The sequence below is a fragment of the Thermacetogenium phaeum DSM 12270 genome (genome assembly GCF_000305935.1).
Lineage (GTDB): Bacteria > Bacillota > DSM-12270 > Thermacetogeniales > Thermacetogeniaceae > Thermacetogenium > Thermacetogenium phaeum.
Genome location: NC_018870.1, coordinates 517,754 through 575,060, shown reverse-complemented (window position 1 = coordinate 575,060; position 57,307 = coordinate 517,754). Strand labels below are relative to the sequence as shown.

The window sequence follows — 57,307 nt, the reverse complement described above, 5'->3', positions numbered from 1 at the left end:
CGCAAAGGCACCGCAAAGGTTGGCCTGCCGCTGCCCCCGGGAAAGGGTGGCCTGGCTCGGCGTCTCTCTGGTGCGGACGAGAGCCCTCTTAAAAACGGGAAGCCTCAAAATATCCCCGATCACCCCTGCCAGAAGCGCCGCCTGGTTGAAACCGCGCTCCCGTTCGCGCCTTTCAGGCAGGGGAACGGGAACCACCACACCGGCAGGCCGCAGGGGGAAGAACGCCGCCGCCAGAGCCGCCATCACCTCTCCGAAAGGTCCGGCCAGCTCCTTCCTCCCGAAAAACTTGAACTGATGCAGAGCCTCCCTTAGCTGCCCCTCGTAAGGGGCGACGGCGCGGGCCTTGATGTAAGGTGGCGGTTCCTCCACGCATTCCCGGCAGAGGCTCCCCTCCCTCAAACCGGGACAGAACCTCCCGCACTTCTCACAGACCACCATCCCGCGCCCGAGCTCCGCCAACATCTCCATGCAGGCCCGACAGAGGTGACCGGGAAACCCCGGACGCCCGCACAAGGGGCAGCCGGGATCCCGGGCAAAAACAAGGCCTGTCAGCATTTCGAGCGCCACTCTTCTCCAGTCCCTCATCGCCATCCCACCCTTCTCGCCGTGCCCCGCAGACATCTAAGGCACATCTTTGACGCTCCCCTTCACGCCGGAGGGAAACGCCTGGAGCTCCTTCAAGAGGATGCCGTAGTCATCTCTCAAGTAGCCCTTGCGCCGGGCCTCCTCATTGAAGGAGCGGATCTGCGCCCTGGCCTCCTCCATCGCCCTGCTGATCTCGCTGTCGACGAACCAGACCTCACCTGTGGGGTAATCGGGGCTGCGGCCGCAGCGACCGGCGATCTGCACAAGTGTCGGGGTGTCAAAGACCATCTCCTCCCCCGCATCCAGAACCACGACGTGAACCCGGGGCACGGTAACCCCCCGCTCCATGATGGTGGTAGTCACCAGGACGGGGAAATCCCCCGCCATAAACCTCTCCCTTTTTAGATCGCGGCGGCGGTCGCCGGCATGGCTCCACTGAAACGCCTCCGGACAAATCCCTTCCAAAGGAGGCTCCCCGGCTGCGGCCCGCAGGGCCTCGCCCACAACCCCCGTGAGGGCCACAGAAGGCACAAAAATAAACAGCCGCGCCCCGGGCAGCTTCAACAGGGAGGCGATCAAATCCAGCACTTCCCTGCGCAGCCGCTTCTTCCCCCCGGTATTCTGCAAAGGGTCGACAGTCAAAAAACGGGGCTCCGGGAGCGGGAACCCGTGAGGCCGGGCAGGTATTTTTATCATGGCAAAACTTCCCTTCCGGCCGCTCCCGAACATCCAGGGCGCCGGAGTGGCGGTTAAGAGAACCAGCCTGCCGCCGGGGCGGCGCGCCCTCTCTACGGCGAAGTGCAGCATTCGGCTGCCGGCATAGGGGAAAGCATCCCCTTCATCCAGGATCACCAGGTCAAACTTGCGGTAAAAGCGCAAAGCCTGGTGGGTGGTGGCCACAATCAGGGGAGCCTCCCTCCCCAGATTGCCGCTCCCCCCGTAAAGGGGAACGATCACCTTCTTTCCGAACACACGGGTGAGCCGGGGGGCGATCTCCAGCACCACATCGCGCCTGGGGGTGGCAAAGAGCACCTCCTCACCCCGGCTCAGGGCATCACCTAAAAGGGGGAAGGAAACCTCCGTCTTGCCGGCCCCACAGGCGGCCCAGACCAAAAATGTGCTGCCGGGAGCAGCCCGGGCGCCGAAATCCCGCAGCGCCTCAGCCGCGGCCTCCTGGGGCGGGGTCAGGCGGACCTCCAGGCGCAAGGGGTGCCTCGGCCTCACCGCGGAGGAAGGCGCTCCCCCTTTTGCTGCCTCCGCCCTGCAGTTGCTCTTTCCCCAAGGGGCGACTCCGAAGAACAGAGGAGTGCACAAAACCTCTCGCCCCCCGGCCTCCTCCCTCCCCCCATCCCTTTTCCCCAGACCGAAAAGTTTTTGGAGGCGGCCCCAAACGCCCGCCTTTTCCAATGCCTGGCGTTCGGCAGACCGCTGCGGCACTGCGGTGTAAAGGGGCTCACAGAGGCTCAACGGCCCCATCAGGCGGCACTCCGGGCAGGTGCAGCAGGCCTCACTCCTGCATGCCCGGCAGAAACCGGTATCCGGAATGCCCTCCCAACCGCAGCGCTGGCAGCGCACAAGGCTTCCCTTCAGAGGATAAAGGGCGGGCACCAGGGCAGCCGCTCCCCGGAGACAGAGAACCTGCAGGACGCGCTGCAGAGCCGCCGTTCCCCCCTCACCGGGGTACCCGGCAAGGCGGGCGATCTCCCGGAGGCTTAGAAGTCTGCCGGCGAGCAGGGAGGCCACCTCCCCCAACTCGTCCCGCCGGGGAAGGGGATGAACAGCAGGAGAAGGGCCTTCGAGAGCGGCCGGCCGGTTCTCTTCCCCCCAATCCCAGAAGGGGAAATCCATCCGTCCGGCCTCCCGGAGGCAGAGATCCCGCAGCTCCTCAAGCGGCACAGGTGCGGCCGAAGACAGGTCGGCCGCCCGGTATTGCCTCAAGATGCCGTGAAAAAGGCAGCCGGCGATGCCAACGGGAAGAAAGGGGGTGAGCGGCTCCAGGCAAGTTACCTCCCCCTGAGTGCGGAGGAAGGTAAAATCGAAGATGGGATCGGGGGAGAGAAAAACCAGCCCCCATCCCCTCCCCTCTGCCAGATACAGCGAAAACAGCCTCATGATTCCTTCCCTTCCTTAATCAGGGCTCGACCCACCAACCCCGGAAATCGGCCGCCTTTCGAGGATAAAGAGCAGGTTTTTTGCCGAAGGCCTGAAGGAGAACGAACATGGATGCGTTCCGGACACTTTTCCCTGCCCGCCCGGAGGCCTTGCAGCAGCAATGAAACTACGATTTACGTCCAAAGCAGCCGGTTGGCGCTCCTCCCACCGCCTTCCGGGCGGCCGCGACGGCCTACAGCTGATCAAGTTCCATTAAAAACAGAAAATTCCTGCCAATGACTACAGGAGATTCATGCCTTCGTCAAATCAGCTTTGCGAAGATGCGGGAGAAGAAGGGGTGCAGCAAATTCAATGAAAGGAGACGCGCAAAGAGAGCCGGTCTCCGATCCGGGTGCCGCTCAAGCGGGTCACGCCCGCGGGGAGCTCCAGCACAGAACTGGCCTCATAAATAACCGGGCTTAAACGGAAAGGGGGTAAGCCCTCAATGATGTGTACGACGACCATTTGGTCGTCCAGAAAGACGACATCGATCGGAAACAGCATAAAGCACGAATGCACGGCCCTGCAGGGTTTCAAAAGAAGCCCCTCCCCCACCCGGAATTCCCGCCTTCCCAGCAATCCCTTGAGCCGGTCGAAGAAGTTTACGGCGACCTGGACGTCCTCCGCCAGCACAACTTGTCGTGTGGTATTATAAATCTCCACGAACATTCCCCCTTGTTTCATTCACTCTCTTGTTAAAGACCCATCCCGTTAGAAGGCATCCAAAAGCAAAGGCGTTTGCAGCCGCCTCCTGCCGCTGCAGCCACAATTGCGTTATCCGCCTCCGGCAGGTATCGGCAGCCGCCGGAGCAGAGCCGCTTTTCACAGGTGTCTTAGGATCTGGATCAGAGCGGGACCGAGCAGCACCACGAAGAGGGCGGGGAAAATGAAAAAAATCAGAGGAAACAGCATTTTGACGGGGGCCTGCATCGCCAGTTCCTCAGCCCGCTGGCGCCTCCTGCGGCGCATCTCCGCGGACTGCAGCCGCAGAATATTGCTGATGCTGACCCCCAGATGCTCCGCCTGCACCAGCGAGTTGACAAAGCTCGTCAGATTCTCCTCTCCCGTTCGTTTGGCCAGGTTCTGCAGGGCCTCCCGCCGGGGCACCCCCAGTTTCATTTCCTGGAGGAGGCGCTTCAGCTCCTCAGAGAGCACCCCCCGGAATCTCTCGGTAACTTTAACGAGGGAGAGGTCAAAGCCCAGCCCGGCATCCACGCTCACGGTGAGAAGGTCGAGAGCGTCGGGGAGGGAGCGCGCTACAGCCCTGCGCCTTTCATTAATCTTGATCTCCAGGAAGAGCTCCGGCAGCAACGCCCCGACCACCATCCCGGCCAGGGAGAGAAGCAGCAGCGGTTTCCCGGCGCTGCCGTTGGCCGCAGCCCAGGCCGCTCCGGCACCTCCCAACAGTAAGGCCAGCAGAGCCTGAAGGAGGCGAAAGCCACCCGGCTCCAAACCCGCCGGATTTCCCGCCGCTTCTAGGCGCCGCCGAAACTGTTCCCGCTTCTCACCGCTCATGCGGCGGGTAAAGAAGCCCGACAGTCTGTGCCAGGCCGGCTTTCCGATTCTGGCCAGAAGAGGCTGCTTGAGTTCCTCGCGCAGCCTGGGGGCCTTCTCGCCCCCTTTGATCCGCTGCAAGCGCTCAGCCACCAGCAGGCGATCTTGAAAAAGCAGCCGCAAGATCCCCAAAAACAGCAGACAACAGCTCAAAAAGACCAATGCCAAGACCGGCACCAGCACGCGCCCATCCCCTCCTGCTAGACACGGATGTCCACAATCCGCCTGATGATCGCGATACCCAGAACCTCGCCTAAGGCCGCGCTACCCACCAGCAGGATTCCCAGGGGATCGCTAAAAAGAGTAGCGACGTAAACCGGGTTGATGACGAAGAGAAGCCCCAGCAAGACCAGGGGCAGCAGGCCGATGATCAGCCCCGACAGCCTCCCCTGGGCTGTGAGGGTTCTGATCTCCCCTTTGATGCGCACCCTTTCCCTGATGGTCTCCGCAATCTTGTCCAACACCTCGGAGAGGTTCCCCCCTACCTGGCGCTGGATCAGCAAGGCGGTAATCATTAGGTCGAGATCATCGCTCCCCACCCGCTTGGAGAGATTGTTCAAGGCCGCCTCTGCGGAGGTACCGAGCTGCATCTCCCGTAAGGCTCTTCCGTATTCTTCTGCCAGTGGGGGCGCTGTTTCCCCGGCTACCATCTCCATGGCCTGCAGGAAGCTGTGGCCGGCCCTAAGGGCGTTGGCCATAACCGTGAGGGAATCGGCAAGCTGGTCGCTCAGAAGGTGCAGGCGCTTCTGCCGCCGCCGCTCGGCGTAAATCCAGGGGAGCAGAGAGGAGACCAGCCCACCTGCAACTGCCAGCCGCAGGTTCGCACCTAAAAAGAAGAGGAGCAAAGGAACCCCTAATGCGAGGAGCACAACCAGGAAAAGAAACTCCTCCCCCCGCAGGGGGATGTCGGCCCGGGCGAGCTTTTCCTCCAGTCTTTCACCGATCTTCAGAGGAGCAAAAATTCTTCCTCCGCGGCGCAGCAACCGGCGGCCGAAAGCTCCGCCCTCCCGCCGCTCCGCCCCACTTACTGCCGGCCTTCTGCGGGAAGTACAGCGGGCCAGGCGCTCTGCAACGAGGGTGTAGTTCCCCGAAAGCAGGGCGCAGACTCCCAGGACAAAAAGGAAAGTCGCAGCAAAGGTCAGAACCAGAACGGTGTACATCCTTCACACCCCGCTCTTTAAGAAGATCTCGTCGGGAAGCACGATCCCGGCAGCCTGGAATTTCCACATAAACTTCGGCCTTATCCCCGTGCTCCGGAACCTCCCCAGAACCTGCCCCCGTCTCTCCAGACCTGTCTGCTCAAAGACGAAGAGATCCTGGAGGACGATGGTGTCCCCCTCCATTCCCTGGACCTCGGTGATGTGGGTGATCCTTCTGCTGCCGTCCCGCAGGCGGTTTTGATGGATGATCAGGTCGAGGGCAGAGGCGATCTGTTCCCTGATCGCCCGCACCGGAAGTTCCATTCCGGCCATCATGACCATCGTTTCCAGCCGGGCCAGCATGTCCCGGGGGGAATTAGCATGGCCAGTGGTCAGAGAGCCGTCATGCCCGGTATTCATCGCCTGGAGCATGTCCAGAGCCTCACCGCTGCGCACCTCTCCGACGATGATCCGGTCCGGCCGCATCCTCAAGGCATTGCGCACCAGGTCCCTGATGGTGACGGCCCCCTTGCCCTCAATATTGGGGGGGCGTGTTTCCAGGCGCACCCAGTGCTCCTGCCGCAGCTGCAGCTCTGCAGCATCTTCAATGGTAACGATCCGCTCCCCATCCGGAATGAAGGAGGAGAGCACGTTCAGGGTTGTGGTCTTCCCCGATCCGGTTCCACCGGAGACGACGATATTGAGGCGCGCCTTCACACAGGCCTCGATAAACTTCGCCATCTCCCCGCTCAACGTCCCGAAGCGGATGAGGTCGGCGATCTGATAGGGGTCTTTGCTGAACTTCCTGATTGTCAAGGTGGGGCCGTTGAGAGCAAGGGGCGGAATGATGGCGTTCACCCGTGAACCGTCGGGGAGACGGGCATCAACCATCGGGGAAGACTCATCGATCCTGCGGCCGAGCGGTGCCACCATCTTTTCGATCACCCGCAGCACGTGGTCGTCATCCCGGAAGCGCACACCGGTATACTCCAGCACTCCATTTCGTTCCACGTACACCTGCGAAGGGCCGTTAACCATCACTTCAGAAATGGTCGGGTCACGCAAGAGAGGACTGATCGGCCCAAAGTCGAAAACCTCGTCCAGCAGCTCCTGGAAAAGGCGCTGCTGATCACCGCGCGTCAGGAGGAGCCCCTTCTCCGACAGGTAACCTTCGACGATCTCCCGGATTCTGGGCTCAGCCTGACGGCGCTCTTCCGTTCCCCCTGCATCGAACTTGCGAAGTTGCTTCAGCTCCTCCACGACCCTCTGATGCAGGGCAAACTTTAAATCCCAGAGGTTATCCTGCCGCGGCCCACCGGCTGCGGCCGCTTCTTGTAGAGGTCCCGGCCGTTCCGGCCTTTCTTCCTGCAATCTCTTCAAAAGCGACAAAGCAATCACCCATCCTGTAAGGCGCTCAGAGGATTAAATGACCGCAAAAGCCCTTTTTTCTTCTTCTCCTGCTGCACCTGCGAATTAGTCCGTGCCAGTTCCCCGGCAAGCTGCCGCAGGCTTTCCGCAACCCGGCTCTTAGGGTGGCTGAGGACGAAGGGCCTTCCCACATTAACCGCCTCCACAACGACGCGTCCGTCGCTGGGAATCTGAGCCGCCAGGGAAATCCCCAGGCTCTTCTCCACATCCCCCGGCCCGATCCCCAACTCCATATTCGACCTGTTGAGAATTGCCCTGACTTTATCCTTATGGTGCAGGGAGTCAAGAACCTCCAAGCCGAGCTTGATGTTTTTGAGGGTAGGCAGATCGAGGGAAAGAACCAGCAGAATCTGGTGGGCATAGTCTAGGGCGACCATACCGGCATCTGTGAAGCTCCCCGGGGTGTCCACCAGAATATAGTCGTAGCGGTTGGAGAGGAGTTTAATCACCTTTTCCACCAGAGGCGGGCTCACCATTTCAGCATACTCGGGGCGCGGCGGAGCGGCCAGGACGCGCAACCCTGAAGAATGGCGTGCCAGAGTCGCCTCCAGGAGCTCCTCATCCAGCTGGTTAAAGTCAGCAGCCAAATCGGCGATCGAGCGACGGGGCGTGAGATCGAGCAGCACTGCCACGTCCCCGAACTGCAGGTCGAGGTCGATCAGGGCCACCGAAAACCCGAACAGATGAGACAGGCAGACCCCCAGGTTCACCGCCAGAGTCGTCTTGCCCACCCCTCCTTTGGTGCTGAAAACGGTGATCACCTGCCCCCGCGGTTGGCCGAAGCTCCCGGCGTGGAGATTCTGCACCCTATCCAGCCGCCTCTGATCCAGTTCGTAGACGCGGTAGATGGCGGCGGTCAGCTCATCACTGGTAAAGGGCTTGACGACGTAGTCCCTGGCTCCGGCAATCATGGCCTGGCGCAGGTATTCCTGCTCCCCCTGAACGGACATGATAATAACGGAACTGCCCGGAACGCGGCAGGAAATCGCCTCGGTGGCGGCAATACCGTCCATCACCGGCATGTTGATGTCCATCAGAACGACATCCGGCCGCAGTTTTTCCGCCTTGTTGACGGCCTCCTCCCCGTCCCGGGCCTCCCCCACCACCTCGACGCCCGGCTCGAAGTGCAGCAGGCACCGGATATTCTCACAGGTTTCCGGCACGTCATCGACGATGAGAACCCGGATCCTTTTCCTCTTCGCCTCTTCCAAAGCTCTCACTCCCCGCCAATCATCGGGAACCCCCGGCACCGACCGCTGCTGCGGCTGCGCCGGCAGCCAGCAGATCCTTGATCTCGCAAGGTGGAACAGCCGTTTTTTCATGGTCCACCGGGTTGCGCAGGGCCAGCCTGATCACGCCTTCCTCACCGGCGAGCACCAGCAGCCGCGCCTCGGCCAGGGTCACGGCCAGGGTTACCGTTTTCACTTCACTCTGCTTCCCATCTCGCTCGGGTTCTATTTCCTTCCCGACGGCCAGGACCTCCACATTCTGAAGGGCCACTACGGTCACCCGGCCCTCCTTCCCGGGTACCTCCACCGTCCCTAAAACGTCTACGTGGTCTCCCGGCCGCAGCTGCCAGCCGACCGCAACCACCTCATCCACCGGCACCGTCACCGCCCTCTTGCCGGGCGGAATGCGGTAAGGCAGTCCCGACTTAGCATCCCCCTGCGCCACCAGCCGGTCGCTCAGCACCTGCTCCCCGGCCACCAAGGGCTCCAGCGCCACTTTACCGATCACATCATCGAGTTTACGCAGGGAATGGGGGTGGACGGCGGAGGCGGGCAGTTTCACCTGCTCCACCATCTCCCTCTCTATCGGGGTCCTGGCCTGGATGGCCGTCCTGGCAACAACAACGGAAGCATATTCCTCATCAGCAGCCACTCCCTCCACTGCCTGCTGCAGGTAGAGATAGCATGCCCCAGTAGCTATAGCGGCAAGAACCACGGCCAGGGCGATCATCATCCTGGGACGCACCTTTTTACTCACCTCGTTCAAATGATCTTAAAAAACTAACGAACCAGCCTAACGCCGTAAAGCCCGTAGTCCTGCTCCTCCTGTCCTTCTTCTGCTAACTCCCCGGAGGCGACGGTCCTGATAAAACGTCCAACAACATAGTTATCCTTGCCCTGGCCGCCTACCCCTTCCAGGAAGAAGGCCGCAAATCCGCGGATCTCCACCTCTTTAGGGTGGTTCCCATCCCATTCCACCACCCGGACAACGGGTACGATCACCACCCGCGGGCAACCCCTCTGGGCGTTCTCGAAGGTGCAGCCTTCCCTGCACCGCCCGATGCGGTAGTTGACCGCTTCTGTCGTGGGGCCCGACATGTTTCCCGCCTCGGTGAGTACCCTGTCACCAACGCGGAGCAGACCCGGGTAGCCGTTCTTCACCTGTTCCCTATAGTCGTCGGCCCCACCCCCGGGGCTGTTATCGAGATCAAGGGCTCCGTACCAGCCGTGCTTTTTTCCGTCATCCCCATCCTGGGCGGGACCGTTCCCCGCTCCCTCTTTTAAAACGTATTCCCGGCCGAATTCCAGCTCCTGCTCTTCGATGCTGAAGGGCACCACCCCCGAGGCCCCGGTCAGGGGTGCCACCACAGCAGTGGCCGCAGCCTCCACATCCTGACCGGTGAACCCCAGAACCCGGGCAAAAAGAAACTGCACCTGGCGATGCGGCCGCACCGTGAGCGAGCGCCGATCCGCCGCCACCTCCACAACCAGTTCCTCCGGGGAAATACCGTTGGCAGCGGCATATTCCTCCGCCACCTCCCGCGCCCGTTCGGGGTCCCCAGGGAGTTCCTGCACACCGGCCAAAGCGGCGGCATCGGCGGTGTTGATCAGGCGCGTCCTGGTGGAGTAGACCAATCCGATGTCCGTAACCAGGGAGGCGCAGCCCAGGATGACCACCAGGGCTAAGGCCACCAGCACCAGGGCGGTACCCCTTTCTCCGGAGAGAATTTTGATTATGTTAAGGTTTCCCCGCCCTGTGGCTCCCCTGCCCCTTCTCCGGTGGCCGGCTGCCGGCGGTCCATCAACCGTCAATCATAAGCACCCCCTATTCCACGCGCATCGTCACCGCCGCCGCCAGAGGGTAGGGATTGGGGAGAAACTCCGCCAAGATGGGAGTGACGATGGGAACGCTATAGCGCACCTCCACCCGGAGGCCATCCCCCCGCAGCCGCTCATCTTCAGGGGGGTCGATCTCCAGCTGCAGGCGTGCAGGATCGAGCCCTGCGGCAACCCGTTCCACCGTCATCCGGATCTCCTCGTCCGTCCCTCCTACCGCTCCCAGGCGTGCCCCCTCGCGCGCCGCCTGGTTTAACACCAGGTTGTCGTGGAAAATGATACCGAACTCGATGATCCCGAAGAGCAGAAGCAGCAGGATGGGGAGGACGAGGGCAAATTCCAGCACAGCCTGCCCGCAGTCGCGCTTGATAATCATTAACATTCCTCAACCCCCTACCTCGGCAAAAACCAACAGGGTTGGTTACCAATACAACAATCCCTGCGCTTACCGGTCCCTACTCGACAGCCCCGAGAGACCTAGGGATGATGCCCGCCAAGGGAACGCCCGGACCTTTCCCGGACCTTTAAAGACCCGCTCGCCGCCTGCTCCGGCGGAGCACCTCCACCTGTCGGGCCGGAGGGAGCGGCTATTGAAGAAAAATGCAGTAAAAATAGGCCAAGGCTGCTCCCAGAAAAATCGCCGCTCCCAAAGGGAAAAGGGAGCTATAGGGGGTGCGTTCCAGGAGCAGCAAGGCCGCCTTCCCGCCAACGCTCCTGCCTCCCAGACCGATTGCCAATGCCCAGAGGAGCCGCTTCATGGTCGCCCACAATCGGCGCTGCCCGATGAGAATGAATACGGCGATCACCCCTCCCGCCAGGGCGGTTCCCAGAGCCGTAAAAATGACAAAAAGGGGGCCCTTCAAGGCCCCTACCGCAGCCAGCAGCTTGACATCCCCCGCCCCCAGGCCGCCCAGGGCAAAGGGAAGGAAGAAGAGCAGAAGCCCCAAACCACAGCCCGCCAGGCCGGATTTTAGGCCCGGCAGGCCGTGCTGGGCGGTCTGAAGGAGAATTCCGGCGGCAGCGGCAGGGAGAACAACCTTGTTGTAGATCCTGCGCTCCCGGAGATCCGTCCAGAGGCAGATAATGAGAGTCAGCAGAAGTACCACATCGGCGCACACGGCGATCCCCTGACCTTATGGATGTCGGAAGCCGGAGGCCTGCGGGGCTTTGCAGGCCGGCTCCCGTCGCTTAAAGATTCCGTCCCGGACAACGCCGGTTAGGCCGGCGGCAGCCGGCAATCGGCCGCCGGTAGCGCCGGGACCCGCTGGGCCAGTTTCTTCTCTTCCAGTCCAACGACCAACCACTGCCGACCAACACCTCGATCACCAGATGCTGTTCTCCAACGATGCCGCCGGGGACGGCACGGGTATCTCCCCTGTGAAACAGAAACCCTACAGCTGTAGGGCGAAGAAAAAGGAGTTCTTAACATCGTGATTATTAATTAACATGATATTGCTTAATTCATCATTAATAAAGCACAAGATTGGTTCCTGGGCCTTCTCACTGGTTATTAGCATCCTGAAGTTTATCCACAACTTTTTGGAATGTGTCGCCTATTTGCCCTCCCATCGTCCCTAAGATCGCAATCACCGCCACCGCGATCAACGCCAGAATCAAACCGTACTCCGCCATACCCTGTCCCTCTTGATCCCAAACCAGACGCCGAAGGATCTCTTTCATTCTTTCCACCCCCTGTGAATTATCGGTATTCCACCACCCCTCACGGGATGGACAGCGCTTTGGCCGGGTCTCTACCTAGTCCTAGAAGAATATTAACACTATTCAGTCAACCGCAAAATCGCCCTCAAGTCACGATTTTTTTAGGTATTACTCCCCGCCGCTTACCGGACGGAGGTCCCGGGGATCACACCACAGGGGTGGTAAACGCCGCATTCGGGAAGCCTTCCCCCGGCGGCCAGGCACCTGACGACGGCAACAGCCGCCTTAAGCTCAACCTTTCCGGTAAGGCGCATATAATAGGCAGTGCCTCCCCGGCAGGCAGAAAGGCCGGCTTGCAGGGGGTCCTCCCCCGCACCAGCCGCGATCAGGGTGAAGCTGTGTTTTCGCAGCAGGCGGCGGAGGATCTCAAGGGTCTCGTCGCGCGATGATTCATCAACGACCACAAGTTCCCAAGCGTAAGGGGAAGTCCGGAAAAAGGAAAGGAGCCCTTTGACCAGCCCCTCGATAATAGGGGCCTGATCGCGGACGACCAGAAGAACGCTGACATCTGGTTTGGTGGAAAAGCGAAACCAGGGGGAATAACAGCAGGCTACAAAAAGCAGGCTGAAGAGAACAAAAGCGCAAAGACCGACACCCACAAGCACCCAGGTCACTTTTACCCCCTCCCCCTCCCAGTATATGCGGGAGGTATAATTGGGGTTAAAGAACCGGGATCTCCGCTAAATCTTTACCATATTCCTTTTGATTGCATAAATGGCGGCCTGAGTACGGTCCTCTACCCTTAGCTTGCGAAAAATACTGGTGACGTGATTCTTGACGGTCTTTTCGCTGATGAAGAGCCGGCGGGCTATGTTGCGGTTCGACTCCCCGCGGGCGATCAGAGCCAGCACCTCCTTTTCCCTCGCCGTCAGGGCTGCGATTCCATCCTCCTCATCGGCAGGAGCGGCGCTGAGGCGCTGGTATTCGCTCAGCAACCTCCCGGTGACCACCGGATGGAAGGCGGGCACCCCCTCCATAACACTGCGGATCGCTTTTATCAGCTCTGCGGGTTCCACATCCTTGAGCAGGTAGCCACAGGCTCCGGTCTTGATCACCTCGAGCATCTCGTCATCCTCAGACACGGTGAGGATGATGATCCTGATTTCAGGCATTTCCGTACTGATCACCCGGCAGGCCTCAACACCACTCGTCCCGGGCATCTTCAAGTCCATCAGGATGACGTCGGGGCGCATGCTGCGGGCCAGGTTGATGGCGCCCTGCCCGTCGCCGACCTCACCGACGATTTCTATCTGCGGGTCGAGTTCCAAAACATGCCGCAGCCCCTCCCTGATCAGAGGATGATCGTCAGCAATCAGGACCTTAATCTTCCCCATCAGCCTCTTCCTCCTCACATACGGGAATCATCACTATGACCTCCGTTCCCTCACCAGGCGCGGAAGTAATCCTCACCTCTCCGCCGAGAAAACGGGCTCGCTCCCTCATGTTTAACAGCCCGTAGTGCTCCCCTCCCTCTACCATCTCTCCGGGGACAAACCCCTTGCCGTCATCCCTGATGACGGCGAGCACCTGCCGGGGGTGCAGTTCCAGCTTCACGGTAACCCTGCCGGCGGCCGCGTGCTTTTGGGCGTTGTTCAAAGCCTCCTGAATGATCCTGAAGACCGCCACCTCCAGAACAGGGTCATACCGCAGCTCCCGTCCGAAGAAGAGGAACTCTACAGGCAGCCCGTAGCGCTCTTGAAAGTCCTCCAGAAAGCGCCGCACCCCCCCAGCCAGCCCCAGATCGTCTAAAGGCATCGGTCGCAGGTCAAAGATGATCTTCCTGATATCCCGAAGGCTGGCCCGCACCAGGTCCTTCAGCTTCTCCAGCTCCTGCTTGAGTTTCGCTGGGTCACGAGATAACAGCTGCTCGCAGTAGTCGGCCCGCAAAACGATGTTAGCCAGAGCCTGAGCCGGGCCGTCATGGATCTCCCGGGCGATGCGTCGTCGTTCTTCCTCCTGGGCAAGCAGCACCTTCAAGGCCAGCTGCTGCTGCTTCTGCACGTTCCCCAACTGAACGCTGATCTGGCTTAAGGTGCCGTGCAGAAACTGGAGGACGACACCGATCCTGGTAACCAGCATCTCGGCCTTTTCCACAGTATGCCTCAAGCGCCGCAGGCTTCTTTCCAGCTCATCGCGGCGCTGGCGCAGATTCTTCTCCTGCTCCCGGAGCACGAAAAGGCGCACCTGCAGGTTCATCGCTCTGTCATAGGCGCTTTTGACCGTCTCCTCATCATATCGGTGAAAATCCCTGCTCACGGTCATCAGGTGCAGGCGCGCCTGCTTTTCCAGTTTGGTAAGCCTGTCCACCTCCTGAATCGTCTCCAACGTCTGGCGCTGGATCACCAGGAGCTCCTCCTGCACCCGCTCCACTTCACTGCGGGCGTTCTCGGCTATGTCGTAAATCGCCTCCTTGCCGCTCTCCAGAGCCATCAGCGTCTCTTGGACAACCCGGTCGAGCGCTTCCACCTCCACAATGGCAAACCTCCTGCTCTCCAGGTACCGGATACCGTTAATACCATTTCTTCTTAAACATGAGCAATTCGACAAAATAAAACCTATTCCTGCAAAAAGCAGGACGCAACCAATTTCGAGGGCGCAAATCAGACTACAGTCCTAGGTCTTTTTTCGCAGATTCCTGCAGCCGCTGCAGCACCTCCCGGCTGGGTGCCTCCACATAAACCCGAAAGAGGGGTTCTGTTCCGGAGGGGCGCACCAGGATCCAGCTGCCGTCTTCAAGGAGGAGCTTGACACCATCCCTGGTGCTGCGGTCTGCTACCGGGGTACCGCCCACCGCAGCAGGGTACCACCCCTCTAGCCGCTTCAGGATTTCATCCTTTTTCTCATGGTCACACTTGATGTCGAGGCGGGCGCTGACCAGGCGACCGAACTTTTCGTAGATCTCCTCTTGAAGCTGGCGGAGGGACTTCCCGGTGGCGGAGATCATCTCCACAATTAAAACCAAAGCCAGAATCCCGTCCTTCTCCGGGATATGCCCCTGAATGCTCATCCCCCCGCTCTCCTCTCCCCCCAGGATGCTGCGGTGGTGGATCAGAGACTGCCCGATATATTTAAAACCGACCGGGGTTTCTACCACCGGAAGTCCGTAATCCTCGGCGATGCGGTCGAGCAGATGGGTCGTCGCCAGAGTGCGGGCAACGGCTCCTCTCCAGCGCCGGTGCTCGAGAAGATAATAGAGAAGCAGTGCCAGTACCTCATTGGGAGAGAGGTACTCTCCCCCCCGGTCGATGACCCCGAACCGGTCGGCATCACCGTCCAAGGCCAGCCCGAGATCCGCCTTCTTCTCCAGCACCATCTCCCTGAGCGAGGAAAGCTCTGCCGCCGTCGGCTCCGGAAGTGCCCCCCCGAAGAGGACGTCGCGGTGGTTATGAATTACCTCTATGCTGCTGCAGACACCCTTCAGGATCTCCTCCACATAACCGATTCCCGCTCCCCACATGGGATCGAGGACTATTCGCAAACGCCCGCGGCCAATGGCGTGAAGATCCAGAAGCCGGCGCAGGTGCTGGAGGTAGAGCGGCCGGGCGTCGAGATCCCGAACAAGCCCCTGTTCTCGCCCCCGCTCCAGGAGTACTATAGGGACTTCCTCCGCCGTTTCCGGTGTATCCAGAAACCTCTCAATAGCCGCCGTTATCTCCGTTGTGGCCGGGCCGGCATAGTCGGGAATGAATTTGATGCCGTTGTACTCGGGTGGGTTGTGGCTGGCGGTGATCATCACCGCCCCTCCTGTGTCCAAGGCCTTGACGGCATAGGCGGTCACCGGAGTAGGGGTGGCAGCAACCGTCAACCAGCAGGGAATACCGCTGCCCGCCATGACCTCGGCCACGGCCGCAGCAAAACGCTCGGACAAAAAGCGGTTGTCGTAACCGATCACCACCCCTTTTTCGGCCAGGCCCGTCCCCCTGACGTAGAGGGCTATTGCCCGGGCAACTTTGCGAACATTGGCAAAGGTGAAATCCTCGGCGATTACGGCCCGCCAGCCGTCAGTACCGAATTTTATCCTCTTCATCTCTTTTTTTCTTTCTTTTTCACGGCATAAAGACATCTTATTACCTCCTGTCTTATTATAGTACATTTTCCGAATCATAGAAGGGGTTGCGGAGGAATAAAAAGAGCGCCTCCTATTGAAGGGGCGCTTTCTGACGGCTCTCCCATAGCGAATGGGAAAGGGGAAGGCCAGAACAGACTTCAAAGAGGGAGACGGCCCTTGGACGCTTAAAGACTACTCTCCGGGGTCATCCCGCACCTGGACAACGTGCCTTTGGTCGTCCTGCCTCTTATCCACGTAGAGGTTCCCCTGGGTGTCGAGACCCGCCAGCATAACTTCCCGGGGGGATTTGATTCCTTGCTTGGCCAGCTCAGAGATCAGCCAGGCCTCGTCGAGGTTGTTCTGCCTCAGGTTCTGGTAGATTACTTCCCCGTCAACGATCAGCTCGCTGCTGATTCCCCGGTACTGGCTAGGGATCTGCATATCCTCCCTGGTCACCGGCATCTTTTGAGACTTCAGCAGAACGCTCAGCCTTCCGTTCGGCTCGACAACCGCGAACTCGACGTCGGAAATATTGAAAACACCCTTCGTCCGCAGCTGCATGAGCAGATCGTCGGTGCTGTAGTGCATCCTCCGCATCGTCCGCTCCATGATCTTGCCGTTTTGAATGACGACCGCCGGCTCGCCGGCCAGCAGTTTACGGACTGCCCTGCTCTTGAGAGTAAAGTATCTGACGAGATAGGTCAGGGCAGCGAACACAAAAAGAGCCAGCAGCAGCGGCAAAGGATTCTGCATCGTCGTGGCGATCCGTCCGGCGATGACACCGATGGCGATCCCCGTCAGATACTCGTACAGTGAAAGCTCCCCGACATGCTCCTTTTCCAGGATCCTGGCTATCAGCAAAATCGCCAAGAAGGCAATCACCGCCCGCAAGGCCATCTGCAGGTACAGCAGCGCATCCGTCAAGGGCATCCACTCCTTGCTGTTAAAGATATGCGACTTTTACCCGGACTTGTCCGCGCCGGATTTCTGAGAGCGAATCTTTTCGGCAACCTGCCGGAACAGGTCGAAGATTTCCCCTCTTCCTTCGACACGCCGGAACCTGAGCACCCCTTTCTTCTCGGCCAACGTTCTCACCTCTGGAACTAATAATAACCGGTTCTACCACTTTTTATGCCTAGGCAGGAGCAGGTTGTCCGAAGAAACAAAAAAGCCGCACCTTCTTGGGCGGCGGCTCGACGAAGTTAAAGATCATTATCCTTTTGCTTTAGCCTCGGCCTTGTTCTTGTCCCCCGCATCGGCAGCAGACGCCTTGGCCGGCTTACCGGAATCGGAATCCTCGGAGACCGACGCTTTCCTGTTGTCGGTGCAGTAAAAACCGGGGCCCTTAAAAATTATCGCTACATTGCGGGAAATCAGCCTCGTCACGGGCCCTCCGCAGGTCGGACAGCTTTTCAGAGCAGGCTCGGTGATCCGCTGCGCTACCTGGAATTGACCGCATTTTTCACACCTGTAATCATAAGTCGGCATCCTACGTCACCTCTCCAGGTTAACTTCATTCATCAGAAAAGTATTATACTCAATAAGTATTATATATAGCCACTACCTGTCTTTTGTCAAGGCATACCGCCTCGCCGTCCTCCGGCAGCACCTTCAGAGTTCCGAAATAGAATCAAGGCCCTGCCTCGGGTTATTGCAAGGCCTGCTCCCGGGAAGCCTCCCGGCAGCAGGCATCCAACACCCCTTTTTCAGGGAGGCCTCTATCAAGAGAATACCGTTTCGGGGGGAAGGCCGATGATGAAAAAGTATCCCAACGGCAAAAGTCCGGCCCTGCAGCTGGGTTGAGATCCCATTGAGGAATGTATCCGACCATGTTAAACTAAAATATAAAGAGTAAGGATTCTTCCTAACCTTAAACTCCGCACGCTTTTCAGGCCTCACTTCTGTTCGCTGTTAAAGGTTCCGTTGTCTCCCGTATTTCGGTACTCTGACCGGGTAATTGTAAAATTCTTGGGAGGTGGAACGCATGGGCGTGGCGCTGTCCTATCTGCGAGACCTGTCTGAGGAGGACCTCTATTTTATCGTTTCCACAGTAGTCGACAAAAGGCAGGACCATGATCATATCTGCGACCTCTTAAAGGATAAACCCGATTTGGTCGAGATAATGCTGGATGATGAAAAGCTCTTCCGGCGCGTCCGCGAAGAGGAGAACATTTTTCTAAAGATCTCCCCCTTTCTCCTCTTCAGCATCCTGCTCCTGCAGGCCAAAAAAGAGCTGGAAAGGCAGAGCTACACGTTGGAGATCGTCAGTCGAAGGGAGCGCATCCCCGTCTTCGATGCCAGAGATGCTTCACAGCTGCTCCAAAACAAGGACGTCCGCGCTTATCTTGCCCGGATGCTGGCTTCTTTCACCAGGGTGGACAGCACAACGGTCGTCTACAAGGCCCGCGGGTTGACCTACCAGCGCCACTTCAGCGAACTCGACTTTGACGACGTACAGGAGCTGGCCAGCCTGGTGGAACTCCCTTACCGCTACGATTTTTACAAAAGGCTGGCCGACATTTCCCTGTTCATCACGGGGATCTATCCGGAATACACCCTAAATGCCGAGGCGCCCTGCGACCGCACCCCGGTGCGCTATCTGGGACGCAGCAGGCGCACCCTTCACGATTACGAGGAAGAGGGGCGGCGTTATTACGATCTGGCAGCCACTTATGATGAAGCCCGGGAACAGGGACTCGACCACGTTTTCTCACTGCTCGCCGAGAAGTTCACTACGGCCCGGAAACCCCTCAACTACCTGGCCGAGAACTATATCTACAAATACCGCAATAAGTGGTTCGCTTAAAATCGGCACCATCAAACCAAACTTCTCCATCCCGCCGTACAGGTCCCGTCCTGGTCGAAGGGTAACACCTGCTCTTAACTCTTGCACCCGGATACTATCTTTAAACCGCCAAACTTTCAGCCCCTCCAGGCTGCCCCGCGGTATCCGAGGGCCGCCCGTCTCACATCCCGCTGCGGCAGGGCGTTATGCCCCTTCAAGAAGGGAAGCAGCATCCCCAGGGGCGCCACACCGGCAGGGGGCAACCCTTTTTCGCCGCTCTGCCGGTAGCGGCATTTATGGTCCAATGGGGGACAAGACAACCCACCATTTTTCATATTTCGTCAGATTGCGGCAGGAAAAACGTCCCGGATTATCGAACAATTAGTAATTATCCCAGCGACCGGGAGGTTTTTCCATGGACGTCACGACGATTACAGGCATTATCACTGGGTTTGCCGCACTGATGATCGCCTTTGTTATGGAAGGCGGAACACCAGGATCTTTGCTTTCGGTAACCGCAGCATTAATCGTCCTGGGGGGAACCCTGGGAGCGACGGCGATCTCCTTTACCCTGGAGGAATTGAAAAAGGCTCCCCTACTCTTAAAAATCGCCTTTCAAAAGCAGGAATACGACTTTATCTCCCTGATCGACAACGTCGTCAATCTGGCCGACAAGGCCCGCAGAGAAGGGCTGCTCAGCCTGGAACAAAACCTCAACGAAATAGAGGATCCCTTCCTCAGGTTCGGGATCCAGCTCGTTATCGACGGTGTCGAGGGAACCCTCCTGCGGGATCTCCTGGAAACGGAAATTTACTGCATGGATGAACGCCATAATAACGGAATCGCCATTTTCGAAGCAGCCGGCGGCTATTCCCCGACGATGGGGATCATCGGTACGGTAATGGGACTGGTCAACGTGCTGGGGCACATGGATGACCCCAGCTCCATCGGCCCGGCGATCGCCATGGCCTTCATCGCCACCCTCTACGGTATCAGTTTTGCCAACCTGTTCTGGCTTCCTATCGGCGCCAAACTGAGGAGCAAGCACAAAGCTGAGAGGCTGTACCGGGAGCTCTCCATGGAAGGGATCCTCTCCCTCCAGGCGGGAGAAAACCCGGCCTTTATCAGGGAAAAACTGCGGGTCTTTCTCGATCGCAAAAGCCGGGAACGCGAGGCCTTAAGGAGGGAGGAGTAAATGCGGCGCCGCACGAGTGTAGAGAGTAAAGGGCCGGATATGGGGCGCTGGCTGTTGACCTACTCGGACATGATCACCCTTCTGATGATCTTCTTTATAACCATGTACGTCATCAGCAACGTCAACATGGAAAAGTTCCGCGCCTTGGCGGAAAACCTCAGCATCACCCTAAGAGGTACACCCTCGGGATTGCTGCCCGACGGGGCGGCCATCCTTCCCGGCGAGGGTGGTGAAGCCGCCCAGATGGCCCAGGTGGAGGCGGAGCTGAAGGAATACCTGGAAAAACAGAACCTCCGGCACCAGGTTACCGTGCGCCAGGAGGAGCGCGGCCTCGTGATCAGCTTCCAGGAAACCATCCTCTTCGCCAAAGGGTCCGCCACCTTGACCCCAGAGGCCCGCCGGGTCATCTCCCGGGTAGGAAATATCCTAAAAGAAGTGCCCAACTACATCAGGGTCGAAGGGCACACCTGCGACCTGCCAATCCACACCCCGCAATTCCCCTCCAACTGGGAGCTTTCCTCGGCCCGGGCAACCAATGTGGTGCGGGAGCTGATCACCGCAAGCGGAATCCCTCCGGAGCGCCTTTCGGCAACCGGTTACGGGGAATACCGGCCGCGCTACCCCAACGATACGGAGGAGCACAGGCAGCTGAACAGAAGAATCGACATCCTCATCCTGAGAACCGAGTACAGACAAGTGGAGCCGGAGTGAAGAAGTAGAAAACCCGGAGCCTTCCCGCCCCGGGTTTCTTCTCCTTAACGAACGGCCACGACCTGCGTGACTTCCGGGACCTCTTGCTTGAGCGACCGCTCAATCCCCTGTTTCAGGGTTACAATAGCCATCGCTCAGCCGCCGCATGCCCCTTTCAAGCGCACCTTGACAATGCCCTGTTGCTCGTCAACATCCACGAGTTCAACGTCACCGCCATCGCGCTGGAGGAACGGCCGCACCTTGTTGAGAACGGCCTCCACTCTCTCCCGCATCCATTTCACCTCCATCCTCATGATTCTCAAGCACCAGCTTTCTTAGAAATCCGAGAAAGCTTCTTCCCAGCTCCGGGCGCCCCAGGGCGAACTTCACCGTGGCCTCCAGAAAACCGAGTTTATCCCCTACGTCATATCTTTCCCCGGAAAAGAGATAAGCATAAATGGGCCGCCTCTTGGCCAGCCTGCACAGGGCGTCGGTCAGCTGGATCTCCCCTCCGGCACCGGGAGGAAGGGTTTCAATAATATCGAAGATCTCCGGTGTAATGATATAGCGTCCGATGACCGCGTAGCGGGAAGGAGCCTCCCCGACGGCGGGCTTTTCCACCAGGTCCTCCACCCGGAAGAGGGAAGCGCTGTCCTCCAGAGCAGCCGGCCTGATGATGCCGTACCTGGACACATCCTCTTCGGGCACCTGTTGAATCGCCAGCACCGGTGCCCGGCGTTCCTCGTAGATATCGAGCAGCTGGCGCAGGCAGGGCACCTGCGCGTCGATGAGATCATCACCCAACAACACGGCAAAGGGCTCGTCCCCAATAAACTTTCGGGCACAGTAAACGGCATGGCCGAGGCCGAGGGCTTCCTTCTGCCGCACATAGTGAATGTCGACCAGATTGGAAATGTCTTCGATCAGGTGCAGGAGTTCCTCTTGTCCCTTTTCTTTTAGAATGATCTCCAGCTCCAGTGCCCTGTCGAAGTGGTCTTCGATGGCGCGCTTGTTCCTTCCGGTGACGATGATGATATCCTCGATTCCGGAGGCAACCGCCTCTTCGACCGTGTACTGAATGGCCGGTTTGTCCACGATAGGGAGCATCTCTTTGGGCTGGGCTTTGGTGGCCGGCAGAAAGCGCGTCCCCCATCCGGCAGCCGGGATGATGGCCTTTCTCACTTCATTCTTCTGCAATGCAGTCACTTCCTTACACTCTATAACCTACCCTGAAAATACATCGAGTTCACCCGCCGGTCTACCGCTCGACTCCCGATTCCAGGCCGGACAGGACGACGGCTCGCTTCGGGACAGCTCTGGGATGCTGCGTAACAAGTTGCGAACTGCTTCTGTCAAACGCAGCGTTTGGCCTCGCAGCAAATCCATTCCATCGCAGGTCAAGGGGTGTCTGTACTCGCATCCCGACCTGTCATCCTCGCTTCGCCTGTCCTGTTACCCGGCCTTCCATAGGTCGCTCGCCGGTAGACCCATCGGGTATTTTCATGCTCTGTTGGTGCCGCCGGAGGCGGCGTGGTGGTCTGCCTGAAAATACGCTTCAGTTTATCCTTGCGCTTGCTCCCGGATCTTTTGGTTTAACCCTATGACCTGTTAAGAGGTCAGCAATCGAGCGGGACGGTCTCGTTCCTCTGTTGGTGCCACCGCTGGCAGCTTGGTTTACAGTAACAATTCACCAAAAAGAGTATTTCGTCAAAAACCTGGCAGATCCTCCTTTTAGTAATGAATTGTTCAGGGATCGCCGCCGCCCGCTTGGCGACATCGACACCGGCGAAGAGAGGAGAAAGAGGGGGAATACCCCAGGCCAAAAAATTTTTTCAAATTACCTGAAGGAACTAGCAGTCCTGCCGTCGAAATGTATAGCATAAAATGAGAATTAGTATAGCACATATATAAACACAATTGTGAAGGAGGACCATCATGGGGAAGAAGATCACTCTCACAGTAATCAAGGCTGACGTCGGAGGCTGCGTCGGACACTCAAGCGTACACCCCGAGTTGCTGGAAAAAGCAAAGGAAATGCTGAGCGGAAGCCCTTTGCTCATCGACTCCTACGTTACCCATGTCGGGGATGATATCAACCTGATCATGACTCACGAAGCAGGCCGCAACAACGGAGAAGTGCACCAGCTCGCCTGGGATGTCTTCGTCGCCTGCACCGATGTGGCCAAGAAATTGAAGCTCTACGGAGCGGGGCAGGACCTCCTGGCAGACGCCTTTTCCGGAAATATAAAGGGGTTGGGCCCCGGGATCGCCGAGATGGAATTCGAAGAAAGAGAAAGCGAACCGGTCATTATCTTCATGGCAGACAAGACGGAACCGGGAGCGTGGAACCTCCCCCTGTACAAAATGTTCGCCGATCCCTTCAACACCATCGGCCTGGTTATCGACCCGAAGATGCACAAAGGCTTTGACTTCGATGTGCGGGATACCGTCGAGAATAAGAAGATCATCTTCTCGACGCCGGAGGAGATTTACGACATGCTGGTCTTTATCGGAGCACCCGGCCGCTTCTGCGTCAAACGGGTCTTCCAGCGGGAGACGGGGGATATCGCCGCCGTCTCCAGCACCCAGCGGCTCAATCTCATGGCGGGACGCTATGTAGGAAAGGACGATCCCGTCTGCATCGTCCGCTGCCAGAGCGGGTTCCCCGCAGTAGGTGAGGCTCTGGAGCCCTTCACCTATCCCCATCTGGTTGCGGGCTGGATGCGCGGTTCCCACAACGGGCCCCTGATGCCCGTGGCCCTCAAAGACGCCCATCCCACACGGTTCGACGGCCCGCCGCGGGTGATCGCCCTGGGCTTCCAGCTCAGCGAAGGAAAACTGATCGGACCGCAGGATCTCTTCGACGATCCCGCCTTTGACAGGGCACGAGAGCTGGCCAACAATGTGGCCGATTACATGCGCCGCATGGGGCCCTTCGAACCGCATCGCCTGCCGCTCGATGAGATGGAATACACGACCATGCCGCAGGTATCGAAAAGGCTTAAGGAACGCTTTATCAGCTTAAGAAAATAAGGGCCGGTTCAAAAACCTGCGGCCACCAGGAACTAAGAAGGGATAGGCGGCATTACAGCCGGTCTATCCCTTTCGCTTTCTGCTGCTGACAAAACACCCGGCGGCCGCCGGACAGCAGCCGGCGAGAGGCTTTACGGGCAAAATCAAGGAAAAGACCGGTTTCGGGAAGCCTGAGGAGAACGGCCCCCAGGGCATAGAGGGCAACCCCCAGGCAGATGGAGACCAGAAGCAGCCCCGCATCAGCCAGAAAACCCCTTCCTGCAGCCAGCCCCGCCGCCATTCTGTAAAAACTACTTACCCCACAGCCCATGAACGCCGCAGCAATGGCAACCCGCCAGCAGCAGTCCCACATCATCCTCCCCCCCAGCCCGCCGAGACGCTGCCGCAAACAGGAAAAGAGAAGAACCACGGCGAAGAAAGAGGCCAGCGAGGTCGCCAGGGCGAGGCCTCCGTGGGCAAGGGGGCGCACCAGAAGGAAATTCAGTCCGATGTTCACTGCGACCGCCCCCAGGCCGAGGAGCATGGGAGTAATCGTATCCTGCAGGGAAAAATAGATGCGGCTGATAACCTCCCGCAGGGCCATCGGGACAAGCCCCAGACTGAAGAAGAGAACGGCATAAGCCGTCATCGAAGTCGCCCGGCTGTCAAAGGCGCCGCGCTCGAAGAGCACCCGCACAATTGGTTCACGGAGGACGATCAGGCCGACCGCCATGGGGATGGTGAGAAAAAGGCTGACGCGCACCCCGGCAACCAGGGCGCGGCGCAGCCCGCCGAGGTCCCCTTCGGCAGCGTACTGTGAGAAGGTGGGGTAGAGCACCGTCGTCACCGCCATAATGAAGATTCCCAGGGGCAGTTGGGTGAGGCGGGAACCGAAATTGAGGGCGGAGATGCTCCCTTCGGCCAGGCCGGAGGCCAGCATCCGGTCGACGACCAGTCCCAGCTGCCCGGCACCGGTGGCCAGCAAAATCGGAATAATCAACCTGACCAGTCTGCGCAAGCCGGGGTCCTGCCAGTCCAGCAACAGACGATAGCGAAAACCTTTAAGCCCCGGCGCCATGGTAAACAACTGGCTGACCGTAGCCAGAACGGTGCCTACCGCCACCGCCGCAATCCCCCAGGCCCTCCCGCCCAGAACAATGGCCAGGATCATGATGATATTGAAGGGGATCCCCACCAGAGCGGGCCAGGTGAAGCGTTGCCTGGCCTGCAGGTAACCGGTGATCACTGCGGCCAAGCCCAAGAAAATCATCATCGGCAGAAGGATCCTGGTCAGTTCTACCGTCAGCCGGGCGGTCTCCCCCTGAAAGCCCGGCGCCACGATCCTCACCAGCAGGGGGGCGAAAACGACACCCAGCAGCACCATCACCAGGCAGAAGAGCAGAACAAAATTGATCACGTTATTGATGAAGCGATCCCCTGCTTCTGCACCGGCGTCGTGCAGGCGTCGGGTAAAAACGGGAATCAGGGTGGTCGTGAGGGCACTGCTGGCAACGGAAAAAAGCATCCAGGGGATGATCGAAGCGACCAGGTAGGCATCGGTAGCCTTCGTCGCACCGAAAACGGCAGCCAGGGCAGTCTCCCGAAAAAATCCCAAAATCTTACTGCATAGGGAGGCGGCCGCAATAATCCCCGCCGCCTTAAACAGCTGTTCCTTCCTCAAAGTCCTGCCGCCACCTTTAACGGGTTATCGAAATAACACCATCCTGCACTTCGGCAAAAGCCCCGGTTCTTCCTGTCGATTTCCCCGGAAGAAAAGCCGGTGCACCCGATCCGGCATCATGCCGCCGGTTCGCCGCCCTTCCTCTTATTAACCGCCGGTGCCCGGCACTGGGTGCCTTCCCGTCCGGATCTTCACGGCGAGCGTTCCGATTCTTAAGGTAAAGCAAGAGCTATCCGGGTCAGTTCCGGCAGTCGGACAGCCCAACATTTCCATTATACCAGAAACTCCTGCCGCCGGTAGGAAAGGGATGTGACAAGCAGCCCAAAAGCCCTCTTAAAGGAAAAGGGGCTTTAAAACAACCTTGCGGTTGAAAGCCACCCCGGTTGTTCCAACGTCCCGCAAAGCCCCTCAAAAGCCTTTTTAAGGTCTCCCCGGCGCAGCGGGCGGCACCAGCCCCATCAGTCGGTAAACCTTTTCCATGTCCAAAGAGGCCCGGCAGACATCCGCCAGGCGGTCGAGCTCCTTTTCCAGCAGAGCGCAGGAATCCACCTCCACCTGAGGGCGCTCTTGCAAGCCCCGGCGCCTCCGGAGCCACTCCAGCAATCCCCGCCGGAGGTGGTCGTTGTCAAAAAGCCCGTGGAAATAAGTGCCCCAGACCAGCCCCTTCCGGTCAACCGCCCCATCCCAACCGGCAGCGCTGCTCCCCCGCCGCTCCCGAACCCGCAAAAGAGGGCGCTCTCCGGGACCCAGTTCGGTGCGCCCCATGTGGATCTCGTACCCTTCTACCTGCATTCCGGTCAGGCCGGCAAAAGGCCCCTCGCTGGCGCAGATCTCCCCCTTTGCCTGTGCCAACACCTTGTCCGCAGCAAAGGTGGTCACCGCATCGAGCAAGCCGAGGCCGGGGAGTCCGTCCCTGGTAGACTCAATATGCTGGGGATCGCGCAGTTCCCTGCCCAGCATCTGAAAGCCCCCGCAGATGCCGCAGACGGGAATGCCTTGCCGGGCCGCCCTGCGCACGGCGGCGGCATAACCGGTTTCATAAAGATAAAGCAGGTCCTCGGTGGTGTTCTTGGTGCCCGGGAGGATCACCAGGTCGGGGTTCCCCAACGGCTCCCCGTCCCGCACATACCGGACCCGCACGCCGGGCTCCAGCGCCAGGGGGTCGAAGTCTGTGAAGTTGGAGATGCGGGGGAGAAAAATAACGGCGATATCTATCTCCCCGCCCTGTCCGGAATCCCCATCGTCCAGGCAGACGGAGTCCTCCGCCGGGAGGCGCAGGTTCAGGTAAGGGAGCACCCCCAGCACCGGCCGGCCGGTCTTCTGCTCCAGAATTTCCAGGGCCGGCCGGAGGAGGGAGAGGTCGCCGCGGAACTTGTTGATGACGACGCCCTTGACGAGCTCCGCCTCCTCCGGGTCGAGCAGGGCGAGCGTTCCCACCACAGAGGCCAGGGCGCCTCCGCGGTCGATGTCGGCCACCAGCAAAACCGGTGCCTCCGCCAGGCGGGCAATGCGCATGTTGGCCAGGTCGCTCTCCTTAAGATTCACCTCGGCCGGGCTCCCGGCCCCTTCGATCACAATCACATCATAATCCTGGCGGAGGCGGGCCAGTGCCTCCTCGATCACCTGCAGCAGGTCGAGGTTCTTTCCCAGATGATAGTCCCTGGCAGTCATGTTCCCGATCGGCCTGCCGAGCACAATGACCTGAGAGGAAGCATTCCCGGTAGGTTTTAAAAGAACGGGGTTCATTTCTACCCGCGGCTTGAGCCCGGCGGCCTGCGCCTGCAAGGCCTGGGCGCGCCCCATCTCCCCTCCGTTTTCAGTAACAAAGGAGTTGAGGGCCATGTTCTGCGCTTTAAAGGGAGCCACCCGGTAACCGTCCCGATAAAGAATGCGGCAGAGGGCCGTCACCAGGATGCTCTTCCCTACGTTGGATGCAGTCCCCTGAACCATAATCGCCGTAGCCACGCTCAATTCATCCTTTCCTGTTGTTTTCGAGATTCTACCCCAGCCGCCAAATCCAAGTCGTTTTACCCGGAAGGCCGTGCCAAGCGCTTAAGAACAGCAGCCTGCTCCCAGGCTCAGCAAAAACCGTCGCTCAACCACCGACAGCTCTTCTCAAACGCTACAGTCCGGCCTCCCCCCGGGCCAGGGCCAGCAAGGCGTTCACCACCGCCACTGCCGCGGGGCTCCCCCCCTGTCTTCCCAGCAGAGTGATGTAGGGGACACGGCTCTCGAGGAGGCGGGCTTTGGACTCCGCTGCCCCCACAAACCCCACCGGGGTTCCGACAATCAAGGCGGGTTCCAACCCCCGCTCCACCTGGTCCAGCACCTCCTCCAGGGCGGTGGGAGCGTTCCCGATCACCACCACGCTGCCGGGAAGCTGCTCTTTAAAGGCGCGGACTGCGGCCATGGCGCGCGTCACTCCCGCCGCCCTGGCTGCGGCACAGACCCTGGGGTGATGGATCAGACAAACGGCCTTTCCCTTCAGTTCCTTTAAGGCACCTTTGTTGATCCCCACCTGCACCATCCGCACATCGGTAAAGAGGAGCGCTCCCCTCTTAAGGGCGGCAACACCGGCAGCCACCGCCTCCGGATGGAAGCGCATCAAAGGCGCCACGGCAGGGTTGCCCAGGGCATGAACGACCCGGCGCACGATTTCCCCCTCCCCGCCGGGGAATCTCTTCCGGAAAAATTCCTCACCTATATTATCCTCGATCAGGGCGCGGCTAAGCGCCGTTATGGCGCCGGGATCGCAGACCCTCTCCCCGGAGAGGCGGCCGTTAGTGGAAACCTCCCCGGCAGCCTCCTGAAGCCTCTCCCAAACGATCTCCACCAGGCGGGGATCGGGCCCGATGCAGGGGGTCAGGACAAACCGTACCTCATCACCGTACTGCAGCCGCAAATCCTCCAGAGCCTCCGGAACGTCCTTGTGAAGGTGCATCCCGGGAAAAAGAAAAGCGGGAATAATGATGATCTCCTTTTTCCCTTCGGCGACCAGCCGCGCCACCCCCTCGGCCAGCGTGGGGCGGCCGAACTGAAAGTAAACCGGATCCACCGGCACCCCCAGACCTGCCGCGGCCATTGCGGCCAGCGCCTTCAACCCCTCATTGGCATCTTGGCGCCGGCTGCCGTGGCCCAGGAGCAAAATACCCTTTTCCACAGACATCATCCCGTCCTCCTTATAGCTTATCATAATCCCTTCGTCCTTCCACCTCCGCCGCCCAGCGGAGCACTTCCTCCACCGTGGAGGCCTTCGGAGCGGCGCTCTCTACGCGGGGGCGATCCACCAGCACCACAGGGATCCCCAAAGAGAGGGCGGCGGCAACCTTTTCCCCAGTGCCTCCGGCAGGGCCGCTCTCCTTCGTTACCAGGGCCTCGGCACGGAAATGCTCCAGGAGCGCCCGGTTCAGCTCCTGCGTAACCGGCCCTTGCAGGGCACAGATCTGTTCCGGGCGCAGCCCCAAACGGCGGCAGGCGGCGACCGCTTCCGGGAGGGGAAGCACCCTGACCAGGAAATGACGGCCGCGCAGCGCCGGATGGTTCACGAAGAAAGCCAGCGGCCTGACCCCGACCGCCAGAAAAAGGCGCTTCGCCCGGAGCGCCGCCAGGCAGCGAACTGCCCCCTCCCAATCGGCAGCACGATGAAGAAGCTGCGAGTTCTCTTTGCAGAGAGACGCCGGCGGCCGTTCCCAGCACAGACAGGGAATCCGCCGGGAAGCGGCCGCTTCCCGGGCCAGCCGGGAGATCTCCACCGCAAAGGGGTGGGTGGCATCCACAATGCCTTTGATGTCATAGGCCTCCATCAGCCGGTTCAGCCCTTCGGCATCCAGCCTCCCGACGTGCACGGCGATCCCCGGCACCTCCTGGAGCAGCTCCCCTCCGTACGCCGTGGCGGCGCTGGCCAGTACTCGGAAACCCTCCGCCGCCAGGATGCCGGCCAGATCCCTGCCGTCCTTGGTGCCCGCCAAAACCAGGAGCATCAGCCATCACCCCCTTACAGCCGATAGCCCCTCGGGGTGATCAGAAAGCCATCCCTGACGTAAGAGCGGCTGTTTCCCACCACCACCAGGGAATGCATGTTGATCTCCTGAGAGAGGAACCCGTTGAGGTCGGAGATCACCAGCATCTGCCCCGGGCGTCCGACGGAAGTCACGATCCCCACCGGGGTATCCGGGCGCCTGTATTTGAGAATGACCTCTCGCGCCTCCCCGATCTGGTTCACCCTTTTTTTGCTCCGGGGATTGTAGAAGACGATCACAAAGTCCCCCTTTGCAGCCGCCTCGATCCTCTGGAGGATCACCTCCCAGGGGGTGAGCAGATCGCTCAAGCTGATCACCGCAAAGTCGTGCATCAAAGGCGCCCCCAGTAGCGCCGCCGCCGCAGAAGCAGCGGTAATCCCCGGAACAACCTGAAATTCAACTCGATCCCGTCCGCCCGACTTCCCCAGCAGCTCCAGCACCGGCCCGGCCATCCCGTAGACCCCGGCGTCACCGCTGCTCACAACCGCCACCCTGCGACCGGAGCAGGCGAGGTCCACCGCCAGCCGGGCGCGCTCCAGCTCCTGCCTCATGCCGCTCCCGATAACCTCCTGCTCTGGAGAAAGAACCCCCTCCAGCAGCCGGATGTAGGGCCGGTAACCCACGATCACCTCCGCCTGCCTCAGAGCCTCGAGAGCCCTGCCGCTCAAATCCTCCGGAGCGCCAGGCCCGATTCCGACCACAGTAAGCCGGCCTCCGCCAGGGCGACCGTCACCCTGCCCAGCCTCGTTTTGTCGAGCACCAGTTCCCCCACCGGGACGGCAGCCAAGGCCGCTGTCTCGCATACTCCACCAACCCCCATCTGTTGACGCACAAATTCGGAATCCGCAAGGCCGGGGTTTTCGTTGAGAATCCTTCCAAGAACCCCAGCGCCGAAGAAAACCAGAGTTAATCCCCACTTCCGGGCAACCTCAAGCAGCCCGACCTCATCAACCTTCGCCTCGTGGCTTGCCAAAACGGCAACACTCTCCCTGCGGCGTCCCGCCCTCCGCAGGGCCTGGTTCAAGGCCTCTTCCACCTCGGCGGCGGAAACCCCTCTTTTACAACCGATCCCCGCCGCCAGGCTGGGAGGGCAGAGGCAGAGGCAGCCGGAGAGAGCGGCTTGCGGGAGGCGGCTGGTGATGAGCACCGGACGGCCCTCGGCAGCCGCAAGGGCGGCTCCGTCACCCCGCCAGGGCACAACCTCCATCCCGGGCAGGCGGCACCGTTCGGGGAGCGCCCACTCCGTATAGAGAACCACCCTTTCCCCCCTCAGGATCGCTCCGTTGACCCGCTTCACCAGCTCCCGGGGAACCGGCCGCATCCCCCAGCCCCTGGCCAGGGTATCCACAGCCTGCCTCCCTTGAACATCGGTAGCCGTCGTCACAACCGGCGTCGCCCCCAGAATGGACGCCGTCAGGCGGGTCAGGCTGTTGCCTTTACCCCAGTGCCCACCGAGCAGGCTGACCGCAAACTTCCCCCCTTCATCCACCACGACGACACCGGGATCCTCCCACTTGCTCTTCAGCAGAGGGGCAATCAGCCGAACGGCGATCCCCACCGCCATGATCAAAGCTAAGCCTTCATAACGGCCCCAGCAGCCGCGAACCAACCCGGCCGGGTCGGCGGTCGGCGGAAGCACCTCCACCTCGATCCCCTTCTCGGGCAGCTCCCGCTCCAATCGCTCCGCCAGAACCCCTCCGGCAGGCGTCAGGTAGATCACGGCTACCCTGCCGGGCAGAGCGCCAATCCCTTCTTTAATCCCGGCCATCGTCCTGTTCTTCCCTTCCCCACCGGTAACCGTGGCTGAAACGGGGATCGTAGAGAAGGGACCTCTTCCCCCGGGAGGCCAAAAAGTCGCCGACGAAGACCAGGGCCGTCCTGGTAATACCTGCCGACCGGGCGGCGTCGGCCAGGTTCCCCAGGGTGGTGCGGATTACCCGCTCATCGGGCCAGGAGGCCCGTTCCACGACGGCGGCGGGGGTCTCCGGGGAAAGATGCAGCATCAGGTCGGCGGCAGCCTGCTGGAGGAGGCCGGCGCTTAAAAAGAGGCAGATGGTCGAGCCGTGCCTTCCCAGTTCCTTCAATGATTCCTGAGGGGGAACCGGTGTCCTCCCCCCCTGCCTGGTCAAGATGACGGTCTGGGTCCCGCCGGGAACCGTCAGCTCCCTCCCCAGAAGAGCCGCTGCCGCTAAAAAGGAGCTGACGCCGGGAACGACCCTGTAGGGTATCCCCTCCCGCTCAAGGGCATCCATCTGCTCTTGAACGGCGCCGTAGAGAGCAGGGTCTCCGGTATGCAGCCGCACCACGGTCTTCCCGGCGGCCACCCCCTCCTTGATCAGGGCTAAGGCCTCTTCCAGGGTCAGGCCGGCGGTATCGTGGCAGGGGACCCCCGGGTGCACGAAGTTCAGCAGCTCTTTGTTAACCAGGGATCCTGCGTAGAGCACCAGTCCGGCCTCTTGCAAAAGGCGCTTTCCCTTAAGGGTAATAAGCTCCGGGTCCCCCGGCCCGGCTCCGACGAAATAGACGATTCCGGATCCCGCAATCCCGCTCATAATCCATGCCCTCCTTCTCGCCCTTTCCTGTTCCCCACCAGCACCAGGGAGAAATAATCCCTCGGCACCTCGGCAGCGGCCGCCAGGCTTCCCAGCAGGAACTGGCCATCCATCCCGCACCTGCAGATGTAGGCTGCTTCATCTAAGCGCCCGACCTCCGCCAGCAGCGCCAGGAGCTCATCGAAGACCGGTGCCACCTTTAACAGAACCACATTCTCAAAGGTGTTCAGCACCTCCTTGAGGAAGCCCATTCCCCGCGTGGCTGGAACCACCGCCAGGCTCTCCTGCCCGCAGCACAGGGCGCGGTTGCAAAGGGCGGCGGCGGCGCTGAAGGAGGCGATCCCGGGGACGGTCTCCACTTCCAGACCCGGCCTCAACCGCAGCAGGGTCTCCAAGAGGTAAGAATAGGTGCTGTAGAGCAGGCTGTCCCCCAGGGTGAGGAAAGCAGCATCCTTCCCCCCATCCAGCACGGCCAGCACCTCTTCTCCAGCCTGCCGCCACATTCTGTCCAGGGCGGAGCGGTCCCGCGTCATGGGCGCTACAAACTCCCTCACCTCTTGATCCCGCAGGAAGGGGGAAATGATCTCCAGCGCCCGGCTCCTCTCCCCCCGCTCCCCGCGCGGGACGAAGACCAAAGGGACCTCCTGCAAGATGCGAACAGCCTTCAGCGTCAGCAAGTCAGGGGAACCGGGGCCGACCCCGATCCCGTACAGTTTTCCGGTTTTACTCATTCCTCTTTCCCTCCCGTAGAGAACGCCCTCAGCAGAAACACCGGATTCTCCCCCTGCCAGATGCGGGCACTCCCGCGCGGGACGACCCGCGCCAGGTTTAAAAGAACGGCCTCCTGCCGCTCCCATCCCTCGCCCTGAAGCTGCTGCCAGGCGGTGCTGAATGTATCGGGTGTCACCGCCGAGAGAACCAGGCACCCTCCGGGGCGCAGCCAGCTTTCGGCCGCCGCGATGATCATCTGCAGCTTACCGCCGCTCCCACCGACCAGAACGCAGTCCGCCTTGGGGAAGCCGGCACAGGCCGCCGGAGCCTCCCCCTCCACCACCGCGGCATTGGAAAGTCCGAACCTTTTCAGGTTGGAGCGGACGAGCCCGGCCGCTACAGGGTCCCTCTCTACCGCCCAGACGAAACCGGGGGCAATCAGGCGTGCCACCTCCACCGTCCAGCTCCCGGTCCCCGCTCCGATCTCGTAGACAACCATCCCCCGCCGCAAGCCTGCCTTACACAGGACCAGGGCGCGCACCTCTTCCTGAGAGATGGGGGCCTCCCCACGCAGGAAGAGGTCTTCGGGCAGGCCGGGAGTGACCACATCCGCCCACTCCCGGCCGGGCGCTGCCGGGCTCCCGCTCCCAGACGCCGCCGTGCCTCCGGTGCGGTCATCCGGCGAAGCCATGTAATCCGCTATCCTTTCCCCTCCTGCCGGAGAACAGCCAGGCTCCTCCGAAACGGCGCCGCCTTCCGCCTGAAAACCGGGAAAAACGTCCTCATCCCGCAGCAGGATGACGACGCTGTTCCCTCTCCCCTTCAGCCGGGCACCCCCGGAAAGGTCGGTCCTGGTGATCAATTCCCCGGGCAGCCCCAGGTCCGTAAATACCCAGACGGCAGCAAAACCAGCCCCCCGCTCCATAAAAAAGCGGCACACCGCAGCGGGAGGATAACGCTCCTCGGTCAAGACCGCCACTTTCCCGGCATCGCCGACACTCTCCAGCTGCTCCAGCCCCCGACCGTGAACACTAACGAAGCGGAGGTCGTGCCAGGGCAGGCCGATCCGGGCGCAGGCCAGCTGTACAGAGCTGATCCCGGGGATAACCCGCAGGTTCTCCGGACCCAGCCTCTCCCGCAGACGGGGAAGCAAGCTGAAAAAACAGGGATCCCCGGAGAGGAGCACCGCCACCCGCTTCTTTTTCGCGGCCGCCGCTATGTAATCCAAAGCGCCCTCCAGATTACGGTCCAGCAAGCGCTGCTCCTTTTCCGGCGAGGCAAAGAGGGCCAAGGCATTCCTCCCCCCCACCAAAACATCGGCCTCCTTGACGGCCTCCAATGCAGCCGGAAGAAGGTAATCCCTGCTGCCGGGGCCGATCCCCACTACAGTCACACAAGCCACAGCAACCATTCCCTTCCTGACGATGATTACGCATCCCTTCAAGGCAAGCCCAGCAGCCGAAAGCTCAAGAGTCAAAGCGATGCCCGGCCTCAGATGCAGCCCGGCCCTCCCGGCGGCAGGCCCTGAGCCCCCTTCAGCCAGCCGGCCTCTGTGAGCAGGGCGATTGCCGTCCGGTCGCATCCCAGCACTCCCTCCTTATGGGAAAAGAGAACCGTCCCTACGCTGAGGTCGCCCCTGGCGTAGTCAACGGCGCGGCGGCTGGCCCGCTCCGCCAGATGCCTCCAGACCCCCTGCAGGCCTGCCTCTTTGAGGAGAACGACCATGGCCTCCACAGTCGGCGCCTCCAGGATCCGCAACAGAAGAGAGGCCTCCGCCCCCAGCGTGCCTGCCAGGGCGGCCACAACCTCAGCCCTTCCGTCAGCCACCCGGTTGTGCGTCTGAAAGACTCCGGCGGCAACCTTGGCCAGCTTACCGACATGCCCCCAGAGAACGACCCTCCGGAAGCCCAGCCGCCGGCACTCCTCCAGCAAGAAGCCGATAAAATTGCTGGTCAGAATGACGGCCTCGGGAGGGGAAGCGAGGAGCTGCTGCGCCAGCCTCACCCCACTGCGTCCGGGGGTGAAAATCAGGGTGCCGATTCCGGCGCTGCGGGCGATCTGCAGTTGGGGGAGAAGGGCCTGCCGGAAGGCCTCTTCCGACATCGGTTCCACGATACCCGTAGTGCCCAGAATGGAAATGCCGCCGACGATCCCCAGCCGGGGGTTCATCGTCTTCTGGGCCAGCCTCTCCCCATCGGGAACCGCGATCACGACCTCCGCTGCGCACCCGGAGGGCAGCACAGCCGCCACATTTTCCCGGATCATCTGAAGGGGCCCGGGATTGATGGCAGGCCGGCCGGGCTGAACCGCCAGCCCCGGCCTGGTAACCACACCCACACCGCAACCCCCGAGGACCTCGACCCCCTCACCGGGGAAGAATCTGACGGTCGCTTCAATGCGCGCCCCGTGGGTCACATCGGGGTCATCCCCCGCATCCTTGATCACCCAGGCTCTGGCACGGTCAGCAAACCGCTCCCAGCCCCCCACCCGCAGGGAAACGAGGGAGCCGCCCGGAAGCCTGACGGTTACCTGCTCCGGGTTCTGCCCGAGCAGGGCCAGAGCTGCAGCGCGGCCGGCAGCGGCCGCACAGGTTCCGGTGGTATAACCCCGGCGCAACAGTTTGCCTTCATGCCGGCGGTAGCCGACCGGGCACTCCCTTTCCAGAAACATCTGCCCCACTCCCATCTCATCCGTCAAATTAAGAAAAGGCCTCCCCAAGCCTTTTTTTAACATCCCAACCTCAGCAACAGCCTCCGCGACCGGGCGGAGCGCTTCAGGCGGGCACCCCCCTCGAAACACCTCACCGCCTCTATGGTCCCGGCGATCAGCCGCACCCTCTCTCATTCCCTACCGCTGCCGGAAGCAGCCCGGCCGGCGGCGCCATCCCCGTCCCGGATCCTGGCCAGGAGCTCCTCCACACTCCTCGGCGGGGCGTCCGGTTTCACCCATCCCCTGGCCGTGAGCTCCTCGTAGACCTCCGCGACAAACGGTTTGGCCAGCTCCGCCTCCCGGAGGAGATCGCCGTCGGCAAACACCCGATCAGGCGTTCCCTCGCCGATCACCCTCCCGGCCTTCATCACAAAGATGTACTCCGCCCAGGAATAGGCAAGATCCACATCATGGGTGGAGATAATCACGGTAACCCCCCTGCTGTTGATGTCGCTCAGGATCCCCATCACCCGGCGGGCATGAACGGCATCCAGCCAAGCGGTGGGCTCATCACAGATCAGCACCTGCGGCTGCATGGCCAGGATATCGGCGATGGCCACCCTCTTCTTCTGGCCGTAGCTCAAGAAGTGAGTCGGCCTCTCCTGCAGGTCGCCGATGTCCGTTTCTTCCATGGCTTTGTCCACCAGCCTCAGCACGGCCTCCCGGGGCAGCCCGAGGTTTAAAGGTCCGAAGGCCACCTCCTGCCTGACGCTCGCCGAGAACAACTGGGTGTCCGGATCCTGGAAGACGATCCCCACTTTTTTGCGCACCTCCAGAAGGGAGGCGCGATCGTAGCGGATCTCCTTCCCCGCCACGTAGACCTTTCCCCGTTCCGGCTTCATCAGGCCGTTGAAGTGCAGAAACAGGGTGGTCTTCCCCGCCCCGTTGGGCCCCAGAAAAGCGATCCTCTTCCCGGCAGGGATGGAAATGCTGAGGTCGACCAGAGCCGGGTTGCCGTCAAAGTAACTGAAACTCAAGTTCTTCGTCTCCAGGATGGCTTCACTCTTCAACCGGTACACCTCCATGGGATTCCCATCCCGGCCGGCGCCAGACGGCCGATGGCGATCAGCAAAATCTGCAGCAGGACGATCAGCGCCATATTCTTTCTGGAAAAAGTCAGCGGCCTTTCCAGCAGGTTGAGCTTCCCCGTATAGCATCGGGATGACAGGGCCAAAAAAAGCATTTGAGAATTGTAGTAAGCCTTCCCGAACAAACTGGACAGGAGCTGCCCCAGAGAACGATAGGATGTCTTTAAACTGGCGTAACCCCAGCGCGAACTCTGAGATATGTAGATCTTATCGGCGGTTTCCAGGAGCACGAAAATAAAGCGATAAACAAGGGACATCAATTCGATCAACAGGGAGGGGAAGCGCATCCTGTGGAGTACGGCCAACACCTCCACCAGAGGCGTCGTCAGGGACAAAAAGTAGAGGCAGGAGACCGCCCCGAGCGATTTCAAGAACAGCTCCCCCGCCTGCTGCAGCCCGGAAGCGGTCACCCCGACCGCATAACCTCCGATCCGCACACTCCAGAGAAAGGAGGCGCCGTCCCCGGCAACGGTCAGAGCCACGGTGAATACACCCAGGACAAGGAAGGCAAATGGCAACAGCATCAACTTGCAGTAGAAGCGCAAGGGTATCCCCGCCCGGACAACCGTCATCACGGCCATTACCGCAATGATCGATAAAGAGACCAAGGGGGTGAAAAAGACCAGGCCGACAACGAGCGTCAGGACGGCCAAAAGGGCCTTCTCCGCCGGGTGCATCCCGGCCAACCGGTTGGTGTACGCATACTGGTCGATTTTGAGCAAGGCTTAAGCGCTACCTCCTTATGCCGCCGGGAATCGGGTGGCCTCCACCAAAAGATTTACAGGCAACCATTCCCTCAGGTTCTCCTGAAGGCATCCAAAGACTTCTCGTCGGGAGCCGTCCCTCTCCCTGCGTTTGAGGCATCCCTCTTCCCCTTCCCATAACCGAGGTAATAGCCGATGAACCCGGCACCCAGTGCCGCCTGCAGGGCGAAGAGGAGGCTTTCCACCTCCCCGCTGGGAGGCTCCCAAAGGGTCTTAAACCAGGGTTCGTATCCGGGCCGGAGTTCGCCGATGGCCTCCTCCGCCAAACCGTCGGCCCCCCCGAACTCGGCCCCCCTCTGCAGCCACAAAGGCAATGCCGCCAGCAGTACCACCAGGAGGATCAACAAAAGGTTTCTCATCCTCATCGCATTCCGGCTCCTTCCGTAAATCTGCTCTCACCGCCAAGCACCGACAGCTCCTTCAGCTCTCGCCTGTTGTACGCCGCCAGGAGGTTGAAGACGACCACCGTCAAGAGCCCCTCGCTGACAGCCAGGGGCAGCTGGGTGACGGCGAAGATCCCCATAAACTTCACCAGTGACGCCGTAAACCCGCCAACCTGGGCGGGAAAGGCCAGGGCCAGCTGCAAAGAGGTGGTGACATAGGTCAGGAGGTCACCCAGCATGGCCGCCAGGAAAACCCCGAGCCACAGCGGTGCCTTCAGCCGGCAGCAGAGCTTATAGATATAATAGGCAACGAAGGGTCCCACCACCGCCATGGAAAAGGCGTTTGCCCCAAGGGTGGTGATACCCCCGTGGGCCAGCAGCAGGGCCTGGAAAAGCAGCACTATGCACCCCAGAACGCTCATGGCCGCAGGCCCGAAGAGTATCGCCCCGAGGCCGACGCCCGTCGGGTGCGAGCAGCTGCCGGTCACCGAAGGGATCTTCAGGGCGGACAGCACAAAGGCAAAGGCCCCCGCCACCCCCAACAGCATCTTCAACTGCGGGTGCCGCTCTACCGTTTTTGAAATGGAGAACATCCCGACCAGGATAAAGGGAATCGTGAGAAGCCACCAGAAAAGGCACCACTTTGCCGGCAAAAATCCTTCCATGATGTGCATGGCATAGGCAGCAGCAGGTGCCTGCAGCAAAACCACGACCAAAAGCGCTACCAGGATCGGCTTCTTCGGCCGCCGGAATACCGCCTTTCTTAAACACCTCCGGAAAAGCACGAAGCTCACTCCCCCCTAGTTTTTTACCATCTCCAGCCCTTACAACCCGCCTCCTGTGAACAGGCCTCAAGGCCAACATCAACAACCCCTACAAAACGATGCGGCGGACAATCATAAAAACCACCTCCCTATCCCCGGCAGGCAGCAGGCCGCTGCGGAATCGTTTCCGAGTCCTCGCTTCCGGGGCTTTATCAGGCCGCCTCTTCTCGCAGCAGGTGCAACTTAGGGCATCGGCACTTACCAAAGGCAACATGGCGGCCTCATCCCAAAAAACAGGAACATCGTCCTTTTCTGGACGGTGCCGACAGGGGCACGGATCTCATGTTTTGAACACCCCCGCCAGCAGCCCTGCCAGCTCCCGAACCAGCAGTTCGTTTTCCCGGCGCCCCTTGACGGCCACCCTGATGAAGCGTTCATCCAAAAAGGCAAAGTTGCTGCAGTCCCGCACCAGGATCCCCCTTTGGGCGAGCCTTTCGGCAACAAAGGGCGCCGAAAGGGGTGAAGCCAGCTCTATCAGGAGATAGCTTGCTTCTGAGGAATAAACCCGGATCCCCGGCAGGGCCGAGAGGGCGGCCGCCAGCCGCGACCTCTCCTCTTCGACTAAGTGGCGCGATCGGAAGGCATACCCTTCATCCTGCAAAGCGGCCAGAGCCGCAGCCTGGGCAAGGCCGTTGACCTGCCAGGGGGGATGGAACCGCGCCAGAAGAGAGATGGTCTCGGGATGGGCGATGCCGCAGCCGAGGCGCAGTCCCGGTATGGCAAAGAACTTCGTCAGGGACTGCAGAACGAGAAGCCGCCTGCTGGCAGCGGCCGCCGTCCCTGCGGTCAGCTCCCGCCAGCGGGGGTGAAAAAGCAGAAACGATTCATCGACCACGGCAAAAACCCCTTCGGCCTCGCAGAATTCAAGAAAGGTCTCCAGAACCTGCGGCGGGATCAGGCTACCCGTGGGGTTGTTGGGGTTGCAGAGGAAAACCAGCTCGGCACCCCGGGCAGCCCGCATCAAGGATTGCGTACCGGGGATGAACCCCTTGACCGGCTCCAACCGGAGCATTTTCAGTCGCCCTCCCCAGGCTCTGGCCGCCAGCTCATACTCCCGAAAGGTCGGGGCAGGGATGAGCACGGTGCGCGGTCGGAGGGCGATGAAAACCAGATAGATGAGCTCCACGGCGCCGTTGGTGAAGATCAGCTGCTCCGGCCGAACCCCGAAAAAGGGGGCATACCTTTCTTTTAAAGACCGGCAACCCGGCTCCGGGTAAACGGTGGCGTACTTTAGCCCGTCCCGCAGCAGGGAGGCAACCCCCGGCGAAGGGCCTAAAGGGTTGACATTGACGCTGAAATCCAGGAAATCCTCCGGGCGCCTTCCGTACCGCCCCGCCATCAGAGTCAGGTCACCCCCGTGTTGATGCCTCTGCACGGCACCCACCTCCCCTCCGGCCGGAGATTTTCCCCGGAAAGCGCGGCCCTCCCCCTACCAGGCGTAGGGGGTAGCAGGCCTTCAACTCCGGAAAGCGTTCAAGGATCCTGCAGGTGAAACCGCAGTCCCTTTCCATCCCCGGCGCCACCAGCACCCCGGCCACGGTGCCGCTGTGGGCCACATTGACACCATAGGCGCCCAGCCTGCCGGCAAAATCGATCAGCTCTTCAAGGCGGGGCTTGGGGAGAATCCTCTGGTGTGCCAGAGTGCTCATCGTTGCCCCCTGTCCCAGAAGAACCGGGTCCCCTTGAAGCAGCCCCTGCCGGACGAGATCCAAAGCGCGCTCCACCTGGGGCTCGTTCTCCCTGTTCAAATCACGCAAGTCCGGGCGCCTGTTGAACCCCAGGGTATCCACCCGGCCACCAAAGTCGAGAACTAGGATGCCCAAGGAAAGGGGGTTTCCCAGCCCCTCACGAAGCCGCCCCCTGACGTGGTCAAAGAGAGCGATGCCGGGCAGGAACGTCCCGTCGGAGGGCTCGATGGAGAGGGCAATCCGGGCTATTAAAGCTGGATCCGGCCGGATCCCCAGGGCCGCTGCCACGGCATAACAGCCGGCAGCCAGGTCGGCGGTGCTGCTGGCCATCCCTTTGCCCACAGGGATAGTGGAGGCAACCTCAATCACCGCCCCGAAATCCTCGCAGCCACACCAGTCGAGCAGCTTCCGCACCGCCCGTGCCGTTTTCGAGCGCCCTGCCGGATAAGCATCCCTGAGCGAGGGGCCGACATGAACGGTAACCCTGCTGAACCAGTTGACCGGACAGGTCACCAGGAAATTAACCCCTTGTAGCGTACCCTGCACCAGCTCCCCGCAGGAACCCGGCATCAGGGCAGTTCCCTGCAAGATCATCGCCAACCCCCTCCGGGAAAGATGTTGCTTCCGCCGGCAAGCAGGAAGAGGGCATAATAGAGGAACAGAAACAGGAACAGCACAGCGTCGACCAGCCTTACGGCTGCAGCGATCTGAGACCTCTCCAGAGGCTGCAGGGGATCCCCCAGATGCGCTCTTAGCGAGGGGATACCCTGATAGTAATTGAGGCCTCCCAGCCGGATGCCCAGGGCGCCTGCCACCGCCGCTTCCGGATAGCCACTGTTGGGGCTTGCGTGTTTCCTCCCGTCCCTCCAGGTGACGGACAGGGCGCGGCGCCAGTCGTAACCGAGGAGAAAAGCACCGGCCACCAGAAGAAGTACGGTAAGGCGGGCGGGGAGGAAATTGGCAACATCGTCCAGCCTGGCGGCAAACCAGCCGAATTCCCGGTACCTCTCGTTTCGGTAGCCCACCATGGAATCCAGAGTATTGATCACCCGGTAGGTCAAGGCCAGGGGAACCCCACCGACGGCGAAGTAGAAGAGGGGAGCGATAACCCCGTCGGAAATGTTCTCCGCCACGGTTTCCACTGTAGCCCTGGTGATCTCCCCCTCATCCAGGTGCTCCGTATCCCTGCCCACGATCAGCCCCAGCCGCTCCCGCGCCGCTTGGAGATCGCCATCCTGAAGAAATTCCAGAACCCGGCGGGCCTCCCGCTTCAGGCTGTTCGCTCCAATGGTGCTCCAGAGGAAAAACCCTCCTGCTGCCGCCGCCAGAAGCGGGCTCTCTCTCTCCAGAAGGGCCAGCAAAAGTGAGCTGATGATGCAAACAGGCGCAGCGCTGACCAGAACGAGAACGGCACCCGCCAGGCGCCGGCTAGCGCTAGAAGCGGCATCCCTATACAGAAGACCCTCCAATCCGGCGATCGCTTTTCCCAGCAGGGCCACCGGGTGGAACCGGCTCTCCGGGTCACCGATCAAGAGATCCAGCCCAACTGCCAGCAGAAGCGTTCCTCCAGCCGTTATTCCGAACATGCCACCACAACCCCAAATTGAAAACCCCGGCCTACACAAGACCGGGGCTGCAGCCACCAAAAACGGGTGAGCAAGCGGACAACCTCCCTATCTAGCGTAGGACATCGGTGTCCCCGGTACAGGCAGGTTTCCTGGCTCGGGTGCATTCCCACCCTGCGCCTTCCCATCCAGCACCCAATATCCCCTTCTGCAGTCGGGAGCGGATGCCTTCTTGAGCCGGCTCCGGCCCTCCGCGGGATATCAAGTGTCGGACAGTGGCACCTTGCAGGGGGGCTTCCCCTCACAGTGACGCGATCGCACCGGATTCGCACCGGTTTCCCTTTTCAGCCTTTATTGCTAAAGGCCACCTGTCCGGATATGGATTTATTCCTTTTTATTTATTTATTTTGCCGTGCCCAAACAATTCTCCTGCCAGGCTAGAAAAAATTTTTTTGTAGCCGCTTCCATCCCGCTTCTCTTACCACCGCAACAACAGGATTGATAATATTATCACAGCAGTCAAAAAAGGGCAACGAGGCAAAATTCACCCTCACCAAATCCAGGAGGGAGACTGCTGACCGACCCCAGAATCATGGGCACTTCGGTGATTTAACGGCCATTCACCCGAAAAAATTGCGATTCTATTCTCATATCTTAAAGCGCTCCACCTGCTCTTCCAGGTTTTTGGCCACTTTTAATACTTCCTGGGCGTTAGCCGCTATCTCTTCGGTGGAAGCCGACAGTTCTTCAGCCGAGGCCGATATCTGCTGGGCCGAAGCCGATGTCTCCTCTGATACCGCACTGATGCTCTGAACTCGATCCAGTATCGTGTCCTTGGCCCTGAGGGTCAAGTCCATATGGCGGTAAGTTTCTTCGATCTTCGGCATTATTGCCGCAACCGAAGCCAGGATATCATCAAAGGACCTGACCGTGTTGTTCACACTCTCCAATTGCTCGACAACCTGTTTGTCGACGCTCTCCGACGTGTTCACCACTTCATTTGTCTCAGCCGCAATGGTGCCCAGCAGGCCCTTGATCTTTTCTGAAGAAGCGCGGGATTCTTCGGCCAGCTTACGGACCTCCTCCGCCACAACGGCGAAACCGCGGCCGGCTTCCCCGGCACGCGCCGCTTCAATGGCGGCGTTCAAGGCCAGGAGATTCGTCTGGTCGGCTATACTGTTGATCACTTCCAGTATTTCACCGACCTGATTGACGGAGTTGCTTAAGACGGTCAGCTTCTCGACGACACCTTTGAAGGCTTCATGCACGCCGTTGATGGAGGCGATAAGAACGTCCAACTCTTTCTTGCCCACTCCGGCCAGCCTGGAGGCCTCTTCGCTGCCGTCCTTGACGTTGCCGAGTTCGTTTTCTACGTTCTCCAGATGATGGGCTATGTTTTCTGTAAGCTTGAGGATCTCCTGCAGATGCTCCGCCTGTTCTGAGGCACCTGCAGCCACCTGCTCAATGGCTTTGGCCGCTTCACTGGAGGAGGAGGCGATCTCTTCTGAGGCAGCGCTTAGATTTTCTGAATTGCCGGACAGGATTTTGGCGCTATCTTTGAGGTCCGATAAAAGCGGCCTGATGCCGGCCTGTATCCCATCCACCGCCCGGGCCAGCTTCCCTATCTCGTCCTTCATATTGAGAAACTTCTCCGGCACAAGCTGCGTGAAGTCACCACCCGCTATGTGCCCCAGATGTTTCTCTACCACGATCAGAGGAGTGGCAATGGTTCTTGCCATTACGTAAGTCAGCAAGAGAGCAATGATTATTATTACCACAGATAAAGTCAGCAGTGAATGCTTAAGGCTGGACACTTCTTCCAGCACCTCGGCTGCAGGGGCGGTGACCGCCAGTGACCAGCCGGTACTTTTAACCGGTGCATAGGCCATGATCCTTTCCTGACCCTGGAATGTATATGTGCTGACCCCTTCCTCCCCCCTCGCCATCCTTGAGACTGCCTCTGCCAGGAGAGAATTGTCGGACCCCGCCTGCTCAATCAGGTTTTCCTGGGACAATACCCTCTCAATGTCCTTATGGGCAATGGTCTTGCCGTTGCCGTCAACAGCAAAGGCATAACCGGTACGGGCGTAAGTAACGTCGGCCACCAAGTTGCTGAACATGGTGGCGTCCACCAGACCGACCAGTACACCGGTTATCTCGTTGGTGGCATAGTGGCGTATCGGTGCTGCATAGGCGAATACTACGGAATCATCATCTCTGCTGACGATCGTGCTGGAGACGGCAGTCTCTCCACTAAGGGCAATCTTAAAGTATTCCCGATCGGCGATGTTGGCCTTGCCGCCGTCGGAAAAGAATGTGTTCCCATCCCTGTCGGCAATGCCGAACTGTTTGAAGCCGAGTTCAGCTGCAGTTTGCATTTCGCTGCGAAGGGCTGCCATTTTTTCATCCAGTTTTGCTTCGCGTTCACCCCACCTGCCGCGGATAACATCTTGGGCGGCAACGCTTTTCACCAGGCAAAGCCGCGCCTGGATCCTGCTGTCCTGGGTCTCAGCGGCCTGCTTAGCCACTTTGAGCATGGCGTCCTTAGCCTCTATTTCCAGAGCTTGCTCTGTGCGCCTCTCACTCATCAACGACAGGACAAGGCACCCGATTAGAACAACCAGCCCGAACAAAACAGTCATCCTCACTTGCAAGCTTCCCATAAGTTTTTCCTTCATACCACCGGTCGCTCCTGCTCGGCGGAGCGATTTTTCCCCCTTTCTTAGAATCTTAGAAAGCATTTTCTCGGAAGATGTCCGTTGAGGTGAGCATTACTCCTTCCCACACATGGGTTAATGTGCCCTGGTATTCTGGTAACTGGCGTATCCCCGACTATTTCCCGGACGTCGAATATGTCCACGCCGTAAAGTTCGCCCGCCAGATCGAAAACTACCAGTTTTTTACCATCGGACCATCCCTTATTTCATGCTACAGCAAGCCGCATACCCCATGTTCGCCGGAGCACGGGCCAACTGCGGCGAAAGCAGAGATAAAGCCTATCAGGCGAGGCAATGCCGTGGCTGTGAAACCCTCTGCAGGGTCACCCGCCGGCTTTCTTTTAATTTTTTAAATTCAACGGTCAAGAAATAACCTCAAATGAAAAAACCTCTTCGGTTTCCAGGGGAAATCAGGAAATTACGAGGAAGGCCTGAAACTCATGGAGGTAAAAACACACGGATGGAGATGATTATACATTTTTTCTGAAAATTGGTTTGGTTGTCAAATAATGCCCCCCCCCCCCCATGGGTTATTCTGTGATATCTGGTATTATATAGCATTATGATTACCCCCTCTAGGCTCTCGGTAATATGCATTATTTAAAATTCTCATCCTTGAGCGGACGGGCTTTCCTGGTGGAGTTTAACGCCAAATAATATTATAATTGGACAAAGTTTGGCATTATTCCTGCCGTTGGTAATTCAACAAATCAGAAATCCTTTGGGCAGGAGAAAGTTTAACTTGCTCTTTATCTTTAGAGCTTAAAGGATAAAACCTTTTTTCGTTCCTCTGTCGGAGCCGCAGAGGTGGCCCTATTGTCAAGACAGTTCTTTTAAAAATTTAAGAGCCCAACATATGTTTGGATTCCTTGCTATCTTAGAACCTTTTGAATCACCCCGATGAGTTGCTCGGGAGTAAACGGCTTGACGATCCAGCCGGTAGCTCCTGCCTTCTTCCCCTCCAGTTTCTTGTCAGCTTGGGACTCGGTCGTCAACATCAGGATCGGAACGAAACGGTAATCCGGCAGTGAACGCACCGCTTTGATCAGCTCGATCCCGTTCATCTTCGGCATGTTCAGGTCGGTAATGATCAGGTGAAACTTCTCTTTTGACCTTTTTATCTTGTTCAGAGCTTCTTCACCATCCGCAGCTAAAACCAAATCGCAACCCGCTTCCTGCAAGACGAGCTTGAGGCTTGACCTCACTGTGGCTGAATCGTCAACTGCCAGCACTCGCCTGCTCACGAAGCCACCTCCCTCTCTTGCTTCAACCCCTACTCAAAAAAGCTCGACATTCTCTCCAAGTTCGGAAATAACCTGACCTACCCGCTTTTCGTCAACACACTTTTGACCTGTCGCATCCTCGTGGTGCCTCCGCTCACTCTGGGTCGTGTAGAGCTTCTGAATCCGACTAAGGAGTTCTTCCCGCACGTTTGCAAATTCGCTTCTGGAAAGCGAAGTTACCGCTTTATCGAGCACCTCGCTCAACTCCCTAACAACCCCCTGCATGTTCCCCAGCTTCTGAGAAACTATGTCCTGATACTGGAACACTTCAACAACTGCTCCCAGGTTTCCAGCAACCTCGTCCAGCCTCCCACCAACCCCAGAAAGAGCAGAAGCAATGCTGTCAACCTTGCGGTCGAGCTCAGCAAGACTGGCCTCCAGCACCCTCTCACCATACTCGATCGCCTTAACCGAATCCTGAGCAACCACCTCAAGGGTCTTGGAAAACTCCAGCAGCTGCGACTCCAACGAATCCACCAAATCCCCAATGGCATCAAGGGATTCATCAACCATTTTGTTTAATTTTTGAATCTCCCCAGCAATGACCCCCAAGCCGCGTCCTGCTGCTCCCAACCGCGCAGCCTCAATACCGGCGTTCAAAGCGAGGATATTCGACTGTCGAAGAACACCCTCAATCTGCAGCTTGAAGTCCCGGAAACGGCTCTCCTGAAGCTCCTGGATTATCCCCAGAAACTGTTCACTGCACTCTGTAAACCTTCTGACAGCAGCCCTGCTGGTATCTACGATCTGAGAAGCAGAATCTCGGCTTCTTTCTAAAAGATCCTCGGTTTTTTCCTCCTCACGAGAAACAATTGCTGCAATGGTTGTCTTCAGTTGAGCAATTCCTTCACGAGAGCTTCCTACCATTTGTTCAACTGCTTCTATCCACTTCTCAGTACTTTTTCTTATCTCTACCCGCGTTTCTTCCAGCACTTTTTCCACAATGTCAGCCACATTTCTTACCGTCAAGAAGAATTCTTCCAGCATTCTCGTGTCCATCTGTTCCTTCGCTGATTCCTCAATCTGCGGAATCGGGGTTGGTGGAGGGGGTTCTTGCAAAGGTTTCTTTTTCCGGAAAACAAGCGAAACTGCTGCAGTTCCGAGGACCAATCCTGAAATGAAGCCCGCCAGATAATCCAACACCTAACACACTCCGAGAAACCTCAAGATGTTGCTCAACCTGGTATCAGAAGGAGGAATAAAACCAATCAGCTTGACCTCCCGAACAAAAGCCAAAAGAAGCTGGGCGATGCTGAAGTCGAAGCGCTCGAGCCCGCTCAGATCGAGGCGCGGCTCCGTTGCCCCCTTCAACTCCTGCAACTTTTGTTTTACTTCCCCAGCATCCTCCACAGTGAGGCTGCCAGTGAAAACTAAAGTGTCTCCGCTTCTAACAACAGGCATGAACTAGTTCCCCCCCCTGCCAGCAATTCTTCAGGGTTGAGCACAAGCAGAATGCTACCGTCGGGAAGGAGTGAACCCCCCGCATAAAGATTCACACCTCCAAGCTCCCCCGGAAGCGGCTTCAAAAGTACGTCAAGCTCGTTTTCAAAATCATCGACCACAAGACCTACCCCAACTTTCAAGACTACAACATAGCTAAATTCCCCAGAAGAATCTCCCGTCAGCCCTAACAACTCCCTCAGCCGAACCACAGGAACCGTTCTGCCCCGAAGGTAAACCGCTTCTTTTCCACCAAGAAGCTGGAACTGATCGGTCTGAACCCGGAGAACTTCTTCAACACCTTCAAGGGGAAGCCCATAAATTCCACCACCAGCCCGAACAACTAAAACCTTGGTCGTCGCCAAAGTGAGAGGAAAAGTCAAACGCACTGTCAACCCAGAACCAGGAGAGTTGCTGAGCTGCACACTGCCCCCTAACTGCTCGGCCACGTCTTTGACAACATCCATCCCGACTCCGCGGCCAGAAAGCTCATTTGCTTTTTTCGCAGTCGAGAAACCAGGGTGAAAGATAAGCTGGACGACCTCGTCATCGGAAAGCTGACTTGCTGCCTGCTCGCTGAGCAATCCCTTTTCTACAGCAGCATCTCTGATGCGCCCAGGATCGATTCCCCTCCCGTCATCTGACACTTCAATGAACACAAAGTGCCCTTCACGACCAGCCCGCAGCACAAGCCTCCCTTCCGCTTCCTTCCCAAGACGGACCCTCTCCTCCGAGGGCTCAATACCGTGATCCAAAGAGTTGCGCACAAGGTGAACCAAGGGCTCGTAGATCTTCTCCAGCACCGTCTTGTCAAAATGTGTCTCCTCCCCTTCGATAACCAGCCGCACCTGCTTGCCTAAGCTCCTACTGACATCACGCACAAAACGCGGGAACCGCTGAAATATCTGCGATACAGGAAGAAGCCGGAATTCCATCGCTAAATCCTGCAGCTCACGACTGATCTGCTCAAGTGCCTGATACCTTTCTTTCAGTTCCCTGGCCGCATCGGGAATCCCCCAGTGAAGCTCAAGCTTGCGCACCAGATACGGTAGACTGTTCTTGGCAACCACCAATTCTCCTGCCAACTCGAAAAGCTTCTCAACACGACTTTCCTCAATTCGAAGGTACTTCTTGGCCCGGCCCTTAGGCTGGTGAGCCTGAACCGGGGCTTGGATCACGGCGCTCGAAGAACTGCCGGGTTCAGCAGCCGCCCGGGCCTCTCCTTCTTCTTCACCACCCACCAGGGCTTCCAAGTGGTTCAATACATCCAGGCACGCATCCCACTCAAGGTCCGAAAAAAGCTGAACACGCTCTGCTACATCACTACAGCCGAGGGCCAAGGCAATGCAGGAAATCACCCGGAACAATGAAGGCCCAAAGCGATCTTTGCTACTCCGGTTCAAAGCAAGATAAATCTTTTGCTGGCGCAGGATCTCTTTCAAAACTTTTTTTCTTTCTTTCGGAAAGCTGTCTTTTGGCTTGGCTTCCCCGGAGAAATCCTTGCCCTCGGCCTGCTCTCCAAGCAGAAGCTCTAAACTCCGACACAGATCTTTCAAGGTCTCCTCCACGTTCTTTTCCGACTCGCCGTCCAGCCCAGAGCTGACACACCCCGAAAGCATCCAGGCAAAAACACACAGGGCAAATACTACGCACCGAAGCCTCTCATGACCGTGCGTCTCCAAAGCCGTCTCGAGACACTCTTCCTTCAAGAGAGCGGCTAGGTTGGAAAGAGCCGGTGTTTCTTCAGCACCGGGTCTCAGAACCAAGACGCGGTGGATTGCAGTCAAGAGTTTTTTGATGTTACCAAGACGAGATCCGGCCACATTTCTCAGATCCCGGCACACTGTCGCGTCCAGGCTAAGGGAAGACAAAAGGCTTTCGTAATTCGGTTCCCGAATGAGCACAAAGTTGAGTTGGGGGTCGAGAAACTCAACAAAATCTTCCAACTCAGAGAGCACACCAGACGGGGCTCCTAAGTAAATTTCAAACCAAGTGTAGATCCGCTCAGGTTCGATTTCATCCAGAGGGGGTAACTCTTCTGCGTGGCAAACAAACTCGATCACATCCCCGGCCTTGAGAAAGTCATCGATGATAAGTAAGGGATCCTGGCCAGTAAAGAAAAGCTCTGGGTCAAACTTCAAAACGACTTGGTAAACGCTCTTCTTTTCTTCTTCCAAAACATCGAGAATTTTCGCCCAGGCCTGAGGTGCAAGCTTTAGCAAAAAATCGTTACCGATACTGTCCGGAGAACTGGTTTGCCCACCATCCGAACTTTTCTCACCTTCCTTCAAGGTTAAAAGCGCCTCCAGGAGGTGCTTATGCTTCTCTTCATCTGCCGTTTTTCCAGCAGCAAAGGTCTCCACCAGCTCCTTCACATAGTCAAAACCCTGAAGCAAAAGGTCGGCAACCTCGGCCCTGAAAACCTTTTTCCCGGCAGCTATATCCTCCAACACTTCCTCAAGGATGTGGGTCACCTCAGAGACTCGAGACGCCCCAACAAGACCAGCAGCACCCTTTAATGTGTGCGCCTTCCGGAAAAGTTCCTCAGCAGCTTCCTTGTTCCCCGGATCCTCCTCTAAGGCAAGAATCAGGTCGGTCAAGTCCTCCAGCAGTTCGCTGGCTTCTTCGTGAAATCCCTCCACAAGATCGCCTAAGACATCATCCACTTGTTGCGACCTCCCCAGTCAGAATCCGGCCGATTTCCAGCAAGGTCTCCGGCTTCAAAGGCTTAGCGAAATGAACGTTCGCCCCAGCAGAAAGGCTCAACTCCACGTCTTTTTCTTCTCTTTCAGCGGAAATAACGGCAGCAGGTACGGCAACCAACTCTGGATTAGACCGAACTTCCCTGAGAAAGTCGACACCGGTACCCTTAGGCATGTTGATGTCCACAAGGTAAAGGTCGAATTCTTCTTCTAAGGCCTTTTCAATGCCTTCATAGGCGTTGAGCGCTTCGGTTACGATAAAACCGTTGGCTTCGAGAAGCTTCCGGTAGTAACTGCGCACCGTCGAAGAATCATCAATAACAAGGATCTTCTTTCCCACTGCACTCCCCCTCACTTCTGATAAATAATGGCGTTCTTAAACTTGCGGATTCGAAATATGGGAGCGATCCTGCTCATCGATTCGGAGTGCCCAAGGAAAATAAATCCACCCGCTGTCTGCCACCCTTATCCTTAAGCATTTCCAGGAGCGCCTCTTCCGCAAAACACTTCAACTGGTCGTACTCCCTGAAAAAGTAAGTCTCGTTTACTGTAAGCGCATTCACCAGCCTCTGAAACTCTTCCCCAGAAGCATCGCAGCGAAGGTAGAGGAAGTAGTCCCGGAATTTTTCGTGGCCCGTAGCCTTCATCCGGTCGAAGACGCGCTTTTCCACATAGTAGCGCTTGTTCTCATCGTAAAAGATACCCGTCCTGCGGTAGATGTAATCTGTAAGCCGGGCAAACTCTTCACCGAAGATCGAAAAAAAAGGCCTGTTCACCAACTTCTACTCCTCCATCTTCCGGACTGCAGTTTCTACGGCAAACTCAAGGAAAGGATCCGAAAAGCGCGCCCGCGCCGCATTGAGCGCATCCTGGTCTTCACGAGAACCGCCAATTTCACCTAAATACTCGGCAGCACTGGCAACTACGTTTACGTCCGGGTCATTTAGCACAACCGAACGAAGCAACGCAGAAGCACTAGAAAACAGCCCTTCTCCCACAACCCTCACTGCAAGTGCACGTACATCAGGGGCAGGATCCCGAAGGAGAAGCTCAATCACACGCTCTGCTCTGTCCCCCAGAAGCTGGAGGATCTCTGAAGCAGCGTTGCGGACATAAGGATTACTGCTCCGCAAAAGTTTCGCTACTTCTTCAGCCACCTCTTCTGTGCCGATCCGGCAGAGAGAAGCTACACAGGCTTCCTGGACAAAACGGCTCTCGTCTTTTTCAAGACAGGATACCAGCGATAAAACAGCCTCTGATGAAGTGTGGTCACCTAATTCTTCTGCCGCACGCAGCCTCTCCAGCTCGTCCTCACTGTTGAGCAATTCAATCAGACGGCTGAGTTCTTCCAAGGCTTCTTCCCTCCACAGCGTCAAAGATCAGTTCTGGAATCTCATAAGCCGGTGCTAAAACGTCTGCACCACCACGCTTCGCGAGCTTGCGGGGCATCCCCCCAACAACTGCGGTCTCCTCAGACTCGGCGATCGTGTAGCCGCCTCCTCTTTTGATCTCGACCATCTCCTCTACTCCGTCATCACCCATCCCGGTGAGCATGACCCCGATAATCTGATCATCACTCGCAAACTGCCGAAGGCTCCGAATGGTTACCTCCACAGAAGGGATCTCTCGATATTGGCCCGCGCCGCTGCCCTAACTCCCCGTCTCTTGCAGCATCGACTACCTCAAGGCGAGGGTCCTCTTCCAAGATCCGCTTGATATACTTGCGCATCAGTGCCGAATCATCAACAACCAGGACCCTGGTCTTCTTCATCAGTAGATGGCCCCGGCTCACTCCCTTCTTCGACTTCCTCGCCAGCTTCACCGCTGAACTGTCCAGGCCCGGTGAGTTCCTCCCTACTCTCTTGTTCGACTTCGCTGCTGAAATGCTTCAACTCATCTCTTTCTTCTCTGCTGAGCAGCCGCAAAAGATCGAGCAGGATCAGGATCCGCTCACCCTGATGCACCTTGCCGATCCCGCTCAAAAAGCTGGCCTTGCCTGACTCAACAAAAACTTCAGAGACCTGCTCGATATCACCCCGCGAAAGACCCAGAACCTCGCGCACTGCGTCAACAATCAACCCTGTCCTCGCATTCCCAAGGTCAACAACAATGATCCTGTTCACTTCACTAAGTCCCCGCTCTTCCAGACCAAACCGCTTCCTGAGGTCAACTACAGGGACAATCTCACCCCTGATGTTGATGACCCCGTCCACAAACTCCGGAGCCCGGGGAACTGCAAATATCTGGGGAACCCTGATGATCTCCTGAACCTGAGAGATCGGTGCTCCATACTCTTGAGCGTCAAGCTGAAAGGTGACATACTGCTCCTCTTCATCCCTGAGATCCAAAGTGCCCTTATCTTCTTCCTCATCCCCTTGCTCGTAAAGCAAGGCTTCGTAGTCTGCATCGCTGAACAGTTTACCTGCATCGAGAACGTGCACCAGCCTACTGCTGTCAATGTTGCAAATTCCAGCAAGAAACTCCGCCTCTCGCGTCCTTAAAAGCGCCGGAACAGGCTCGATAAACCTCTTGGGCACACGCAGCACCTCAGAAACACCGTCTACAGCAAGCCCGGCTGTGAGCCGCCTGCCTCCCCTAACAATGTTGACCACCACCACCCGAGCCCGCTCGTCAAATTCTTCTTCCCCAGTCCCAAGGATGCTCCCTAAACGGATAATGGGAAGTAGCTTACCCCTCAATGAAGCAAGCCCCTCACAGTAGTAAGGCGCACCAGGAACCTGGCTGATCTCTTCCGGAAGATAAACGATCTCCTGCACATCGACAATTTCAAGAGCAAATTCTTCTTTGCCTACCCGAAAGCTGACAAGCTGGCTCTCTTCTTCTTGCTCCTTTGTTTTCCCATTATCATCAGCAGCAAAAGTGCGGTGACTTGCCGCTGCAGCAGACTTCCTCGCTACCCTCGGGAAAAGCTTCTCCACATTGACGATGAGGACAAGTGAGCCTTCTTCGGTGACCTTCGCCACACCTTCAACAAATTCGCCGCGACCTGTTTCTTTCTTTTCGATGTCCTCTTCAGAAACAGTGACTACATCGGAAACACGGTCAACAATAAAGCCAAGTCTCTTTCCCTGATAGTCGAGGACGATGACCCGGTTGGATTCGTCAAATTCACGACGCTCGATCCCAAAGCGAACCCTACCGTTGACTACCGTCAGGATCGTGCCCCTCAGGTTGGCCAACCCTTCGATGTGGGGAGGTGTGAGGGGAGCCTTCATGAGCACAGGCATCCTGATGATCTCCTGCACAAAATCAATGTTAACACCGTATTTCTCTTTACCAAGATAAAAGCAAACCAGTTGCCTCTTTTCGTCTGACATCAGGGCCCCCTCCTACAACTGCTGCAGTTCGTCAGCCATCGCCGCTATCTCTTCAATCGCACGCTCAAGTTCTCCTGCGCCCGCAGCCTGCTGGCGTGCCGCAGCAGCAGCTTCTTCTGAGGCTGAAGCAGCTTCTTGAGCAGCCGTAGCAATCTGTTCCACTCCTTTGCGCGCCTGATCTAGAGCAGCAGCAATCTGGGCGGAATTATCAACTATCTCCTGTGCTCCAGCGTTTACCGCCTTCATGTCCTGCTCGATCGTGAACAGTTCGGCGGCTCTCGTCAATAGCCTTCGTCTGCTGCTCCATACCTCGTCTGCCACCACAACAAAACCTTTGCCGTACTCACCAGCACGCGCCGGCTCCCTAAATATTAGCCCTGTCCGTAGCAGCCACTACTCTGCACACACTGCGTCTCCCACGCAGTAACCGTAAATGTCATTGATCAACTTGAAATCATCAGAAAATACAAAAAGGCACAACACCAGGAATCTCAGGAGTCACTCCTGGAATTGTACCCTTAAGAAAACAAAACAAACCTCTATAAAAATCTACTCCAAGTTTGTTATCAACAGGGATTGATTGATTGATTGATTGATTGATTGATTGATTGATTGATTGATTGCAATTTCTGTGCCAGCACTGTAGTTAAAAACACTCCTCTCCCTCTTTAGCAACTTATTCCAATGTTTATGTTGAACGCTTTCGACAAAAAATCTCGTTTTCCTCCTGTCAACAAAAAAATTTAATAAAAAAATGGTTCTTCGCCATATAACGGACCCAAGATTTTAGACAGCGAGAAAGGGTTTTTTAGAACCAAATGTTTGTTCGCAAATAATATTCGCCGGAATTCAAAAGCAAGAGCGTACTGGAGATTCTCAAAGAGGAGAAAACCCTCTCACAGCTATCATCGGAATACGGGGTTCATACCACTCAGTTGTTAAAGAAGTGAAAAAACAACTCTGTTGCGAGAGCCGGGGCGCTATAAAAGCGGACCCGGTGGCCATCCCTGCAGGCAGCAACACCTAAACCGATAGATAGATGCGACACCGTATGGCGCTGACCAGCGGGGGTGCAGGTGAAAGGATGAACTTCGCCAAAGTCGAGATTGACGGCAGGGCTTACTACATTAAAACCAAAGGGGCAAAGCCCCCCGGGAATCCGGGGGGCCCCGTCTTTCCTTTATTCGTCCTTCACGTTTGCCATAACCTTGTTGTCGCGCATTTCGATAAAGGTTTTCAAGTTCTCCCTTAACTGATTAGGATCCAGTTCGCCGCAGACTATCAAGACAAAACTCTCTTCTATCCTGATGCAGCAATTGCATTCCTGATCATTGTTGTTATCTCTTTTCCAGCTCACCTGACTCCCCCCTCTCATGCAATTCTGAGCCGAACTGATAATATAATTTATGCAGAATGGTTTTAATTGTTAATGCTGGCCCACTTGGCAATGATGCGCGGGCATCCCTGTTGCAACCGATTTCCCCCAAGGAATCCAACAAGCGTCCGGCCGCCGGCAGCATCCGAACGCAAAATAAATTAAGCCCTGCTCTTTCCTTGCAGGGCTTAATTTCTCCTGGAGCCCACAACCGGGCTTGAACCGGTGACCTCCGCCTTACCAAGGCGACGCTCTACCCGCTGAGCTATGTGGGCGTGGTTGCGGGGACCGGATTCGAACCGGCAACCTTCGGGTTATGAGCCCGACGAGCTACCAGCTGCTCTACCCCGCGATATGGTGGAGAGGGCAGGATTCGAACCTGCGAAGGCTGCGCCGGCAGATTTACAGTCTGCTCCCTTTGACCACTCGGGTACCTCTCCACATCTTTTCTCCCTGGAGCCGACGAGGGGACTTGAACCCCTAAACCTGCTGATTACAAGTCAGCCGCTCTGCCAGTTGAGCTACGTCGGCCCGCTTTTCAGATATCTCCTTTAGACACTACATATTATACAAGGGAAATCTCAGAAGATCAAGATTCTTTAATGTTCACGCTTTTCCAGATAGCGCTCCAGTTTGCGCTTTACCCTCTGCAGGGCATTGTCGATAGACTTGACATGCCTGTTTAAATCCATCGCCATCTCCTGGTACGATTTGCCCTCCAGGTAGGACATGAGAACCTTCCATTCCAGGGAACTCAGGATCTCCCGCATCTTTCCTTCAATATCGTCGAACTCCTCCTGGCTGATGATCAGCTCCTCCGGATCGCTGATCTTGGAGCCGGAGATCACATCCATCAGGGTACGGTCGGAATCCTCATCATAGATCGGCTTATTCAAAGAAATATAAGAATTAAGCGGTATATGCTTCTGGCATGTTGCCGTCTTAATAGCGGTGATTATCTGTCTCGTGATGCACAATTCCGCAAATGCCCTAAACGAAGAGAGCTTGTCACCCCGGAAATCCCGAATCGCCTTAAAAAGCCCGATCATCCCCTCTTGAATAATATCCTCGCGGTCCGCACCTATTAGGAAATAAGACCTCGCTTTAGCCCTTACAAAATTCTTGTACTTGTTGATCAGGTGCTCAAGTGCGACGTCGCGACCATCTTTGGCCAGCTCCACAATGTCCTCATCAGACATACATTGAAAAGCTTCACTTGCCTCTTGCCGCGCGAGGGTAGACATTAACAACATCGCCTCCCAGGAGATTTTAGGGGTAAAAACTACGCTGCTGCAACAGTTCTCCTAAAGGAGTAACATGTTTTTTACAAAGTCGAAATGCTAAATTCCACCGCGGTGCTTTCAAGCCCAAAAACACACATTAGGCACACCTCTCTCACTTATCTCTTCAGCAATTGATTCGGAGGCACAAAAAGGTAGATTCATGATTCTCAATTCAACAGGGATTTTCCGAAGGCTTGAAGAATCTCGGCTTGTCCGCACACACAAGAAATTATACGATAAAAACCCGTCCCAAGTCAACCGCTTCAGCGGCTGCAGTTTTGTGATATTGTCGCCCTTGCTGGTTCTGGTGGCAATCCCAGATCTGTTTGTCCACTGGAATCTTGCGGCGCCGGAACAGCCTTCAGCCGGGGGTTTTGCGCCTGCGCCAGTTTTCAAACAGCTTTTTTGCGGAGTCCGGGAGGCGGTAGTCGAGGGGAATCCGATCACACGCTTCCTGAAAAAAACCTTTTCCCTCTTCTTTGGCCCTCTGGATCTCACGCCGCAGCTCTTCTGGGGTGATCCGGTAGGCGCCCTGCGCAGAAATAATCCTTTGCTCCAACCAGTCATAGGTAACAACGAAGAGAGGCGGCTTTCCCGGTGTCCCCTCTCGGCGCTGGCGGGCAGCGAACTTCTCGATCCAGTTGTCGGCCGTCTCTCCCTCCTTGGTGTAGACCACCTCAATCCCCTGACACTGCTCACATTGCTCAGTGCCGCCCTTTACCTGATGGGCATCGAAGACAACGATCACCCGCATCCCGCAGAAGGCACGGAATTCGCTCAAGATGGCGATCAGCCGGTCGCGCGCATGAGCCAGCTCGGCCTCTTTTAAGTCCTTAAATTCAGGCCAGGAGCTGATAACATTGTAACCGTCCACAAGCAAGATACCGTCCAACTGTTAACCCTCTCCCGCACTCACTCCGTCCCGGCCGACCGCAGGGCCCGCTGGCGCATCGCTTCAAAGAGAAGAATGGAACCCGCCACTGCAGCGTTAAGCGACCCGGTTTTTCCGGCCATCGGGATCCGTACCAAAAAATCGCAATCATCCGCCAGGTGCCCCAGGCCCTTTCCTTCCCCACCGATCACCAGGGCGAGGGGCCCTGCCAGGTCAGCCTCATAATAGGGGAGTTCCCCGGCCGCATCGGCGCCGGCCACCCACAGCCCCACCTCCTTCAGGTCGCGGAGGGTGCGGGAGAGGTTGGCCACTCTGCTCACGGGGAGATGGGCCAGAGCGCCCGCCGATGCTTTGGCCACGGCGCCAGTGAGAGGGGCCGCCCGGCGCTTTTGTATAATCACACCGTGCGCCCCGGCCGCCTCGGCGCTGCGGATCAGCGCCCCCAGGTTCTGGGGGTCCTCCCATCCGACGAGGACGGCAACAAGCGGATCCTCCCTTCGCAGCGCAGCCTGCTGGATGATGCTTTCTACGGTAGTGTACTCCTTGGGGCTCAGAAAAGCGGCAACACCCTGGTGGTTCTTGCCTTCCGCCAGGCGGTCGATAACGGAGCGCATTACGAACTGCACGGGGATCCCCTCCTCCCGGGCGCGAGTGAGGATCTCACCGATGCTGCCGCGACTGCCCCGGGCGACGACTATTTTGTTAAGAGGGCGGCCCGCCTTCAAGGCCTCCAGAACGGGATTACGCCCCCAGATCATCTCCTCCATCGGCCGCCACCCCCCTGCTACGCACCTCCCGTGCCCTGCCGCAGGAGAATTCTCCTTCCCAGCAAATCCCCTCGGTTTCGCAGGACGGGCCGGCGAGGGCAAAGAGAACCGGCGCCACCCGCCGCACCTCCTCCCGCATCTTCAAGGCCAGCTCC

60 protein-coding genes, 4 tRNA genes and 1 riboswitch (2 of these 65 cut by a window edge) are annotated in these 57,307 nt (G+C 58.3%); of the genes, 4 read left to right on the top strand and 60 right to left on the bottom strand.

Annotated features, from left to right (window positions below):
• The 19 genes from TPH_RS02805 to TPH_RS02720 all read right to left on the bottom strand — a co-directional run.
• Positions 1–621 carry the 5' portion of a ComF family protein gene (locus TPH_RS02805; protein ID WP_049886065.1) on the bottom strand. Its footprint begins 243 nt before the window's first position, so only the first 621 of its 864 coding nucleotides appear in the window; the start codon lies at positions 619–621; the stop codon falls past the left edge of the window.
• Entirely contained in the window at positions 622–2,697 is a 2,076-nt protein-coding gene (locus TPH_RS02800; RefSeq protein ID WP_015049710.1) for a DNA/RNA helicase, read from the bottom strand.
• A 348-nt stretch (positions 2,698–3,045) separates the two neighbouring features.
• The gene (locus TPH_RS02795; RefSeq protein ID WP_028991126.1) at positions 3,046–3,405 is read right to left on the bottom strand and encodes a DUF192 domain-containing protein; all 360 of its coding nucleotides are present in this window, start codon (positions 3,403–3,405) and stop codon (positions 3,046–3,048) included.
• 153 nt (positions 3,406–3,558) lie between these two features.
• Entirely contained in the window at positions 3,559–4,473 is a 915-nt protein-coding gene (locus TPH_RS02790) for a type II secretion system F family protein (RefSeq protein ID WP_015049708.1), read from the bottom strand.
• Positions 4,474–4,490: 17 nt separating this feature from the next.
• On the bottom strand, positions 4,491–5,450 hold the full coding sequence (locus tag TPH_RS02785) for a type II secretion system F family protein (protein WP_015049707.1): 960 nt from the start codon (positions 5,448–5,450) through the stop codon (positions 4,491–4,493).
• Positions 5,451–5,453: 3 nt separating this feature from the next.
• Positions 5,454–6,827 carry a CpaF family protein gene (locus TPH_RS02780; RefSeq protein WP_015049706.1) on the bottom strand — a complete coding sequence of 458 codons (1,374 nt, stop codon included), beginning with the start codon at positions 6,825–6,827 and terminating at the stop codon, positions 5,454–5,456.
• Positions 6,824–8,077 (bottom strand): AAA family ATPase, encoded by a 1,254-nt coding sequence (locus tag TPH_RS02775; RefSeq protein WP_408033285.1) that lies wholly within the window; start codon positions 8,075–8,077, stop codon positions 6,824–6,826. The genes TPH_RS02780 and TPH_RS02775 overlap by 4 nt, the downstream gene beginning before the upstream one ends.
• Before the next feature lie 10 nt (positions 8,078–8,087).
• Complete coding sequence (cpaB, locus tag TPH_RS02770; protein WP_049886064.1) at positions 8,088–8,831, bottom strand: Flp pilus assembly protein CpaB; 744 nt, start codon at positions 8,829–8,831, stop codon at positions 8,088–8,090.
• A gap of 35 nt (positions 8,832–8,866) precedes the next feature.
• On the bottom strand, positions 8,867–9,898 hold the full coding sequence (locus TPH_RS02765) for a pilus assembly protein TadG-related protein (protein ID WP_015049703.1): 1,032 nt from the start codon (positions 9,896–9,898) through the stop codon (positions 8,867–8,869).
• 13 nt (positions 9,899–9,911) lie between these two features.
• Entirely contained in the window at positions 9,912–10,304 is a 393-nt protein-coding gene (locus tag TPH_RS02760; protein ID WP_015049702.1) for a TadE family protein, read from the bottom strand.
• A 205-nt stretch (positions 10,305–10,509) separates the two neighbouring features.
• Entirely contained in the window at positions 10,510–11,040 is a 531-nt protein-coding gene (locus tag TPH_RS02755; protein ID WP_015049701.1) for an A24 family peptidase, read from the bottom strand.
• A gap of 382 nt (positions 11,041–11,422) precedes the next feature.
• Positions 11,423–11,602: a Flp family type IVb pilin gene (locus tag TPH_RS02750; protein WP_015049700.1), complete on the bottom strand. Its 180-nt coding sequence runs from the start codon at positions 11,600–11,602 to the stop codon at positions 11,423–11,425.
• 161 nt (positions 11,603–11,763) lie between these two features.
• On the bottom strand, positions 11,764–12,255 hold the full coding sequence (locus TPH_RS02745; protein ID WP_015049699.1) for a glycosyltransferase: 492 nt from the start codon (positions 12,253–12,255) through the stop codon (positions 11,764–11,766).
• Positions 12,256–12,321: 66 nt separating this feature from the next.
• The gene (locus TPH_RS02740; RefSeq protein ID WP_015049698.1) at positions 12,322–12,975 is read right to left on the bottom strand and encodes a response regulator; all 654 of its coding nucleotides are present in this window, start codon (positions 12,973–12,975) and stop codon (positions 12,322–12,324) included.
• Positions 12,962–14,113, bottom strand: coding sequence for a sensor histidine kinase (locus TPH_RS02735; protein ID WP_015049697.1), 1,152 nt, complete (start codon positions 14,111–14,113; stop codon positions 12,962–12,964). The genes TPH_RS02740 and TPH_RS02735 overlap by 14 nt, the downstream gene beginning before the upstream one ends.
• Positions 14,114–14,246: 133 nt before the next feature.
• Positions 14,247–15,704 (bottom strand): phosphoglucomutase/phosphomannomutase family protein, encoded by a 1,458-nt coding sequence (locus tag TPH_RS02730; protein WP_015049696.1) that lies wholly within the window; start codon positions 15,702–15,704, stop codon positions 14,247–14,249.
• A 177-nt stretch (positions 15,705–15,881) separates the two neighbouring features.
• Positions 15,882–16,619 (bottom strand): DUF421 domain-containing protein, encoded by a 738-nt coding sequence (locus TPH_RS02725; RefSeq protein ID WP_049886063.1) that lies wholly within the window; start codon positions 16,617–16,619, stop codon positions 15,882–15,884.
• A 30-nt stretch (positions 16,620–16,649) separates the two neighbouring features.
• Entirely contained in the window at positions 16,650–16,775 is a 126-nt protein-coding gene (locus TPH_RS16165) for a hypothetical protein (RefSeq protein ID WP_015049694.1), read from the bottom strand.
• A 126-nt stretch (positions 16,776–16,901) separates the two neighbouring features.
• Positions 16,902–17,177, bottom strand: coding sequence for an FmdB family zinc ribbon protein (locus tag TPH_RS02720; RefSeq protein ID WP_015049693.1), 276 nt, complete (start codon positions 17,175–17,177; stop codon positions 16,902–16,904).
• A 496-nt stretch (positions 17,178–17,673) separates the two neighbouring features.
• Here TPH_RS02720 and TPH_RS02715 point away from each other — a divergent pair, with 496 nt between their 5' ends.
• Positions 17,674–18,495 (top strand): hypothetical protein, encoded by an 822-nt coding sequence (locus TPH_RS02715; RefSeq protein WP_015049692.1) that lies wholly within the window; start codon positions 17,674–17,676, stop codon positions 18,493–18,495.
• 116 nt (positions 18,496–18,611) lie between these two features.
• Here TPH_RS02715 and TPH_RS15335 read toward each other — a convergent pair whose 3' ends face one another.
• A complete protein-coding gene (locus TPH_RS15335; RefSeq protein WP_155990792.1) occupies positions 18,612–18,779 on the bottom strand; it encodes a hypothetical protein in 168 nt (55 codons plus the stop codon).
• A gap of 110 nt (positions 18,780–18,889) precedes the next feature.
• Here TPH_RS15335 and TPH_RS02710 point away from each other — a divergent pair, with 110 nt between their 5' ends.
• A complete protein-coding gene (locus tag TPH_RS02710; RefSeq protein WP_015049691.1) occupies positions 18,890–19,669 on the top strand; it encodes a flagellar motor protein in 780 nt (259 codons plus the stop codon).
• Positions 19,670–20,380, top strand: a complete 711-nt coding sequence (locus TPH_RS02705; protein ID WP_015049690.1) for an OmpA/MotB family protein — start codon at positions 19,670–19,672, stop codon at positions 20,378–20,380.
• Between the two features lie 44 nt (positions 20,381–20,424).
• Here the strand turns inward: TPH_RS02705 and TPH_RS15065 are convergent, their stop codons facing one another.
• Positions 20,425–20,652: a NifU family protein gene (locus TPH_RS15065; protein ID WP_155990793.1), complete on the bottom strand. Its 228-nt coding sequence runs from the start codon at positions 20,650–20,652 to the stop codon at positions 20,425–20,427.
• Positions 20,588–21,556: a UTP--glucose-1-phosphate uridylyltransferase GalU gene (gene galU, locus TPH_RS02700; RefSeq protein ID WP_015049689.1), complete on the bottom strand. Its 969-nt coding sequence runs from the start codon at positions 21,554–21,556 to the stop codon at positions 20,588–20,590. The genes TPH_RS15065 and galU overlap by 65 nt, the downstream gene beginning before the upstream one ends.
• A gap of 738 nt (positions 21,557–22,294) precedes the next feature.
• On the opposite strand from galU, the gene fbp reads away from it, so the two are divergent.
• Positions 22,295–23,392, top strand: coding sequence for a fructose-1,6-bisphosphate aldolase/phosphatase (fbp, locus tag TPH_RS02695; protein WP_015049688.1), 1,098 nt, complete (start codon positions 22,295–22,297; stop codon positions 23,390–23,392).
• 52 nt (positions 23,393–23,444) lie between these two features.
• Here fbp and murJ read toward each other — a convergent pair whose 3' ends face one another.
• The 38 genes from murJ to thyX form a co-directional block, all read right to left on the bottom strand.
• Positions 23,445–25,052: a murein biosynthesis integral membrane protein MurJ gene (gene murJ / locus TPH_RS02690; RefSeq protein ID WP_015049687.1), complete on the bottom strand. Its 1,608-nt coding sequence runs from the start codon at positions 25,050–25,052 to the stop codon at positions 23,445–23,447.
• Between the two features lie 420 nt (positions 25,053–25,472).
• Positions 25,473–27,017, bottom strand: coding sequence for a cobyric acid synthase (locus TPH_RS02680; RefSeq protein WP_015049686.1), 1,545 nt, complete (start codon positions 27,015–27,017; stop codon positions 25,473–25,475).
• Positions 27,018–27,174: 157 nt separating this feature from the next.
• Complete coding sequence (locus tag TPH_RS02675; protein ID WP_201764483.1) at positions 27,175–28,245, bottom strand: precorrin-8X methylmutase; 1,071 nt, start codon at positions 28,243–28,245, stop codon at positions 27,175–27,177.
• Positions 28,232–29,032 (bottom strand): precorrin-6A reductase, encoded by an 801-nt coding sequence (gene cobK / locus TPH_RS02670; RefSeq protein WP_015049684.1) that lies wholly within the window; start codon positions 29,030–29,032, stop codon positions 28,232–28,234. Before cobK ends, TPH_RS02675 begins: the two co-directional genes overlap by 14 nt.
• Before the next feature lie 14 nt (positions 29,033–29,046).
• Positions 29,047–29,772: a precorrin-3B C(17)-methyltransferase gene (cobJ, locus tag TPH_RS02665; RefSeq protein ID WP_015049683.1), complete on the bottom strand. Its 726-nt coding sequence runs from the start codon at positions 29,770–29,772 to the stop codon at positions 29,047–29,049.
• Positions 29,736–30,839, bottom strand: a complete 1,104-nt coding sequence (locus tag TPH_RS02660; RefSeq protein ID WP_015049682.1) for a cobalt-precorrin 5A hydrolase — start codon at positions 30,837–30,839, stop codon at positions 29,736–29,738. Before TPH_RS02660 ends, cobJ begins: the two co-directional genes overlap by 37 nt.
• Positions 30,826–31,623 carry a precorrin-4 C(11)-methyltransferase gene (gene cobM, locus TPH_RS02655; RefSeq protein WP_015049681.1) on the bottom strand — a complete coding sequence of 266 codons (798 nt, stop codon included), beginning with the start codon at positions 31,621–31,623 and terminating at the stop codon, positions 30,826–30,828. The genes TPH_RS02660 and cobM overlap by 14 nt, the downstream gene beginning before the upstream one ends.
• Positions 31,620–32,354: a precorrin-2 C(20)-methyltransferase gene (gene cobI, locus TPH_RS02650; RefSeq protein ID WP_015049680.1), complete on the bottom strand. Its 735-nt coding sequence runs from the start codon at positions 32,352–32,354 to the stop codon at positions 31,620–31,622. The genes cobM and cobI overlap by 4 nt, the downstream gene beginning before the upstream one ends.
• Positions 32,351–33,916, bottom strand: coding sequence for a precorrin-6y C5,15-methyltransferase (decarboxylating) subunit CbiE (gene cbiE, locus TPH_RS15620; protein ID WP_201764482.1), 1,566 nt, complete (start codon positions 33,914–33,916; stop codon positions 32,351–32,353). The genes cobI and cbiE overlap by 4 nt, the downstream gene beginning before the upstream one ends.
• Positions 33,826–35,031 carry a cobalt-precorrin-5B (C(1))-methyltransferase CbiD gene (gene cbiD, locus TPH_RS02640; protein WP_015049678.1) on the bottom strand — a complete coding sequence of 402 codons (1,206 nt, stop codon included), beginning with the start codon at positions 35,029–35,031 and terminating at the stop codon, positions 33,826–33,828. Before cbiD ends, cbiE begins: the two co-directional genes overlap by 91 nt.
• Before the next feature lie 143 nt (positions 35,032–35,174).
• Positions 35,175–36,068 (bottom strand): energy-coupling factor ABC transporter ATP-binding protein, encoded by an 894-nt coding sequence (locus TPH_RS02635; RefSeq protein WP_148275825.1) that lies wholly within the window; start codon positions 36,066–36,068, stop codon positions 35,175–35,177.
• Entirely contained in the window at positions 36,050–36,853 is an 804-nt protein-coding gene (gene cbiQ / locus TPH_RS02630) for a cobalt ECF transporter T component CbiQ (protein WP_015049676.1), read from the bottom strand. The genes TPH_RS02635 and cbiQ overlap by 19 nt, the downstream gene beginning before the upstream one ends.
• Positions 36,854–36,927: 74 nt before the next feature.
• Positions 36,928–37,260 (bottom strand): energy-coupling factor ABC transporter substrate-binding protein, encoded by a 333-nt coding sequence (locus tag TPH_RS02625; RefSeq protein ID WP_015049675.1) that lies wholly within the window; start codon positions 37,258–37,260, stop codon positions 36,928–36,930.
• Positions 37,257–38,063 (bottom strand): energy-coupling factor ABC transporter permease, encoded by an 807-nt coding sequence (locus tag TPH_RS02620; protein WP_015049674.1) that lies wholly within the window; start codon positions 38,061–38,063, stop codon positions 37,257–37,259. The genes TPH_RS02625 and TPH_RS02620 overlap by 4 nt, the downstream gene beginning before the upstream one ends.
• Positions 38,064–38,382: 319 nt before the next feature.
• Positions 38,383–39,477, bottom strand: coding sequence for a threonine-phosphate decarboxylase CobD (cobD, locus tag TPH_RS02615; protein WP_015049672.1), 1,095 nt, complete (start codon positions 39,475–39,477; stop codon positions 38,383–38,385).
• On the bottom strand, positions 39,452–40,384 hold the full coding sequence (locus tag TPH_RS02610) for a GHMP family kinase ATP-binding protein (RefSeq protein WP_015049671.1): 933 nt from the start codon (positions 40,382–40,384) through the stop codon (positions 39,452–39,454). The genes cobD and TPH_RS02610 overlap by 26 nt, the downstream gene beginning before the upstream one ends.
• Positions 40,381–41,376: an adenosylcobinamide-phosphate synthase CbiB gene (gene cbiB / locus TPH_RS02605; RefSeq protein ID WP_015049670.1), complete on the bottom strand. Its 996-nt coding sequence runs from the start codon at positions 41,374–41,376 to the stop codon at positions 40,381–40,383. Before cbiB ends, TPH_RS02610 begins: the two co-directional genes overlap by 4 nt.
• Positions 41,377–41,480: 104 nt before the next feature.
• Positions 41,481–41,742, bottom strand: a riboswitch (cobalamin riboswitch).
• 260 nt (positions 41,743–42,002) lie between these two features.
• Positions 42,003–44,033, bottom strand: coding sequence for a methyl-accepting chemotaxis protein (locus TPH_RS02600; RefSeq protein WP_015049669.1), 2,031 nt, complete (start codon positions 44,031–44,033; stop codon positions 42,003–42,005).
• Between the two features lie 44 nt (positions 44,034–44,077).
• On the bottom strand, positions 44,078–44,251 hold the full coding sequence (locus TPH_RS14615) for a chemotaxis protein CheW (RefSeq protein WP_081578577.1): 174 nt from the start codon (positions 44,249–44,251) through the stop codon (positions 44,078–44,080).
• A gap of 693 nt (positions 44,252–44,944) precedes the next feature.
• Positions 44,945–45,316, bottom strand: a complete 372-nt coding sequence (locus tag TPH_RS02595; RefSeq protein ID WP_015049668.1) for a response regulator — start codon at positions 45,314–45,316, stop codon at positions 44,945–44,947.
• Between the two features lie 33 nt (positions 45,317–45,349).
• Positions 45,350–46,354: a methyl-accepting chemotaxis protein gene (locus tag TPH_RS02590; protein WP_148275824.1), complete on the bottom strand. Its 1,005-nt coding sequence runs from the start codon at positions 46,352–46,354 to the stop codon at positions 45,350–45,352.
• A 144-nt stretch (positions 46,355–46,498) separates the two neighbouring features.
• Positions 46,499–46,756, bottom strand: a complete 258-nt coding sequence (locus TPH_RS02585) for an STAS domain-containing protein (RefSeq protein ID WP_015049666.1) — start codon at positions 46,754–46,756, stop codon at positions 46,499–46,501.
• A complete protein-coding gene (locus TPH_RS02580; protein ID WP_015049665.1) occupies positions 46,726–49,461 on the bottom strand; it encodes a chemotaxis protein CheA in 2,736 nt (911 codons plus the stop codon). Before TPH_RS02580 ends, TPH_RS02585 begins: the two co-directional genes overlap by 31 nt.
• A complete protein-coding gene (locus tag TPH_RS02575) occupies positions 49,454–49,837 on the bottom strand; it encodes a response regulator (protein WP_015049664.1) in 384 nt (127 codons plus the stop codon). The genes TPH_RS02580 and TPH_RS02575 overlap by 8 nt, the downstream gene beginning before the upstream one ends.
• 73 nt (positions 49,838–49,910) lie before the next feature.
• Positions 49,911–50,273: a protein-glutamate O-methyltransferase CheR gene (locus tag TPH_RS02570; protein WP_201764481.1), complete on the bottom strand. Its 363-nt coding sequence runs from the start codon at positions 50,271–50,273 to the stop codon at positions 49,911–49,913.
• Between the two features lie 6 nt (positions 50,274–50,279).
• Positions 50,280–50,849 carry a HEAT repeat domain-containing protein gene (locus TPH_RS02565; RefSeq protein ID WP_015049662.1) on the bottom strand — a complete coding sequence of 190 codons (570 nt, stop codon included), beginning with the start codon at positions 50,847–50,849 and terminating at the stop codon, positions 50,280–50,282.
• On the bottom strand, positions 50,824–51,111 hold the full coding sequence (locus tag TPH_RS02560; RefSeq protein ID WP_015049661.1) for a chemotaxis protein CheB: 288 nt from the start codon (positions 51,109–51,111) through the stop codon (positions 50,824–50,826). Before TPH_RS02560 ends, TPH_RS02565 begins: the two co-directional genes overlap by 26 nt.
• A 128-nt stretch (positions 51,112–51,239) precedes the next feature.
• On the bottom strand, positions 51,240–52,835 hold the full coding sequence (locus TPH_RS02555; RefSeq protein ID WP_015049660.1) for a chemotaxis protein CheW: 1,596 nt from the start codon (positions 52,833–52,835) through the stop codon (positions 51,240–51,242).
• Between the two features lie 12 nt (positions 52,836–52,847).
• Positions 52,848–53,207 carry a methyl-accepting chemotaxis protein gene (locus TPH_RS02550; RefSeq protein ID WP_269077491.1) on the bottom strand — a complete coding sequence of 120 codons (360 nt, stop codon included), beginning with the start codon at positions 53,205–53,207 and terminating at the stop codon, positions 52,848–52,850.
• Between the two features lie 808 nt (positions 53,208–54,015).
• Positions 54,016–54,192 carry a hypothetical protein gene (locus TPH_RS15325; RefSeq protein WP_015049658.1) on the bottom strand — a complete coding sequence of 59 codons (177 nt, stop codon included), beginning with the start codon at positions 54,190–54,192 and terminating at the stop codon, positions 54,016–54,018.
• Positions 54,193–54,409: 217 nt separating this feature from the next.
• Positions 54,410–54,485: transfer RNA gene (locus TPH_RS02545), tRNA-Thr, on the bottom strand.
• Between the two features lies 1 nt (position 54,486).
• Positions 54,487–54,562: transfer RNA gene (locus TPH_RS02540), tRNA-Met, on the bottom strand.
• A 3-nt stretch (positions 54,563–54,565) separates the two neighbouring features.
• A tRNA-Tyr gene (locus TPH_RS02535) sits at positions 54,566–54,650 on the bottom strand.
• A 14-nt stretch (positions 54,651–54,664) separates the two neighbouring features.
• A tRNA-Thr gene (locus TPH_RS02530) sits at positions 54,665–54,741 on the bottom strand.
• 68 nt (positions 54,742–54,809) lie between these two features.
• Positions 54,810–55,454: an RNA polymerase sporulation sigma factor SigH gene (gene sigH, locus TPH_RS02525; RefSeq protein WP_015049657.1), complete on the bottom strand. Its 645-nt coding sequence runs from the start codon at positions 55,452–55,454 to the stop codon at positions 54,810–54,812.
• Between the two features lie 400 nt (positions 55,455–55,854).
• The gene (locus TPH_RS02520) at positions 55,855–56,385 is read right to left on the bottom strand and encodes an NYN domain-containing protein (RefSeq protein ID WP_015049656.1); all 531 of its coding nucleotides are present in this window, start codon (positions 56,383–56,385) and stop codon (positions 55,855–55,857) included.
• A 20-nt stretch (positions 56,386–56,405) separates the two neighbouring features.
• The gene (rlmB, locus tag TPH_RS02515) at positions 56,406–57,152 is read right to left on the bottom strand and encodes a 23S rRNA (guanosine(2251)-2'-O)-methyltransferase RlmB (protein WP_015049655.1); all 747 of its coding nucleotides are present in this window, start codon (positions 57,150–57,152) and stop codon (positions 56,406–56,408) included.
• Positions 57,127–57,307: the end of an FAD-dependent thymidylate synthase gene (gene thyX / locus TPH_RS02510; protein ID WP_037999579.1), read on the bottom strand. 530 nt of this gene lie beyond the right edge of the window; the window shows 181 of its 711 coding nt (coding positions 531–711); the start codon falls outside the window, past its right edge; the stop codon is at positions 57,127–57,129. Before thyX ends, rlmB begins: the two co-directional genes overlap by 26 nt.

What these genes read in the sequence shown, in the direction of transcription:
- TPH_RS02730 (WP_015049696.1), bottom strand. Translation starts at nt 15,704, where the DNA reads ATGTCTTTATGCCGTGAAAAAGAAAGAAAAAAAGAGATGAAGAGGATA.
- TPH_RS02675 (WP_201764483.1), bottom strand. Translation starts at nt 28,245, where the DNA reads ATGATAAGCTATAAGGAGGACGGGATGATGTCTGTGGAAAAGGGTATT.
- cobK (WP_015049684.1), bottom strand. Translation starts at nt 29,032, where the DNA reads ATGCTCCTGGTTTTGGCGGGCACCAAGGACGGCAGGGATCTGGCCGGC.
- cobI (WP_015049680.1), bottom strand. Translation starts at nt 32,354, where the DNA reads ATGAGTAAAACCGGAAAACTGTACGGGATCGGGGTCGGCCCCGGTTCC.
- TPH_RS02585 (WP_015049666.1), bottom strand. Translation starts at nt 46,756, where the DNA reads ATGCCTGTTGTTAGAAGCGGAGACACTTTAGTTTTCACTGGCAGCCTC.
- TPH_RS02795 (WP_028991126.1), bottom strand. Translation starts at nt 3,405, where the DNA reads ATGTTCGTGGAGATTTATAATACCACACGACAAGTTGTGCTGGCGGAG.
- TPH_RS02725 (WP_049886063.1), bottom strand. Translation starts at nt 16,619, where the DNA reads ATGCCCTTGACGGATGCGCTGCTGTACCTGCAGATGGCCTTGCGGGCG.
- TPH_RS02555 (WP_015049660.1), bottom strand. Translation starts at nt 52,835, where the DNA reads ATGTCAGACGAAAAGAGGCAACTGGTTTGCTTTTATCTTGGTAAAGAG.
- sigH (WP_015049657.1), bottom strand. Translation starts at nt 55,454, where the DNA reads ATGTCTACCCTCGCGCGGCAAGAGGCAAGTGAAGCTTTTCAATGTATG.
- fbp (WP_015049688.1), top strand. Translation starts at nt 22,295, where the DNA reads ATGGGGAAGAAGATCACTCTCACAGTAATCAAGGCTGACGTCGGAGGC.
- TPH_RS02635 (WP_148275825.1), bottom strand. Translation starts at nt 36,068, where the DNA reads ATGGAGGTGTACCGGTTGAAGAGTGAAGCCATCCTGGAGACGAAGAAC.
- cbiE (WP_201764482.1), bottom strand. Translation starts at nt 33,916, where the DNA reads ATGCGACCGGACGGCAATCGCCCTGCTCACAGAGGCCGGCTGGCTGAA.
- TPH_RS02750 (WP_015049700.1), bottom strand. Translation starts at nt 11,602, where the DNA reads ATGAAAGAGATCCTTCGGCGTCTGGTTTGGGATCAAGAGGGACAGGGT.
- TPH_RS02715 (WP_015049692.1), top strand. Translation starts at nt 17,674, where the DNA reads ATGGGCGTGGCGCTGTCCTATCTGCGAGACCTGTCTGAGGAGGACCTC.
- cbiB (WP_015049670.1), bottom strand. Translation starts at nt 41,376, where the DNA reads ATGTTCGGAATAACGGCTGGAGGAACGCTTCTGCTGGCAGTTGGGCTG.
- TPH_RS02760 (WP_015049702.1), bottom strand. Translation starts at nt 10,304, where the DNA reads ATGTTAATGATTATCAAGCGCGACTGCGGGCAGGCTGTGCTGGAATTT.
- TPH_RS02720 (WP_015049693.1), bottom strand. Translation starts at nt 17,177, where the DNA reads ATGCCGACTTATGATTACAGGTGTGAAAAATGCGGTCAATTCCAGGTA.
- TPH_RS02600 (WP_015049669.1), bottom strand. Translation starts at nt 44,033, where the DNA reads ATGAAGGAAAAACTTATGGGAAGCTTGCAAGTGAGGATGACTGTTTTG.
- TPH_RS02660 (WP_015049682.1), bottom strand. Translation starts at nt 30,839, where the DNA reads ATGGCCGGGATTAAAGAAGGGATTGGCGCTCTGCCCGGCAGGGTAGCC.
- rlmB (WP_015049655.1), bottom strand. Translation starts at nt 57,152, where the DNA reads ATGGAGGAGATGATCTGGGGGCGTAATCCCGTTCTGGAGGCCTTGAAG.
- cobM (WP_015049681.1), bottom strand. Translation starts at nt 31,623, where the DNA reads ATGAGCGGGATTGCGGGATCCGGAATCGTCTATTTCGTCGGAGCCGGG.
- TPH_RS02785 (WP_015049707.1), bottom strand. Translation starts at nt 5,450, where the DNA reads ATGTACACCGTTCTGGTTCTGACCTTTGCTGCGACTTTCCTTTTTGTC.
- TPH_RS02705 (WP_015049690.1), top strand. Translation starts at nt 19,670, where the DNA reads ATGCGGCGCCGCACGAGTGTAGAGAGTAAAGGGCCGGATATGGGGCGC.
- TPH_RS02625 (WP_015049675.1), bottom strand. Translation starts at nt 37,260, where the DNA reads ATGAGGATGAGAAACCTTTTGTTGATCCTCCTGGTGGTACTGCTGGCG.
- TPH_RS02610 (WP_015049671.1), bottom strand. Translation starts at nt 40,384, where the DNA reads ATGATCTTGCAGGGAACTGCCCTGATGCCGGGTTCCTGCGGGGAGCTG.
- TPH_RS02710 (WP_015049691.1), top strand. Translation starts at nt 18,890, where the DNA reads ATGGACGTCACGACGATTACAGGCATTATCACTGGGTTTGCCGCACTG.
- TPH_RS02800 (WP_015049710.1), bottom strand. Translation starts at nt 2,697, where the DNA reads ATGAGGCTGTTTTCGCTGTATCTGGCAGAGGGGAGGGGATGGGGGCTG.
- TPH_RS02590 (WP_148275824.1), bottom strand. Translation starts at nt 46,354, where the DNA reads ATGGACACGAGAATGCTGGAAGAATTCTTCTTGACGGTAAGAAATGTG.
- TPH_RS02740 (WP_015049698.1), bottom strand. Translation starts at nt 12,975, where the DNA reads ATGGGGAAGATTAAGGTCCTGATTGCTGACGATCATCCTCTGATCAGG.